At 46.2% G+C, this 57,671-nt stretch carries 53 protein-coding genes and 1 tRNA gene (2 of these 54 only partly in view); 13 read left to right on the forward strand and 41 right to left on the reverse strand.

The window, feature by feature from the left end:
* The 7 genes from ABIC22_RS29655 to ABIC22_RS29685 form a co-directional block, all read right to left on the reverse strand.
* A protein-coding gene (locus tag ABIC22_RS29655; protein WP_354485687.1) for a PTS fructose transporter subunit IIABC crosses the window boundary here: on the reverse strand, positions 1 to 929 show its 5' portion. It extends 1,039 nt beyond the left edge of the window; the window shows 929 of its 1,968 coding nt (coding positions 1-929); the start codon lies at positions 927 to 929; the stop codon falls past the left edge of the window.
* An 86-nt stretch (positions 930 to 1,015) separates the two neighbouring features.
* Positions 1,016 to 1,927: a 1-phosphofructokinase gene (pfkB, locus tag ABIC22_RS29660; RefSeq protein ID WP_127536499.1), complete on the reverse strand. Its 912-nt coding sequence runs from the start codon at positions 1,925 to 1,927 to the stop codon at positions 1,016 to 1,018.
* A 2-nt stretch (positions 1,928 to 1,929) separates the two neighbouring features.
* Positions 1,930 to 2,676, reverse strand: a complete 747-nt coding sequence (locus ABIC22_RS29665; protein ID WP_127536500.1) for a DeoR/GlpR family DNA-binding transcription regulator — start codon at positions 2,674 to 2,676, stop codon at positions 1,930 to 1,932.
* Between the two features lie 263 nt (positions 2,677 to 2,939).
* Positions 2,940 to 3,416 carry a hypothetical protein gene (locus ABIC22_RS29670; protein WP_354485690.1) on the reverse strand — a complete coding sequence of 159 codons (477 nt, stop codon included), beginning with the start codon at positions 3,414 to 3,416 and terminating at the stop codon, positions 2,940 to 2,942.
* Between the two features lie 140 nt (positions 3,417 to 3,556).
* The gene (locus tag ABIC22_RS29675; RefSeq protein WP_354485692.1) at positions 3,557 to 4,984 is read right to left on the reverse strand and encodes an NAD(P)-binding domain-containing protein; all 1,428 of its coding nucleotides are present in this window, start codon (positions 4,982 to 4,984) and stop codon (positions 3,557 to 3,559) included.
* Positions 4,985 to 5,381: 397 nt separating this feature from the next.
* Positions 5,382 to 6,335, reverse strand: coding sequence for an SDR family NAD(P)-dependent oxidoreductase (locus ABIC22_RS29680; RefSeq protein ID WP_354485694.1), 954 nt, complete (start codon positions 6,333 to 6,335; stop codon positions 5,382 to 5,384).
* Positions 6,336 to 6,454: 119 nt separating this feature from the next.
* Entirely contained in the window at positions 6,455 to 6,976 is a 522-nt protein-coding gene (locus ABIC22_RS29685; protein ID WP_127536504.1) for a TetR/AcrR family transcriptional regulator, read from the reverse strand.
* 405 nt (positions 6,977 to 7,381) lie between these two features.
* Here ABIC22_RS29685 and ABIC22_RS29690 point away from each other — a divergent pair, with 405 nt between their 5' ends.
* The 3 genes from ABIC22_RS29690 to ABIC22_RS29700 all read left to right on the forward strand — a co-directional run bounded on the left by ABIC22_RS29690 (position 7,382) and on the right by ABIC22_RS29700 (position 8,870).
* Positions 7,382 to 7,801, forward strand: coding sequence for a MarR family winged helix-turn-helix transcriptional regulator (locus ABIC22_RS29690; protein ID WP_127536505.1), 420 nt, complete (start codon positions 7,382 to 7,384; stop codon positions 7,799 to 7,801).
* 32 nt (positions 7,802 to 7,833) lie between these two features.
* Positions 7,834 to 8,484, forward strand: a complete 651-nt coding sequence (locus ABIC22_RS29695) for a nitroreductase family protein (RefSeq protein ID WP_154895972.1) — start codon at positions 7,834 to 7,836, stop codon at positions 8,482 to 8,484.
* An 89-nt stretch (positions 8,485 to 8,573) separates the two neighbouring features.
* Positions 8,574 to 8,870, forward strand: coding sequence for a putative quinol monooxygenase (locus ABIC22_RS29700; RefSeq protein WP_127536506.1), 297 nt, complete (start codon positions 8,574 to 8,576; stop codon positions 8,868 to 8,870).
* Between the two features lie 187 nt (positions 8,871 to 9,057).
* Here the strand turns inward: ABIC22_RS29700 and ABIC22_RS29705 are convergent, their stop codons facing one another.
* The 3 genes from ABIC22_RS29705 to ABIC22_RS29715 all read right to left on the reverse strand — a co-directional run bounded on the left by ABIC22_RS29705 (position 9,058) and on the right by ABIC22_RS29715 (position 13,177).
* A complete protein-coding gene (locus tag ABIC22_RS29705) occupies positions 9,058 to 9,816 on the reverse strand; it encodes a hypothetical protein (protein WP_354485697.1) in 759 nt (252 codons plus the stop codon).
* Positions 9,817 to 9,877: 61 nt separating this feature from the next.
* Complete coding sequence (locus ABIC22_RS29710) at positions 9,878 to 11,467, reverse strand: class I adenylate-forming enzyme family protein (protein WP_354485699.1); 1,590 nt, start codon at positions 11,465 to 11,467, stop codon at positions 9,878 to 9,880.
* Between the two features lie 225 nt (positions 11,468 to 11,692).
* Positions 11,693 to 13,177 (reverse strand): amidase family protein, encoded by a 1,485-nt coding sequence (locus ABIC22_RS29715; RefSeq protein ID WP_354485701.1) that lies wholly within the window; start codon positions 13,175 to 13,177, stop codon positions 11,693 to 11,695.
* A gap of 221 nt (positions 13,178 to 13,398) precedes the next feature.
* On the opposite strand from ABIC22_RS29715, the gene ABIC22_RS29720 reads away from it, so the two are divergent.
* Positions 13,399 to 14,901 (forward strand): hypothetical protein, encoded by a 1,503-nt coding sequence (locus ABIC22_RS29720; RefSeq protein ID WP_095288093.1) that lies wholly within the window; start codon positions 13,399 to 13,401, stop codon positions 14,899 to 14,901.
* Between the two features lie 918 nt (positions 14,902 to 15,819).
* Complete coding sequence (locus tag ABIC22_RS29725) at positions 15,820 to 17,034, forward strand: helix-turn-helix domain-containing protein (protein WP_354485703.1); 1,215 nt, start codon at positions 15,820 to 15,822, stop codon at positions 17,032 to 17,034.
* 636 nt (positions 17,035 to 17,670) lie between these two features.
* Here the strand turns inward: ABIC22_RS29725 and ABIC22_RS29730 are convergent.
* Both ABIC22_RS29730 and ABIC22_RS29735 read right to left on the reverse strand, forming a co-directional pair.
* The gene (locus tag ABIC22_RS29730; RefSeq protein WP_354485705.1) at positions 17,671 to 18,144 is read right to left on the reverse strand and encodes an NUDIX domain-containing protein; all 474 of its coding nucleotides are present in this window, start codon (positions 18,142 to 18,144) and stop codon (positions 17,671 to 17,673) included.
* A 10-nt stretch (positions 18,145 to 18,154) separates the two neighbouring features.
* Positions 18,155 to 19,000: an AraC family transcriptional regulator gene (locus ABIC22_RS29735; protein ID WP_354485706.1), complete on the reverse strand. Its 846-nt coding sequence runs from the start codon at positions 18,998 to 19,000 to the stop codon at positions 18,155 to 18,157.
* Positions 19,001 to 19,241: 241 nt separating this feature from the next.
* On the opposite strand from ABIC22_RS29735, the gene ABIC22_RS29740 reads away from it, so the two are divergent.
* Both ABIC22_RS29740 and ABIC22_RS29745 read left to right on the forward strand, forming a co-directional pair.
* Positions 19,242 to 19,787: an RNA polymerase sigma factor gene (locus ABIC22_RS29740; protein ID WP_354485708.1), complete on the forward strand. Its 546-nt coding sequence runs from the start codon at positions 19,242 to 19,244 to the stop codon at positions 19,785 to 19,787.
* A complete protein-coding gene (locus ABIC22_RS29745) occupies positions 19,762 to 21,411 on the forward strand; it encodes a DUF4179 domain-containing protein (protein WP_354485709.1) in 1,650 nt (549 codons plus the stop codon). The genes ABIC22_RS29740 and ABIC22_RS29745 overlap by 26 nt, the downstream gene beginning before the upstream one ends.
* A gap of 211 nt (positions 21,412 to 21,622) precedes the next feature.
* Here ABIC22_RS29745 and ABIC22_RS29750 read toward each other — a convergent pair whose 3' ends face one another.
* From ABIC22_RS29750 to nrdR, 4 genes are all read right to left on the reverse strand, one after another.
* A complete protein-coding gene (locus tag ABIC22_RS29750) occupies positions 21,623 to 22,144 on the reverse strand; it encodes a MarR family winged helix-turn-helix transcriptional regulator (protein WP_354485711.1) in 522 nt (173 codons plus the stop codon).
* A gap of 48 nt (positions 22,145 to 22,192) precedes the next feature.
* Positions 22,193 to 23,002 carry an alpha/beta hydrolase gene (locus ABIC22_RS29755; RefSeq protein ID WP_354485713.1) on the reverse strand — a complete coding sequence of 270 codons (810 nt, stop codon included), beginning with the start codon at positions 23,000 to 23,002 and terminating at the stop codon, positions 22,193 to 22,195.
* 395 nt (positions 23,003 to 23,397) lie between these two features.
* A tRNA-Ala gene (locus ABIC22_RS29760) sits at positions 23,398 to 23,470 on the reverse strand.
* A 185-nt stretch (positions 23,471 to 23,655) separates the two neighbouring features.
* The gene (gene nrdR / locus ABIC22_RS29765; RefSeq protein ID WP_095288107.1) at positions 23,656 to 24,123 is read right to left on the reverse strand and encodes a transcriptional regulator NrdR; all 468 of its coding nucleotides are present in this window, start codon (positions 24,121 to 24,123) and stop codon (positions 23,656 to 23,658) included.
* A gap of 113 nt (positions 24,124 to 24,236) precedes the next feature.
* Between nrdR and ABIC22_RS29770 the strand changes: the two genes are divergently transcribed.
* Positions 24,237 to 24,461: an alpha/beta-type small acid-soluble spore protein gene (locus ABIC22_RS29770; RefSeq protein ID WP_095288108.1), complete on the forward strand. Its 225-nt coding sequence runs from the start codon at positions 24,237 to 24,239 to the stop codon at positions 24,459 to 24,461.
* 155 nt (positions 24,462 to 24,616) lie between these two features.
* Here ABIC22_RS29770 and ABIC22_RS29775 read toward each other — a convergent pair whose 3' ends face one another.
* The 12 genes from ABIC22_RS29775 to ABIC22_RS29830 form a co-directional block, all read right to left on the reverse strand.
* Complete coding sequence (locus tag ABIC22_RS29775; protein WP_095358995.1) at positions 24,617 to 25,180, reverse strand: lytic transglycosylase domain-containing protein; 564 nt, start codon at positions 25,178 to 25,180, stop codon at positions 24,617 to 24,619.
* Positions 25,177 to 25,773, reverse strand: coding sequence for a dephospho-CoA kinase (gene coaE / locus ABIC22_RS29780; RefSeq protein ID WP_354485716.1), 597 nt, complete (start codon positions 25,771 to 25,773; stop codon positions 25,177 to 25,179). Before coaE ends, ABIC22_RS29775 begins: the two co-directional genes overlap by 4 nt.
* Positions 25,774 to 25,782: 9 nt before the next feature.
* The gene (locus ABIC22_RS29785) at positions 25,783 to 26,538 is read right to left on the reverse strand and encodes a manganese efflux pump (RefSeq protein ID WP_127536518.1); all 756 of its coding nucleotides are present in this window, start codon (positions 26,536 to 26,538) and stop codon (positions 25,783 to 25,785) included.
* A gap of 193 nt (positions 26,539 to 26,731) precedes the next feature.
* A complete protein-coding gene (gene mutM, locus ABIC22_RS29790; RefSeq protein ID WP_354485718.1) occupies positions 26,732 to 27,562 on the reverse strand; it encodes a DNA-formamidopyrimidine glycosylase in 831 nt (276 codons plus the stop codon).
* A 114-nt stretch (positions 27,563 to 27,676) separates the two neighbouring features.
* Positions 27,677 to 30,331: a DNA polymerase I gene (polA, locus tag ABIC22_RS29795; protein ID WP_354485720.1), complete on the reverse strand. Its 2,655-nt coding sequence runs from the start codon at positions 30,329 to 30,331 to the stop codon at positions 27,677 to 27,679.
* A 222-nt stretch (positions 30,332 to 30,553) separates the two neighbouring features.
* On the reverse strand, positions 30,554 to 31,213 hold the full coding sequence (phoU, locus tag ABIC22_RS29800; RefSeq protein WP_095288114.1) for a phosphate signaling complex protein PhoU: 660 nt from the start codon (positions 31,211 to 31,213) through the stop codon (positions 30,554 to 30,556).
* 64 nt (positions 31,214 to 31,277) lie between these two features.
* Positions 31,278 to 32,033, reverse strand: coding sequence for a phosphate ABC transporter ATP-binding protein PstB (pstB, locus tag ABIC22_RS29805; RefSeq protein WP_095288115.1), 756 nt, complete (start codon positions 32,031 to 32,033; stop codon positions 31,278 to 31,280).
* A 221-nt stretch (positions 32,034 to 32,254) separates the two neighbouring features.
* Complete coding sequence (locus ABIC22_RS29810; RefSeq protein WP_354485723.1) at positions 32,255 to 33,439, reverse strand: methyl-accepting chemotaxis protein; 1,185 nt, start codon at positions 33,437 to 33,439, stop codon at positions 32,255 to 32,257.
* Positions 33,440 to 33,588: 149 nt separating this feature from the next.
* Entirely contained in the window at positions 33,589 to 34,320 is a 732-nt protein-coding gene (locus ABIC22_RS29815) for a response regulator transcription factor (RefSeq protein WP_095288117.1), read from the reverse strand.
* Between the two features lie 117 nt (positions 34,321 to 34,437).
* Positions 34,438 to 36,267: a two-component system histidine kinase PnpS gene (pnpS, locus tag ABIC22_RS29820; RefSeq protein ID WP_354485725.1), complete on the reverse strand. Its 1,830-nt coding sequence runs from the start codon at positions 36,265 to 36,267 to the stop codon at positions 34,438 to 34,440.
* A gap of 41 nt (positions 36,268 to 36,308) precedes the next feature.
* The gene (locus ABIC22_RS29825) at positions 36,309 to 36,644 is read right to left on the reverse strand and encodes a cupin domain-containing protein (protein ID WP_354485727.1); all 336 of its coding nucleotides are present in this window, start codon (positions 36,642 to 36,644) and stop codon (positions 36,309 to 36,311) included.
* A 291-nt stretch (positions 36,645 to 36,935) separates the two neighbouring features.
* Positions 36,936 to 37,805: an SDR family oxidoreductase gene (locus ABIC22_RS29830; RefSeq protein ID WP_186812088.1), complete on the reverse strand. Its 870-nt coding sequence runs from the start codon at positions 37,803 to 37,805 to the stop codon at positions 36,936 to 36,938.
* Positions 37,806 to 38,168: 363 nt separating this feature from the next.
* Between ABIC22_RS29830 and ABIC22_RS29835 the strand changes: the two genes are divergently transcribed.
* On the forward strand, positions 38,169 to 39,728 hold the full coding sequence (locus ABIC22_RS29835; protein WP_354485729.1) for a histidine kinase N-terminal 7TM domain-containing diguanylate cyclase: 1,560 nt from the start codon (positions 38,169 to 38,171) through the stop codon (positions 39,726 to 39,728).
* Between the two features lie 156 nt (positions 39,729 to 39,884).
* Here ABIC22_RS29835 and ABIC22_RS29840 read toward each other — a convergent pair whose 3' ends face one another.
* The 4 genes from ABIC22_RS29840 to citZ form a co-directional block, all read right to left on the reverse strand.
* The gene (locus ABIC22_RS29840) at positions 39,885 to 40,310 is read right to left on the reverse strand and encodes a hypothetical protein (protein ID WP_095288121.1); all 426 of its coding nucleotides are present in this window, start codon (positions 40,308 to 40,310) and stop codon (positions 39,885 to 39,887) included.
* 134 nt (positions 40,311 to 40,444) lie between these two features.
* Positions 40,445 to 41,386: a malate dehydrogenase gene (gene mdh / locus ABIC22_RS29845; RefSeq protein WP_095288122.1), complete on the reverse strand. Its 942-nt coding sequence runs from the start codon at positions 41,384 to 41,386 to the stop codon at positions 40,445 to 40,447.
* A 15-nt stretch (positions 41,387 to 41,401) separates the two neighbouring features.
* Positions 41,402 to 42,694, reverse strand: a complete 1,293-nt coding sequence (gene icd, locus ABIC22_RS29850) for an NADP-dependent isocitrate dehydrogenase (protein WP_095288123.1) — start codon at positions 42,692 to 42,694, stop codon at positions 41,402 to 41,404.
* A gap of 150 nt (positions 42,695 to 42,844) precedes the next feature.
* Positions 42,845 to 43,957 (reverse strand): citrate synthase, encoded by a 1,113-nt coding sequence (gene citZ, locus ABIC22_RS29855; RefSeq protein ID WP_127536526.1) that lies wholly within the window; start codon positions 43,955 to 43,957, stop codon positions 42,845 to 42,847.
* 469 nt (positions 43,958 to 44,426) lie between these two features.
* On the opposite strand from citZ, the gene ytvI reads away from it, so the two are divergent.
* Positions 44,427 to 45,545, forward strand: a complete 1,119-nt coding sequence (gene ytvI, locus ABIC22_RS29860; protein ID WP_127536527.1) for a sporulation integral membrane protein YtvI — start codon at positions 44,427 to 44,429, stop codon at positions 45,543 to 45,545.
* Positions 45,546 to 45,633: 88 nt separating this feature from the next.
* On the opposite strand, the gene ABIC22_RS29865 is transcribed toward ytvI, so the two are convergent.
* From ABIC22_RS29865 to ABIC22_RS29900, 8 genes are all read right to left on the reverse strand, one after another.
* A complete protein-coding gene (locus ABIC22_RS29865; protein ID WP_127536528.1) occupies positions 45,634 to 46,035 on the reverse strand; it encodes an FxsA family protein in 402 nt (133 codons plus the stop codon).
* Positions 46,036 to 46,542 (reverse strand): acyl-CoA thioesterase, encoded by a 507-nt coding sequence (locus tag ABIC22_RS29870; protein WP_127536529.1) that lies wholly within the window; start codon positions 46,540 to 46,542, stop codon positions 46,036 to 46,038. It abuts the gene before it with no gap.
* Between the two features lie 134 nt (positions 46,543 to 46,676).
* Positions 46,677 to 48,104, reverse strand: a complete 1,428-nt coding sequence (gene pyk, locus ABIC22_RS29875; RefSeq protein ID WP_095288128.1) for a pyruvate kinase — start codon at positions 48,102 to 48,104, stop codon at positions 46,677 to 46,679.
* A gap of 107 nt (positions 48,105 to 48,211) precedes the next feature.
* Entirely contained in the window at positions 48,212 to 49,252 is a 1,041-nt protein-coding gene (locus ABIC22_RS29880) for an acetyl-CoA carboxylase carboxyltransferase subunit alpha (protein ID WP_095288129.1), read from the reverse strand.
* Positions 49,253 to 50,146 carry an acetyl-CoA carboxylase, carboxyltransferase subunit beta gene (accD, locus tag ABIC22_RS29885; RefSeq protein WP_354485734.1) on the reverse strand — a complete coding sequence of 298 codons (894 nt, stop codon included), beginning with the start codon at positions 50,144 to 50,146 and terminating at the stop codon, positions 49,253 to 49,255.
* 409 nt (positions 50,147 to 50,555) lie between these two features.
* Positions 50,556 to 50,744: a hypothetical protein gene (locus ABIC22_RS29890; protein WP_017689496.1), complete on the reverse strand. Its 189-nt coding sequence runs from the start codon at positions 50,742 to 50,744 to the stop codon at positions 50,556 to 50,558.
* A gap of 251 nt (positions 50,745 to 50,995) precedes the next feature.
* Positions 50,996 to 51,484, reverse strand: coding sequence for a phosphatidylglycerophosphatase A family protein (locus tag ABIC22_RS29895; RefSeq protein WP_095288131.1), 489 nt, complete (start codon positions 51,482 to 51,484; stop codon positions 50,996 to 50,998).
* Positions 51,485 to 51,709: 225 nt separating this feature from the next.
* Positions 51,710 to 55,696, reverse strand: coding sequence for a DNA polymerase III subunit alpha (locus ABIC22_RS29900; protein ID WP_354485736.1), 3,987 nt, complete (start codon positions 55,694 to 55,696; stop codon positions 51,710 to 51,712).
* 244 nt (positions 55,697 to 55,940) lie between these two features.
* On the opposite strand from ABIC22_RS29900, the gene ABIC22_RS29905 reads away from it, so the two are divergent.
* The 3 genes from ABIC22_RS29905 to ABIC22_RS29915 all read left to right on the forward strand — a co-directional run bounded on the left by ABIC22_RS29905 (position 55,941) and on the right by ABIC22_RS29915 (position 57,217).
* Positions 55,941 to 56,270 carry a YtrH family sporulation protein gene (locus ABIC22_RS29905; RefSeq protein WP_095288133.1) on the forward strand — a complete coding sequence of 110 codons (330 nt, stop codon included), beginning with the start codon at positions 55,941 to 55,943 and terminating at the stop codon, positions 56,268 to 56,270.
* A gap of 21 nt (positions 56,271 to 56,291) precedes the next feature.
* Positions 56,292 to 56,780 carry a sporulation membrane protein YtrI gene (locus tag ABIC22_RS29910; RefSeq protein ID WP_354485738.1) on the forward strand — a complete coding sequence of 163 codons (489 nt, stop codon included), beginning with the start codon at positions 56,292 to 56,294 and terminating at the stop codon, positions 56,778 to 56,780.
* A gap of 95 nt (positions 56,781 to 56,875) precedes the next feature.
* Entirely contained in the window at positions 56,876 to 57,217 is a 342-nt protein-coding gene (locus ABIC22_RS29915; protein ID WP_095359016.1) for a YtpI family protein, read from the forward strand.
* Between the two features lie 155 nt (positions 57,218 to 57,372).
* On the opposite strand, the gene ABIC22_RS29920 is transcribed toward ABIC22_RS29915, so the two are convergent.
* Positions 57,373 to 57,671, reverse strand: partial view of a DRTGG domain-containing protein gene (locus tag ABIC22_RS29920; protein ID WP_127536532.1) — the 3' portion only. It continues 1,036 nt past the right edge of the window; only the last 299 of its 1,335 coding nucleotides appear in the window; its start codon lies beyond the right edge, outside the window; the stop codon is at positions 57,373 to 57,375.

Genomic DNA, 57,671 nt, shown 5'->3' on the forward strand with positions numbered 1-57,671 from the left:
GCTCCGTCTTCCTTCACATTGCTGCCGCCTTGGCTGCGATAGATCGGAGCATCTCCATTCACCGCTTTGCGAATCAGCTCTTCAGACTTACGAATTCCGTCGCTTACCGGTCTTTGCAGTACCGGCTTGCCGTCAAATCGGGCCATCTCCACATTTTTATCTGCCGCGACGATAACCCCTTTGGCACGAGCAATCTCATCTGCGGTCAAAACGTTCTGTGCTCCCTCGGAACCATTGGTCTCTACGCGGATATTAATGCCCATTTCCTGAGCTTTCTTCTTGAGTGCATCCTCAGCCATGAAGGTATGTGCAATTCCCGTTGGACATGCTGTAACAGCTACGACGAAATCTTCTGAATTCTCATTACCTACAATGACGCCAGGAGTTTGCTGCGGTGCAGAATCTGCTTCACTTGCGGCTTTTGCAGCCTTTTCGGCTTTCGCTTTCTCCTTGGCAGCTTCTTTCTCCGCTGCTTCCTCCTGCTTCGCATCAAATAATGCACTTACTTCTGCAGGCGTATCTGTACTCATCAGTTGAGCAATGAAATCGCTATCAATCAGCAGCCTGGAAAGAGCAGCGAGTGTGCGAAGATGGGTATTACCTGCACCTTCAGGAGCAGCAATCATGAAAAAGATATGAGCCGGCTCATCATCAAGCGCTGCAAAATCCAATCCATTTTTGCTTTTTGCAAATACTACAGTTGGTTCATTCACTGCAGATGTCTTCGCATGGGGCATGGCAATACCGCCGCCAATTCCTGTGCTGGACTCTGCTTCCCTTTTATAGATCATTTCCTTAAACAGAACTGGATCGTTAATGCGTCCACTTTTGTTCAGACTTGCAATGAGTTCATCAATTGCTTCATCTTTGGTTGTGGCTTGCAGGTCCATGATCATCGTTTCCTGGATCATCAGGTCTGTTATTCTCATCTGTTACACTCCCCTTGAGTTCAGTCGGCCTGCGCTTGTCAGGCCGAATTTATAAATTACAATTGGCTTGCCTCGGACATGTCGATCTACAATTTGGTGATGGTAACCTCGTCTCGAAGCTCTTCAATGAATTCGCGTGTAGCAAGATCATCCGAGAAAGCCGTTGCACTTCCGGAAGCGACTCCCGTACGGAAGGCTTCAAGGATATCACCATTTAATACATAAGTGCCTACGAATCCTCCGATCATGGAATCTCCAGCCCCAACCGAATTTTTCACCATTCCTTTTGGCACACTGGCGTGGTACACATCCGATCCGGTAATGAACAGGGCTCCATCTCCGGCCATGGAGATTAATACTTGCTTGGCCCCTGCCTCCAGAAGCTTGCGACCGTACAAGACCAGCTCTTCCCGAGTTTCGATATTAACCCCGAAAAGTTCAGCGAGCTCGTGATGATTCGGCTTCACCAGCAATGGCTTATGCACCAGTGCTTCCATTAATGCCGGTCCAGTGGTATCAATGACGAACTCTGCACCCGTCTGCTTGCAGACTTGAATGAGACGATCATAAAAATCAGTTCCCAGAGATGGCGGAATGCTACCCGATAGAACGACGATATCTCCCGTTTGCAGCGAGGAGAGTTTCTGCAGCAGTTGTGCTGCTTCTTCTTCACGAATGGCCGGGCCAAGACCGTTGATTTCCGTCTCGTCTCCATGCTTCAACTTGATATTGATCCGCGTATCATCCGCAATGGTAACAAAATCAGTCTGTATCTGATCTTCCTGCAACTTGTCATTAATGAAACGACCTGTGAATCCACCAAGGAATCCAATCGCCGTGTTACCTGCTCCCAGCTGATTCAGCACACGTGATACATTGATGCCTTTACCACCTGGAAGCTTCAAATCCCGATTCATGCGATTCAATCCGCCGAGCTTCAGGTCATCCACTTCCACGATGTAATCAATGGAAGGATTAAGTGTTATCGTATATATCATTGTTATCCCTCAATTATTTTAGTTTTCTGCTCTATTACGGCTCGCCAGTGCTCTGGCATCTGCTCGGTAATCAGATCTGCCTCCTCCAGCTCAAACAACTTGGCAAACGTAATTTCACCGATCTTGCTGGAATCTGCCAGCACGTAAGATTTCCCGGACAATTGATGCGCCCTTCTCTTAATCAAGGCTTCCTCCGGATCAGGAGTCGTATACCCCATCTCGGGATCCACACCGTTGGTTCCAAGAAAACATTTATCAAAACGGAAGTTGTCCATATTTTGTAATGCTATACTTCCGATGACGGCTTTGGTATGGATTTTCATCATGCCACCAAGCAAATAACTTCGAATCCGCTTGCTAACCAATGCTTCCACATGGGATAGACCGTTGGTCACCACGGTTACGTCCTTGGCTTCAATATAGGGAATCATGGCCAGCGTCGTCGTACCTGCATCCAGATAGATACAATCGCCATTTTCGATCTCCTGTGCAGCCAAACGAGCAATCGTCACTTTTTGTTGAATGTTTTTGGATGTTTTCTCTTCCATGCCTGGCTCGAGCGTCTTTTCGTTCATCAGTGCTGCCCCGCCATGGATGCGTTTCAGCATCTGACGGCTCTCCAAGTCAATTAAATCACGTCTTATCGTTGATTCGGACGCACCAAGCACGTCGACAAGTTCCTGTAATTTAACTATCCCTTGTTGATGTAAGCGCTCTATAATTGCAGCATATCGTTCTTCAGTCAGCATCTTCATTCCTCCAACTGCTTCTATAGTAACATAAATTCCGCAAAAAACAATCATTTTCGTTCAAAATAATTTATAAACCTTCAGAAACTTGCATCTTTCGACTTTTGTACTCCATTATCTCCCATAATATTAACTAAAACGTTCACAATCATCCAATACTAAAATCCTATATCTGTGTCCCAATATCTTACCAAGGCTATCCCTTGCCTTTTTACATCAAAAAATCCTGCAGCCGTTCATCGCATACAGGATCATCACAGGCATTACTGGTTTATTCCCGGTTTGGGTTTAAGCCATTTTCCATCTTCATTTATAAACGCACCCTTGAAACGCCCCATTTCGAGCTGTTCAATCAGCTTCTGCTCATCGGTAGCCAGAATCTCAGCGAGTTGTTCAGAGGTGTAATAATCATTGGGGTCATAATCCAACCAGAGTGGAACCGCCGTATCATACAATTCCTTAATCATATTCTCAAACGATTGTCTTCCCAGATCCTCCATATCCTTATAAAACTGCAGAGGATGAGATACCATATTTCGAAAAGACTTGTTCTCCAGGTTCATCCAAAGTGTATTACAAGCCTGCACACTCATATAATTTTGCTCGACATCGAAGAACTGAATATCTTCGATCTTCATGTATTTCTCCTGAAATGCAACAATCTTGATTATGGGTACACCTCGCTTGCGTGAAGCTTTCTTCAGATGAGCTCTAAACTGTTCGTAGGTCATTTCTTTCATCCACTTACACCTGCCCTTTACATGTTCCATTCGACATTTTACAACAAAACCATGCAGAGTGTAAGTTCTCCAATAAAATAAACAAACCGCACAGCAGAAACTCACTGTACGGTTTGTAATGTGGCTAGCATAAGGCTGGTTCAGCTGGGAACGCTGCTTTTTACCCAGGATGCTGTGAACTCCCGCTCATCGTAATCAAAAAATTGCTGTAAGATCGTCTCCCGATCATCCAAAAACAGCTGGTCCGCTATGGCTGACACCAGTTTAGGAACTGCGCTTTTGGTGCCCGAGATGGCAGAAGCGGACAGACCACAGCTTGCAAGGGCAGAGTAATTGAAAACAAACAGCCCGTGCAGCTGTGACGCGCCTGCTTCACTTCGGCTCGTCATCGCAAATCCGGAAGTAAGGAAGGGATGTGCATCCAGCAGCTCACTGCGCTGCTCAGACGGCGCTTCATAACAATCCGCCCAACGAGCAATATGACTTTCCACCAGTTTGAGTTCCGGCCGCAATGCGGGATCACTTAGCAGCCCGGTACTAATCACCAGAAAATCAAAAGCAAATTTTCCCTTGGCTGTTGTCACTACGGCTCCATCCTCGTTTGCTTCCACACCGAGCCAGGGTGAATTCAAATGCAGTTCAAAGCCCGGCCAGGCTGCTGCCCGGTTGAAGGTATCATTGGTTGGAGGTTGATTGTATTGAAAAAAGTGTGAAATTACCGCATATTTATCAGCTGCCCCTAATGCATGAAAACGTTCAATCATCCCGGATTGCTCCATCTGGCGTATGGGATTGACACTTGGAAGTTGTGCTCGCCGCACAAACACATGTGCTTCAGCAACTCCTGCAGCAAGCGCAAAACTTGCATTATCAAAAGCGGAAGCTCCTCCCCCTAATATGGCAATTCTTTTGCCGCGCAACCGTTCAAAATCAATAGCCTCGGAAGTATGAGCATACAGTTCTCTCGGCAGTCGTTCTGCAATCATGGAAGGTACATGCCATTCTCCTCCTCCCTGTATGCCGGTAGCCAGCACGACTTTTCGCGCCAGCAGCGTGCCGGAATCGACACCGGAACCCTCCACATGAAGTCGGTGAAGCCCCTCAGATGCGGGTTCGATCAATTTTAGCTTTACTTCATTGATTACAGGCAGATTCAGCACGTCTCGATACCACCGCAAATAATTCATCCAATCCCCGCGTGGAATCTTGTCCACCGCTTCCCAGCCTTCCAGTCCAAACTGAGCCTCCCACCAGGAACGAAAGGTTAGGGATGGAATACCCAGATCAATGGACGTCAGATGTTTAGGAGTACGTAGGGTCGTCATACGGGCGTATGTTTCCCAAGGCCCTTCCAGTCCGGCTTTATTTTCGTCAATAACCAAAATGTTAGAAATCCGCTCACGCAGCAGGCCAAAAGCTGCTCCCAGGCCGCTCTGTCCTCCTCCTACAATAATCACGTCATATACATGACCCTCAGCATGTTCCATGGAACGCACCCAGTTTGCACCGCCATAGGCCAAATATGCGAGATCTTCTTTTACTCGTTGATTCAAAGCTTCCAGGCTCATGATCCCCAACCCTTTCAAGATACATTAATCGATTTCGATTCAATCTCAGCCATACGTTAAGTTGATGTCATATTTAATCCATTTTTCAGTGCAATCGCTGCATCTACGACATTTATATTAGCGTTAGTATATGGGTTGCCTTTACTTTTTTGAATATGACGGAAGCTTTATTGTCATCCAATCTAAAAATAGCTAACATGCTTGTTGACCGTTACGAAATACACCCTCAAATAAATGTTGTCCGTTACTGAAAGTTGGATGTCATCGTTATGACCAAGGCGTACATATATAAAAAAGACCCGGGTATTGCTTCCGGATCTGTCTGTCATTCATAATCAGTATTCATTTATTTGCTTGGTTAGTGATTAATCAATTACTAAATATTAAAAAATGTAATTTACTTTTTCTGAAGCTGTGCAATGGTTTCAGCAATTCCTTGTGCGAAAGGCGTCGCCTTCACAGGACCAATGTTGCGTTCATACTTCTGTCTGCTTAAGACGAGTGGCTCCTTGGTTAGGTATAACATCTCTACGACTTCCTTCATGACCGGCACCCCCAGCCCAATCAGGGACAGTCCTATTTTCCCAAGTGCCACGACTGGTTTCGTTACACCCGCCGCCCTCTGTGCGATCCTAACGATCTCTTTGCCTGCAATAATGCCAGCACCGGGTATATTCCAGTTCTGATTGTAGGTGTTCTCCCTGCTTGCCAGTTCCACTACCATAACCGCTGCATCTGGCAGATAGATATATTCTCGTGGTGTTTCCATATTGCCGATGAAAAAAGCCATTTTTCCCTTAGCGATCGATTCAAGTGTTGATCCCAGGTAAGAGGCTTCATTCGCGGTCGGGCCATAATAATCAGGCAAACGTACAATCATGACTTGCGCTCTGGACCACCTGCTGCTGAATAACATCTGCTCGTAGGCGAGTCTTGTTTTTCCTTTGCGGGTATGCGGCTGCTTCGGATGTTCTTCCGTTACTTCGTTCATTTGCCTTCTCCCGTAGGGGTAGATCCCATCAATGACAACCACTTTCAGACTCAGCTGTTCAGCTGCCTTCATAACGGATTCACCCAGTGGCAGGAGTCTGCTCTCCATCTCATGGTAAGGCACGTTGGCACAGTGGAACATCACATCCGCATTCTGGGAAGCAGCGACTATTTCATCTGGGTTAAATGCATCACCCACAGCGAGCTGGAGATGATCCGGGAAACCCAGCTTTGCTGCAAGCTGTTCCAATTTGTGCCGTGAACGTCCATAGGCAACCGTTGCGATCCCCCGCTTAATCAATTCCTGTGTAATGGCAGCACCCGTTCCGCCTGTTGCACCAATAACAATTGCCTTTTTCATCTCCATACATCCTCTCACTCATTTAGTTATTGATCAATTACTTACAACTCCTGAACACAATATAACGCATATTTAGTGATTGATCAATAACTAATTTTGAAAAAGGGCATTTACCCTTCCTATCTCTCTTTGAGCTCAGGCATATCCAGTGCTATTGAGACATTGCATAACATGCCGATCGCCAGGAAAACCAACGTTCTTTGCTTCGCTTCGGCAATGCCAGCATGGCTAAAAGCATTCAGAACCATGGTTCTCACTTCACTGAACCCTTTCTGCATCGCTTGACGAATCACTTCTTCCTGAATGGTCTGAGCTTGCATCTGAAGCAGGATTTCACTTTGGTGTGATTCCAGAATCTTCTCATATGCGTCTATCAATTCGCGCTCCAGTTGATCCGATGCTGCTGTTTCTACAACCTGTCGAAATGAATCAATGACTCGCGTCCATGATACTTCCAGTGCGGACAGCAGCAGGGCTTCCTTCGTTTTGAAAAAACGAAAAATATAAGGCTGCGAAATCTGAGCCCTCTCAGCCACTTGTGCTGTCGTTGCACGGTAGTATCCGATTTCTGCAAATACGTCAATTGCCGCTGAGATAATGTCGTTCCGCCGATTAACTGAAGCCGTTGTATCTTTGGCCATGTCGTTTCACCTCTAACTGTAGTAATTAATTGATCAATAGCTTGAAGTATATAGGATAACAGCTGTCTTTGTAAAATATAGCCCTCTTCTACTTAAAAGTTCTTCATTTTATAGTTGATAGCCCCTCTGACTTAAATATAATCTCAATATTTATGACTATAACAGGACATCCTACTGCATAGCGTGATTACGAAGGAATCCGATTGATGTGCATATTTTTTCATATTATTTTGGGTTGCAAAACAAAAAGAGGCATGATATATTAATTGAGCAGTCAATGATTGACATGTCAATTGTTGAGGCATCCATTATTTTTATCAACACTGGCATCGTAAAAAAGGCCACAATCGGATTGTGTGAACATAAGCCGTTGTTCATGTCCAGATTCACCCGGGAGGTCTAGTCATGACACGTATCGTTTCTAAGGAAGAGCAGATTATCAATCTTCTTAATGCTCTTGGCAACAAAGTCAGCCCGAAGTTCGAGCGGTGCACAGGAATCAGTTCATCCCGCTTTGAGATTCTGTATGAATTGGATCAGGTCGACGAGATCAACCAATCGATGCTGCAAAAAATCATCAATATCGACAGTGCTGCCATCACCCGCCATTTGAAGCAGCTCGAAGCGGACGGCATGGTAACCAGACGCAAAAATCCGGAAGACAACCGTGTTACCTTTGTTCGTCTTACCGATGATGGCCGGAAACATATTGAGGGTTACAAAGTAGAGAAAAAGAATTTCATTCATCAGATATTACATGATTTCAATGAAGATGAGATTCAGGCCCTTGCAAACTATCTGGAACGCATGCAGAACAATTTCTGATCAACTTTATCTATAGAGGAGAGATCCACTGAATGAGTAGCTTTCAAAGTACATTTCAAAAAACGAACGATTTTAACGAGATCACATACGGCCGTCGTTCCGTTAAACTTTATGATCCAGAGGTAAAAATCAGTCGTGAAGAGATGACCGAGATTCTGGCCGAAGCTTCCCGTGCCCCGTCCTCCATCAACCTGCAGCCTTGGCGCTTCCTGGTTGTGGACACAGCTGAGGGTAAAGAGAAGCTTGCTCCTCTTGCCAGATTCAATCAAAATCAGGTGTTGACTTCTTCTGCAGTTATCGGCGTATTTGTTGACATGAACAACATCGATTATATGGAAGAAATCTTCGGCAAAGCGGTAGAGCTTGGTTATATGCCACAAGAAGTAAAAGATATGCAGTTGGCTAAAGTTATGCCTTATTACAAGGTTATGCCAGAATCTGCTCTTCGCGATGTCAACCTGATTGATGCAGGTCTGGTATCCATGCAATTGATGCTGGTTGCCCGTGCTCACGGTTATGATACCAACCCTATTGGCGGTTACGAAAAAGATCAAATCGCTGAAGCGTTCGGTATGGACAAAGAACGCTATCAACCGGTTATGCTGATCTCCATGGGTAAATCAGCCAAAGAGGGTCATCCATCCTACCGTCTGCCAGTTGATACGATTACAACTTGGGCATAATTGATGTATCACACTTTTCATTGAACTGCGTCACCCTTAACTATTGGCAACAATCAAACAATTTATATACATTACGGAGGTAAACACACATGATTATCATTCACGCACACCTGTCCATTAAACCGGATCAAGAGCAAGCATTCCTCGCAGCAGCCAAAGAACTCGTTGCAGCAACTCGCAATGAAGAAGGCAACATCAGCTATGTTCTGAACAAAAGCACTGAACAAGAACATCAATATACCATGATCGAATTGTGGAAAGACGAAGCAGCTACAGCAGCTCACAACGCAAGCGCTCATTTCCAAGGATTCGTTCAACAAGCAGCAGCATTCATGGCTGCACCGATGAACGTGGAAGTATTCGCTGGCGAAGCAGTTAAACACTAAAATTAAGACCACATTAGGTCATTTGCAAGCATCTAGATCCAATGTGTCCTAATAAACAACAAAAAGCCGTCTCCGAAGTCATTTGACTTTGGGGCCGGCTTTTTGCCTTGGACGCCACTATCGGAGCTGATGTTCTGAACACAAGAAGAGCGAGGATCCACGTAAGTGAATCCCTTATTCGTTCCTGCTACAAACCCGCAGCTGCTTTAAGTTGTTTTCTCTGAGATGTAATTAATGTTCCCAGTTTTTCTGTTCCAAAAGCTCCTGCGGAGAAAGCATTGGCCTTCGAGTAGTACACCATTCTAAATGATGTACCATCTTGAAGGTGTACACGCAAAAAAATGCCGGTTTCATGCTTTGCCTTTTGGTAGACCTCATCAAAACCAACATATGTTAAAGGTAGCAGCTCGTTAACGAATTCTGTGGCTATTTCTTGGGGAAAGTCCCCGATCACACTGCCATCATTGCCACTTTCAAGGCTAACTTTCTTTACTTTACCTTCGATATCCAAGAGACCGCCCATTGTTTTGGCATTGGGATTTTCACTTACTTGATACATTTTATGATCCGCTACAACGCGAAAGTGAGACTTATAACCTTTCAGTTCATAGATGTCCGTTCCAATTGGAAGAAATGCAGCATCTCCATTGGCAGTCACGTGATCCGCACATGCATGTTCATTCAGCATATACGAGACTTCCCCTATCCTTTCCCCTATATTCTCTGCCGGTACGGCTTGGTCATTGTTATGGAAGTATAAAATACCATCAATCATTACAAAATCAATCCATTCGATAACCCCGGGGCATGGCTTTTTCTCTTCATTTATCACGAATTCAGGGTTAGCTTCCTGAGACTTCTCCTTACTCACTGTACCGCAGCTAACCAAAACAACCAAACTGCATAATAAAAACCAACGCATGTTCCGATATTGAAACAGCCCCATTGATATCACCTCATCTTATTAAACAAGGAAACCGGTGCCTGAGTTACAACCTTTTTTCGTATCACTTTCCCGTCTCTTCTTGCAGATTAATTTTTAGCAGATGGGAAAATCGCATGCGCAAACTTTTTTTGTCTACCTTATCTACAGCAGTTCGAGGCAGAGAATCGAGAATGTAGATCTTTGTTGGCCATTTATATCGTGCTAGCCTAGGTTCGCAAAACGCCCACAATTGTTCCAGCTTTAAACTCCCCCCGTCACGTAGAACGATGCAAGCTACAAGTTCCTCCCCTTCCGTGGGGAGAGGGATTCCAATAACCGCCACTTCTTTAACCTGTGCATGACCCACTAATACTTGTTCCACTTCAGGACAGAACACATTGGAACCGTTGATGATGACCATATCCTTAAGACGATCTAATACAAATAGATATCCCTCACCATCAAGACAACCAACATCCCCGGTGTGAATCCATCCATTCTCTTTTATTTCATTTGTGGTCTCTGGTTGACGCCAGTACCCCAACATCGTTTGGGCTCCACGAACTACAATTTCGCCAGACTCATTTTCTGCTGCATCTTGTCCATCTTGAGTAACGATCCGTACCTGAAAAGCTTTTTCTCCTTGTGCAGCTAGGTCGTTAGGACGGCCTACTGATCGTAGAACCATTAGATTATCCATATGATGTACAGGTAGTAGTCGACTAATTGCCATACCACATTCTGCTTGAGAGTAGTTGTTCACGATCAACGCCTCTGTGAAATGTTCGACCGCTTTAATTAGCGTATCTGGTGATATGACTGATCCTCCACATCCAATGACCTTAAGACTTGGTAAATCCCTACCCGTAGCGATTACCTCATTGGTCAAGTCACGCAGCAGTTGCCCGACCGTACTTAGGTGCGAGATTTGTTCGCGATCTACTACCTCAACGATATGCTGGATATTAGCTGGATACTCATCAAGAAAGACCAGACAGCCTCCAGCTGACATTGTCGCCCATAGTTGGAATTGGCCAACAAGGTGTGAAAGATTAAGTACCAATACTCGACGATTCTTGTCATATCCAAACCCATTACTAGGCGTAAATTGGTTCCAAGCAGACATACTGCGATGAGAATGCATTACTCCTTTGGGTCTGCCTGTTGTTCCTCCTGTATAAATCAATACAGCGATATCATCCAATTGACGGTCAAAGACCTCAGCGGGAATAGGCGCTATATCCTGATGTAATATAGCTGTCATCGAATTAGAAACTGAACTTTCTTCAGCAGAATAAAGGATTGGAGGTCGCGAGAGAAGTTTTACAGCGGAATATGCTGCATTAGCGTAATCATTATCATGAACTAGGAATTTGGGTTCAGCGTCTTCAAGAATCGCTGCAATCTCTGGGACACTTAGTAACGGTGAAATCGCTGTCGGTATCGCACCCACTTCAACGGCTGCATAAAGGGAAACAACCAGCTGCGGATCCGGATGCCCGAGAAGAGCAAGACGATCTCCTGGCCGAAGTCCATTCGCATAGAAGGCACGCCCAAGTTTTTCAACGAGATGATGCAGCTCACCGTATGTGATAGTATGTCCATGCCGCCTAAGTGCAGGTGCATCAGAAAACAATCGTACTGCCTCAGGTAGTCGTTCAAATAGAAACATGATACCTCCCCTTAATCTGGTATGAGTACTAGGATTAAGGAGATCATATCATATTGCTGGAAATACTAAGCATAATACTTTTCAATGAATCTCATCAGCTTACCTGATAATGTTTAACTCTCACTAGTCTTGTTAATCAATAAAACGGCAACCTGTTGTGGTTACCGTCTATTGGTGGTTAGCTGTACTGTATGTTTCAGATATTTTGTTTGATTCTCAAACGGATTAGCGCTCATCATTAGGCGCAAAACGAAATTTGGTCGCTTGTTCGTACGCGTACGCCAATCGGAAAAGGATCGGCTCGCTGTAGGCGGTTCCGACAAACGTAATCCCCTGTGGCCCTTTGGTCGAATAGCCATCTTCACCAATAATCCCTGTGTCGACGTACTCGCCGGGAACAGTAATTACAGGATACCCAGCACGTGCAGACACATCGAGTCCTTCCTCATTGCCCAGAAATATCAACGCATCTAACTGATGTTCACGGATCACGTGGTCGATGCCCTGGTCACGGGAGAACAGACGATTCAACCGCAGGCTCTCGGCGTACTCCGGTTCAGATAAGATACCACTTGTTTCATTCGACCAGATCAGCGTATCCTGTCCATATTTAAGCGCAGCATCAGCATTTGCCTCATTATAAGCGATAAGCTCATCTAACGTGCTGACGTAAGCACCTGGACCAGATTGGGCAAGATAGTCATTTAACCCTTTTTTAAATTCATAACGCATCACGTCCCAGTCCCACTTCGCACTCTCACAGGGCAATGACACCGGATCAACAATGATTGCTCCCTGTTCTCTGCATAGACTGATTGCACGTTCGATAACTGCTGCTCGTGCTTCATCCAGTTCCTCATAGTAGAATCGCGGAACGCCGATTCTTGCGCCTTGCAGTCCGTTCGCATCCAGAAAGGGCGTATAATCGGTATAGGCTTTCCGTCCTTTCTCGTGCATCGCCGCATCATCCGGATCCACTGCAGTCATTGCACCAAGCAAAATGGCTGCATCTCTTACCGTACGTGTCATCGGCCCAGCCGAATCCTGGCTATAGGTAATGGGGATAATTCCTGTACGACTGACCAGACCAATCGTCGGCTTAAGGCCAACAAGGCTGTTTTGCGAGGCTGGACTAATAATTGAACCTGATGTTTCTGTCCCTATGGCGGCGGTACACAAATTGGCAGCGACGGCTGCTGCAGAGCCCGAACTCGATCCCCCAACGAACAACTCTCCAGGACCATAAGGATTCAATGTCTGTCCGCCCCTTGAGCTATACCCGGACCACATGTTGCTCGACATAAAATTTGCCCATTCCGTCATGTTTGCCTTTCCCAGAAATACGGCTCCGGCCGCTCTTAACTGTGCAGCCACCATTGAATCTGACTTTGCAATATGTTCTGCTAGCGCGACTGAACCTGCACTGGTATGCATGTGATCTCCTGTATCAATATTATCCTTGAGCAGGATGGGGATACCATGAAGCGGTCCACGCACCCCCTGCTCCCTCCGCTCTGCATCAAGCGCAATGGCTTCCTCTATCGCATCCGGATTGACTTCAAGTACCGCTTTTAGTTTAGGGTTGAGCCTGTTGATTCGCTCCAAATACCAACGAACGCAGACCTCCGACGATATCAATCCGGATTCCATCGCGGACTGTAGCGAAGTGATGTCTGCCTCTATTAGAAGTTCATTTAACGTTCTATCCATATATAGTCTCTCCTTTTGGCCATCTACTACTTAGGGTTCGACGAATCTGACTGTTGTCCTCTTGCCTCCTAGCAGAGATACGAAGCAATATACAGGAAGAGATCGACATTGATCTCGTGTCATTTCCCTATACCAAATCCTTTTCCATGATAATCCCTGCCCTAATGGACATGAAGTTATGATATATTTTTAAGGAGAAGTTTTTTTAAGGGAGAATGGTTATGGTTAAACTTTCGCTTTTTGCAATTACCAAGACAATTGAGTGCTTACCACCAAGAATTGTCGATCATCTATACATGTATGTATACAAGGAAACGACCAGCACCTCAAAAGAGACGTGGCTGTTTGAGCTAATCAAGGAACTCTTAATCCAGAATTTTGGATTTGATACGCCTCATCTGGAAGACCACGTTGAGATTCGGGATAAAAATTATCGCAAAAGACAACAGAGCAAAAAGTACTGGCTCAAGAAATTTAAAGAGGAACTGGATTCCGTGCCAAACAATCCTGTTCTGATTGAGATTAGCTCTTGGAAACTTGCGCTGGAGCAAATGAAGGCATCGAATGCGGGGCTGGATATCGTTGCTGAATCCGAAAGATTGATTGGCGTAAAGGACCTGAACGATTTACCCGCTTTACGCTTGCAACAAATTAGTGAGTGGGCAACCACCAGCTCCACGTACCTCACGGACTATCGTTACTTGTCGAGTAAAAAAACCAATCAGATCAAAAAGGCCATCGATACCGATCTGCACTTTATTGTGGCTGATATTATTGATAAACACGATCTAACCAATGCAGTGGATGTGCAGCCTCATGGCCTGATCGAAGATGTCGTTTTTGCTGAAAAATCAACAAACCTGAAGATCCGAATGGAATTGGACGAAATTACCAATAAACAAACCTATTTTGATGATTATGAGATCAGTGACAATGAGTTCCTGCGCACCATTATCAAGGTTGAGGATGGAGATTTCCTGCTCGCGGATAAAAGCCTTACGAAATCACTGGATGGTACTGATCGGGATATCATTTTCTATGTCCTTTCCCAGAAGGATGAATCCTTTTACACAGATCGGACGATCACGGTTGATATTTCCAAGCTGGTCAGCAAAGCTTATAATTCTTCTGGGGTTAAAAACTACGTTGAGATTGAGAAAAGATTGCGTAAAATCAGGTCGTTTGGCTTTCAGGCCGTGATTAAGAAGAAGTCTGAAAAGGCAAGATCCGGTTCTGCCGACTGGTCCATATTTGACTCGGTTGTCATCAACTCCAATCCCAATGGCAGACGTTATGCCGAAATTGTTATCGGTACGTACTTCCACCAGCAATACATTAATCAACAGACCGTCAAAATCTATAGAGACAGCCTCAACTCCATTGAAGGAAACATCTCGAAAATTTTGGTCCATGCATTACAGAAAGAACGTCTGGAGCGGTATGTACAAGGGAACCAATTCATCGATATCTTCCCGCTCAGCTATTTCTTGCGTAAAGTCCGAATGGACAAAAGAAAAACGGAACAAAACATGAAAAAGATTCAGGACGCGCTTGAGGAGTTCAAAAGCCTGAATTTCCTGATTGCCGATTATAAACGACTTCATTCCTCTTTTGAGATCTCGTTTATTCCATTAACACATACGGAAATGCACGACTTTTTCGATCAAGCCGAGCCGCCTATTCAGCTTACCTTTCCTATACAGACTGAACTTATTGGAGAATGAACCTCATTCTCCATTTTTTTTTTGCTTATGTAGGTTTTCCTGCAGCCCCATCTACCCTGATGATTAGAAATATTAACATTTTGTAGTGCTGCTTGATTGAATTTTTATTACTCATTTCTCGTACTGGCATTATATTATTACTTTTTTTTCGTACTTCATTTCGTAATAAAAATAAATATCCCACTACAACGCCATTAGTACAATTCCCCCACATTATTTTATTACGAAAACAACGTACCTGATTTCATTTTCTTACCTTTTATTCGTACTTTAATTGATTATTCACAATATACAATGCTCTGAAAAGACAGTCTCATTTTTATTACGAAAAACTCGTACTTCGATTCGCTGTTTCAAGCTTTACGCTATAGGGTAACGCCCTAAATATTAACGTAATTCTCACTTATTTTTCGTACTTTCTAATAATTATTACTCAAAACTCGTACCTTAATAAATTTATTACGAATTCCACGTACTAAAATGAACAAAAAAAAGTTCTAGTTGTGTCGAGTACAACCTAAATGCAAGCTTGTAGCCTTATTTTTAAATTTCTAACTTTTTTCTCGTACTATATGTATGGTCGTCAAATTACGTTTCGTTCTTCATTTCTATTTTTATTACGCATTTCTCGTACTTTTCATGGTGTTCCCAATTAAATAGACGGATGCTATAATCTATTTATAGTAAATGGAAAGCTAATAAAAATCTCTGTTAAAATAAAAAAAAAAGAACCCAACGATATCGTTCTAATAAGTGGATAGTTTGGCGACTGGCACTTATTAAAACCACGAAAAGTCGGGGTCTTGGTCTTGCTTCTTTTTTGATGTGTTCATTATAGCATGTCTTCTAAAAAAACAAAAGCCAAAACCCTTATTTTCCATACCCATTTTTACAGTTGGGAGTTAAGGAGAGGCGCAGATGAAACACCATCCTGATCTATTCGATGCACAGACCCTACATCATGACACTCGTTTGCTTTTCAAACTCAAACTCCTGCTGGGTACCGTTTGCGCATATGGCGGAGAAGTTCCTCTTTCTCAGACCGAGCTCGCTAAACGAATGGGTACCTCCACTTATCGAATCCGAATTCTTCTCCACAAGTTAGAACACGAAGGTATTATTCACTACAATAACGCTGGTACATTGTTCTTTGACCGTTATATCTTTGTACGTGATCAAGCGGAAGTTTCACAGGAAACGCTCTATGCCAAAAATTTCGCCTTCTTTACATGCGATGAGTTTTTGTCTGAGGACCGAAATGTTCAACGCTTTGTGCTTCATTATGTTGGCAAAGAGCTTATCTATATTCCAGGCAATTTCCGCTGGGGTTACATCAATGATCTTTATGGGCCAACTGGACTGCTTAATATACGTACGCCAAAAGAAGCGATCACAATTCTTAAGAAGGCTTCCAAATATCTGAAGATCAAAATACATACTGAAAACTTCCAAGTACTGAACGTTCACTCCAAATGGATTGACATGGGTGAAATCTATTCTGAAGGTGCTGAGCTGTGGGTGACCAAACAGCTTATGAAGCATCGTTTTTGCTGTGACTTTATATCCCGGAAAGCGGTTTGGCAAATAGCAAAAGTCATGGAAGACTACTATGCGAAATTTGGATATGAGTATGCAACTGAAATTTTCGACCATGCTCTTTTTAGCATTCAAAATTATAAAAGACGGTCACAGACCTTCTTTAACATGATCTACAGAGAAGATTCCTCCTATATTGTGAATGAAGAAAAGAATGAACTGAATGAGATCAGTGCTTATTTTCGGTCCATTATGGAATCAGCCGAGTTAAACTATGCGGTACAACTATCTGTGGAGCTTGTGCAGATCAAGCAGAAGAAACACATGGCGGAGACCAACCTCTCTGCCAATGATGAGATCTCCATGATGAATCAAGAACTAATCGAAGCAGCGCATAGCCAACAAGTTAAAGTGTGGGACAAACTTCGTCTCATTCATTCTTGCTGGCTTAATCGTTTCAGACAACATCCGGAATGGTTTATCCAGCATTATTACCGGATCAGAACTCTTCCAGCTCCAATTCTGGAGATCAAGATGGAAATTGAGAAGTATATGAATAGACAAAAAAATACTCAATCTCAAGCGCACATCGTCTAATTTCTATAGGGTTAGATTTATTTGTGCATCCTTATCATTCATTTCAGTCTAACTTGTGTTGCAGTGGTTCTACGAATAGTAGAATGACTGCTATTTGTTTTTTTCTACTCTACTGTTATTGCGAGCTTTTAGTTGGATTTAGTTAGATTGGCACTTTAAATAGCGGAATAGAAGCGATCTCACAACTTCCTGTGAATCCCAATTTCGCCACTAAAACTGTGGATAACGTTTTATTTCATGTGGTTTTGTAATTTAGGTAATGTTTATATTGATTTTACTCATTTGGATGTATTGATCGTTAATGGGTATTTCAATACATGTATTGTTGGTTTGGCGTTTCTTGATGTGTACCTTACCGTTATCATTTTGCATAAAAATAAGGGCTTTCCATATCTAAATTTATCCAGATACAGAAGCCCTTATGGATCAAGCCTTTTGAGACACTTTTGTTGCTTGTAAAAAGGTATTAATGAAAGGTGTTAATCTATGGTTTTAAAAAATGGTGTTGAACTAAGATATTGAACTAAGGTGTTGATGAAGGGTATTGAAAGGCATTGAAACACCTTCATCTTCAAAATATAGAAAACAACATTGAACGTAGTGAACTTCTCACGCTCCCCTAACTAGAGCAGAACCTTATTCGATATTATCCGCTGTAATACCATCCTTCAACGTACTTTCCCACCATATTGATGTATCTCCTCTGACAAGCTGTGGGATTAACTTACGGAGTGGATAAGGCTGCAAATGATGCGCAGCAAGCTCATACACAGACGCCCAATAGAATTCAATATGAGACTCGAGAGATACAGGAGATTGTAACAGATCCAGTTCAGGGACTTTCACTCTGAAAATCTGGTTCATTTCGCAATGGAGCTCCTTATTTTTCTCCCACTGATGCTCTACCGAGCCTAAATATCCATCGATGTAACATGACAGCCCCAGTTCCTCTTCGATTTCTCTTTTTAGGGTATCCGGTGCGCTTTCACCAAATTCAATGTGACCTCCTGGCAAGAACGTATTTTGATGACCAATGGCATGGGCGAGCAGAACCTGATCCTGACTGATTATAATTCCTCTTGCCAGATGATGAAATTTCGAAGTTATCACCCTCACCCCCTTATTTAATCGGTATCCAGATTTGTGGCGCATGATGAGGACCTGCATAAACCTCTAATTCGGGTGTCCCGGCATGCTCATAAGAATTAGATGGGAACCATTCGGAAACAATCTGTTTCCATAGATTCTGCAAGCTCTCAGGCAGAGGCCCCTTTACTTCAAATACACTCCATTTGGAAGCAGGGATGGTGAGGGAAGACAAACCTTCTGGTATTTCACCATGATAAGCTGTACCAATCCAGTACTCCATTTGCTTCTCCTCGATCTCGGTCTGATCCACACAGACTCCAAGTAATCCTTGAATAGCTCCATTATTCAAAGCCATTAAACGATCTTCTGTTCCGTTCGCATAGGCTTCTTCCCACATTCTAGGGATTTCCCTTAAATTCTCTCCATCTGCATAAGAGTAAGCTTGCTTGATTCCAACTAACGTAAATTCAGCCTGTTCAACAATTTTATAATCCATCGGTTCCGCTCCTTTTAAACTTACTTGAATAGCCAAGCGATTATACGACTTAACTGAGGTGCTGCTTTTTCGCACCTCACTTGGTGCAACCCCATGCTGTCTGCGAAAAGCTTTGGAGAAAGATTCAGGAGTGTCATATCCGTATTTGTACGCCAAATCAATAATTTTCTGTTCACTCTGTACAAGTTCATGTGCTGCCAGTGTTAATCGTCTCCGCCGTATATATTCGAATACGGTAACATCTGTTAATAGCGTAAACGTACGTTGAAAATAAAAAGGCGAGATATGAGCCTGTGCTGCGATCTGCTCTATCGTTACATTTTCGAGTAGATGCTCTTCAATATACTGTATAGCCTTCTGCAACGATTCAATCCAGTTCATACGGTTGACCACTCCTTGATTTCTATAATAGAGGAATACTTGTTTTGCGGCCTGTCATTATTTGCTCTGATCTGTCCGGCCCTAGTCTTTTATGGTAACTGTTAATCTGTTCAACTCATGAGGAATCAACCATAATGGATTATCTTAGCACGTTCTTCATCGGAGGACAGGATAAAAAAAGTGAATCATTTTTGACCCTCACTTGTCTATTATATATCCCAACAAGAAAGGAGCAGCGGAAGTGACCGAGCACGAACTCTTCTATTCTTACAACAAAGATGTATATCGTTCCTGCTTGTATATGCTCAAAAACATTCAGGATGCCGAGGATGTATGCCATGATGTGTTTGTAACTGTGTTTCGGCAGGACTGGAGAAATGTTACACACCTCAAGGCCTGGATTATGCGGATCGCCATGAATCATTGCCTCAACATTATTCGAAAAAACAAAGTCAAAAATGACAAACAAGACCAACTACAGAACTTACATGAACACGAGGTTCTTGCTAGAGGTTCGGTCGATGGAATAGTTATGGCTAAGTTATCCTTCGCTGAATTGGAGCAACAATTGCGCCAATTGCCTGACAAGCTGCGCAGTGTTGTGACCCTGCGGTACATTGGTGATCTATCTGTTGCGGAAATCTCGGAAATCCTCAATATACGTCAGGGGACCGTTCGATCCAGATTGCACAAGGCTCTTAAATTGATGCGAAAGAAACTGGAGTACTACGAGAAGGTTAACTTGAGAGGAGAGAACCGTTTTGAATACAGTAGAATCCAAGGTTAAGAATCACATGAAACATTCAGACCACATTGAATATCCGGATTTTGATAAGATGTTTAACAGCATACAGATGGACGAGCTTCGGGTAGCAGATCAGCTCAAGGAAAGATCACAGCGCGGTAAGACGAAAGTTGCTATTGTCCTGGGTGTATCTGTAGCGGTAATGGCCACTCCGGTATATGCAGCTTTTCAATATGATTGGAGTGATGTCCTCTCCCATAAGTCCGGAATTGAGTCAGCTCTCCAAGCGGGATATGGTCAGTCTATTGAACAAAGCGTCACAGCTCACGGAGTCACCTTAACGGTGCATAACGCTTTTGTGGATGATAACCGAACAGTCCTTCTCTATACGATTAAACCCGCCATGGAAACAGACGGAGCAGAAATCAGATATGATCAGATCGTTTTGAAAGACAGTGAAGGTACACCTATTGAAGGACACTATTATCAACAATGGAACGAAGAGCAAGGTGTGTATCAGGGATACTTTGAAACGGACTGGGTGATGTCAGAGAACCAATCCGATCTTCAATTCTCCATTACAGGTGTACGATATTTACAAGACATACAGGAGGACATTACACTCGATCCCCAAGATTCTAATACTCAGAAATTCAATATACACAAGGACGGAATCGAATCGGTAGAAGTACAATCCTTCCAGCACACCGAAGAGCAAATCATGATTCGTTCCAACGTGACTTTCACTGATACGGCGTTGAAGGAACAGACTTGGGCCAGAATCACAGCTTATGATCCAAACGGGAACATGATTAAAGAAACAGAAAGCCCTATATACGGTACTAATGGTGCAACCGGAACATACTCCAGCACACAAATATTTAACGAGCAGCAGTTCAAAGAGAGCGCAGATCATTTCACCTTCACGTATACACATGAGAAAGAGCGAACAGATGGAACCTGGAACGTCAATCTCTCCTTGTCTCAACAGCAGATGGAAACGGGGACAGTCAAGAAAGAAATGGATATTCCACTGCAGTCATTGGATGGAGAGGCTAGAATCAGTGGGTTAGTGGTGACGCCAACCCAGATTCGAGTAACTATTGATCACCAAGAAGACTACTACAGATTGCCATACCGGACTTATCAGTTGGAAGTGGGTGGCAGCATGTTGGAAGGCTACGTTTCCGTCGAAGGCACGTTAAATCCTAACCAGACCGAACTGCGATTTGAGCAGAACGATTCGTCTCTCATGGATGTAAGTTCTGTGGCCAACAAACCCATAACCTTAATCGCGAAGGACAGAGTTGATGAGCATGCTGGTGACCAGACGTCTATTCGTCTAACGAATATTTCGACTCAGCCACAAACGATAACAAGTGATTACGAAGGACTCCATATCAACTGGACTTATTATCTTAAGGATGGGAACCTGTACGTTGGGTCGTCCAGCCCTGAGCCTACATTTGGCGGGATCAACCAAACGTATTTCCTTGATGCGGGAGAAAAGCAATATTTAACGCCGTTGTATTTCAACGACTCTGATAATAAACATACGGAAGTATTCCAAGATTTTAAGGGTAAAGTAATTGATCTTTATGTATCGAACTATACGACGAAAGAGCCGGATGGAGATTTACGAATTCCACTTAATAGCACTAAATAGTAACCCAGTCTAAACCAAGATGAAATAACTATTGCGCAAAAAAAATGCCCTTGTACAAGGGCATTTTTTTTATTCCTGTACTAAGCTGGTTAATATACCAGAAAGGGAATTTCCCTTCAAGTTAAATACCTTGAAAGAAAATCCCCTTTTGTTAGAGTACAATCCATACAAGCTGACTTGAATGATACATCTACATCCATAACCCTAGAATTTAATCGCTGCCCGGATCAATTTTAATGAGTTTGCGCGGTTCCTGTTCCTTCTCACCATACCAAACCAGCACATCTGCGAACAGATCCATAATGCGAATAAAACTCTCCTTGTCGGCTGCTGAAATTTGGTCAGCATGCATAAAGATATCGTCAAAGCAAAGCTTACGGACAAATTCAGTGTACTTTGCATATACCTCGCGCCCTTTCGCCGAAGGTTTGACATAAATGTCTTTGCGGTTACCGCTTAAATGATATTTTTCGAGCAAGCCTTTTTCCGTCAGATTCTTCACATTCTTAGAAAATGTACTGCGGCTAACGCCCAAACGTGCTGCCATCTCTGACATTTTCTCCTCCTTATCCTCTGCTTCCAGAATATATTCCAGGGTCTGGATCTGAGAGGCGGAGAACATCACGTCCGTACCATAGCTTCGCTGCAGCTTATAGGTGTTCGAATATGCATTGCCGTACTTGATAATTTTCTCAATCATGGTCCGATGGTCGCCCATCCAATCTAATTTCATGAGTAATCCCTTTCATATTTAGATTCTCTTTCCTTTACTCTACTGAAATTAGATATGTTTTTCAATCCATGTAATCGCTTCTTCTATGACTTCATGTCTAGTCGGTTCATTAAATATTTCATGCATGAGATGTGCATAGATCTTCAACGTTTTGTCAGTCGAGGCAATGTCTCCGTAGAATTCACGTGAATCCTGCTCGCTCACCAGCCCATCGTTTGCTCCATGCAGAACGAGCACCGGGTCCACAAACTGCTTGGCATGTTCTTTTAACCACGCCACGCCATTCCCCAGGCTATTAAAAAGATCCACAGAAATTTGTTTTTCTACCAGTGGGTCACTTGCGTAAGCGGATACAACCTCAGGGTCACTGCATACGCCACTGCCAAGCTCATTCGGGAAATACGTCCCTGTAGGAAGATCAAGCGGCAGCTCACCAGCAACCTTCGTATTGTAACGGGTAAGTGCTCCTGATAAAACAATGCCTTTGACCTTGCCTGGATATTTCGTGCCAAATGACGCAGTTGCAAATCCGCCCATACTATGACCAATGACAAATACTGGGAGATCATTGCTCTCTTGCAAGGCGCTATCAACTACGACATTTACATCCTCGATGATTTGGTGAAAATCACTGTAGAATGTACGCTTTCCTTCAGATCTCGCATGACCACGATGGTCGAATCGATATACGTTACAACCTCGTTTGTTTAATTGCTTCGTCAACTCATCATAACGCCCGGCATGCTCGCACAGCCCATGAACAATGACCACGGCTGCCTTCGCATCTTCGGCTGTATCCTTGCTGAAATATAGCTGTGTTCCGTCAAATGATTTAATCGTTGTCTCACTGTGGTTCATATTCATCCCATCCTTTTCATGGTGCTAAAGCATCCAGAAGATCACATCATTGAGCTTTGAGCACATTTAGTTAGCATTACCATGTCCACTAATCCAATAATATTTAGTTTTCTATGAAGACTATATTGTTTCTTACAGAAACAATATAACATCAGTTTTGCGCTATTGTCCATCAAATTTTTAAGCGTTTACATAAAATCGGAAAGGGAATTAATGCACTGAGCGGTGCTAATATCAATGTAGCTTCGCCCTCGTTTCAATCAACGCCCTTCAAGTCGAGTTCATAATGCGATTATTTTTTGGAGTAAGACAATATGAGCGTTTTGGCAACAGACACGGGAAAAGAGATCCATAAAAAGCAAAAAACCTCTTGGATACCAAGAGGTTTTCGAGTATGGAGCCTAGGGGGATCGAACCCCTGACCTCATCGCTGCCAGCGATGCGCTCTCCCAGCTGAGCTAAGGCCCCACATTAAATATGTACTTGTCCGCTTCAGCGATGTTCCACAGGCGACTCCTATATCATATAAAATGCAGCTTTAGCTGTCAATAACTTTTTCAGAAGGCAAAGTGTTTGGAGAAGAACAACCTCTGTACAGACAAGAACACTCATAATTACAAGCCCAGACTGCTCTTCTCCCTTAATCCACTTCTTTAATCGTCGAGATCCTCTTTGGACAACAACGATTTCAGTTCTTTCATGAACATATTGATGTCTTTGAATTGGCGATACACGGAAGCGAACCGCACATAGGCAACTTCATCAACCGGGAACAACTGCTCCATCAACAGCTCGCCAATTTGGCGGCTTTCCACTTCAGCTTCAGCAGTGTTACGCAGTGACTTCTCCACCTCGGAAACCATCATCTCCAGCGTCTCTACAGAGACAGGACGTTTCTCACAAGCCCGAATAAGGCCACGGAGAATTTTGTCGCGACTAAACTCTTCACGGCTGCCATCTTTCTTGATCACGATCAGCGGTGTCTCTTCGACCATTTCAAACGTCGTAAAACGGCGACTGCACTGCTCGCACTCACGACGACGGCGGATGGATTTTGATTCATTAGCAGGCCTAGAATCCAGCACTTTTGTACCCAGATAGGCGCAATAAGGACATTTCAACTCAGATCACTTCCCATGTTTTTCTTTTACCATAAATTCCCTGTCACTTCTAGTTATGAAAATCGCATTGAAGACACATAATACTTTTACCAACCGCGAGGAGGTGAACAGCAATGGCACAAAACAGCAACGGTAACTCCAACAACTTGGTAGTAACTCGCGCTTCCGCAGCACTGGAGCAATTGAAATATGAAGTTGCTCAAGAACTCGGAATCAGCATCCCACAAGACGGATACCAAGGTAACATGACTTCTTACGAGAACGGTTCGATCGGTGGATACATCACGAAACGTCTGGTAACAATTGCAGAACAGCAATTGGCAGGTCAATACCAATAATATCTGCATTGTAATACGTTAGACAGAGGAGCATGGAGCGGCCGGTGAATAACCGGCCTGCTCTGTGCTTCTACTATTAAATAAGACATACGATATCAAAATTCAATTCAAACCGATTGTACTCCAGACAACTGCATAATCCAAGCAATTAGCGATTAGAACGTATTATAGATCTTTACATACTGATTATAATAATAAATGACTCGTTGTACATAGTGCCGGGTTTCTCCAAAAGGAATATCTTTGACTGTCTCGAATGAGCCGTCCCAAACACCATCTCTGATCCATCCACTTACTTTGCCTGGTCCGGCATTGTAAGCGGCAATCATGGCCGTTTCATTGCCGTCAAACTGTTCTGAGAGGTTACGCAGGTACCATGTCCCAAGCTGAATGTTCCTGCCCGGTTCATGTTTCAGCTCCTCTAACGAGGTCCCGGGAATTTTGGCCTGCTCCATGATCCAGTTGGCCGTATCCGGCATCAGCTGCATCAGCCCGATGGCACCTCTTCTGGATTCCTTGCTTGTCTTGAAATTGGTTTCCACCTTGATGATGGAAGCGATAAGGAAAGGGTCTACCTCATAGCTCTGAGACTGCGCACGAATCTCTTCCTTGTAATGAATCGGATAAAACCACGCCATCCAGTTTGTATTCAGGAACAGCACCAATACAAATGAAACAAACATCAACAGCAGTACCCGTTTCTTACGCAGTAACTTCATATCAGACCCTTATGCTGCAAAAATGAAATAACCTGCTGCTCCGTCTCCGACCATAAGCCGCTGTTGTCAATGACCACGTCAGCACGCTGCTTCTTATGTTCAATATCCATCTGCGCATTAATACGGGCGTCAGCCTGTTCCTCTGTCATGCCATCCCGACTCATCAGCCGCTCCCGCTGCACGGATCTTGGGACGTAAACAACGACAACCTCATCAAATCCATTTTCCAGACCGGATTCAAACAATAAAGGAATATCCGATACCACAAGCTTGTCCGGATAGGCTTCTTCATATGCAGCAGCACGCTCCCGCATCTCCTGGCGAATAGCCGGATGTGTGATTGCCTCGAGCGCTTTACGCTCCTCGGGATTTTGAAACACAATGCTGCCCAGCTTTTTACGGTCCAGTGTTCCGTCTTCATTTAATATGGCTTGTCCAAACCGCTGAACAGCGGCAGCCAAAACAGGATGCCCGGGCATCATGACCTCCCGGGCAATCACGTCTGCATCAATCAGCAGCGCTCCCTTACTGGCAAGAAGGGCGGAAACACTGCTCTTTCCCGTTGCGATCCCGCCGGTTAAGCCAATATTCATCGTTTCACCTCATAACAGCTTCATTATTCCCATAATCATCAGTAACAACGCAGGAAGTACGGACAGTCTTCTCATCCAGCGCAGAGCTGAAAAGCGCAATCCAACTTTCATGCCTATTAACAGAAATGCGCCACTGAACAGCGCGATGACAAGTGCAGTCCACAATGTGGGGAAACCGAGCAAAGCAGCTCCGAGCCCTGCACCGAAGGCATCCAGTGACAGCGCGATTCCAAGCCACATCGCTTCCTGAGCAGATATGCTTCCCGAATTGTCCATATCTGCTTTGGAAGGACTGCGTAATATTTGAATGACAACTCCTAATTTCCGCAGTTCCAGTGTAAATACCATGCGTTCCAGCGATCCGCCGGATACAGATGGTTCAAGATCAAGTGCCAGCACTTGATTTCTGCCTTTGACCGGCGCTGCATGGATTGCTTGCTCTTCATCTCCGACTGCTTCCGTTCCCTCTTCCGATTCGAGGCGATCCTTCCCCTGCTTACGGATCAACTGAATTAATGACCACGCACCGATGGCAATCAGAATAACCGCACCAACGAACGAAGCCACATCAGGAGATACCACATGGGATAGCAGAACTCCCACCTGCATGGACAACGCAATGACCAACCCCGAACAAATGGAGATGACAGCAATGGATAACAGCGGGATCTTCGTCCTGCGCAGCCCGTATGTAATCCCGACACCAAAACCATCTAAACTAAGCGCCAAAGCAAGCGCCAGCAATGAAATAAAATGATGCAGCACCCTGGATTCCTCCCCTGTGCGGGAACTCGTTTCCACCTACCGTTACAGGTAGGTATTCGCCCGCTTATTTCTGCCATATCAGTATATGGAGGGAGTAATCCATGGGTGCTACGTTTTAATCATTTCGTTCATTCCGGTACAAATTCAAACCGTTAGCGTGTAAACGACAATTTCAATTTGTATCTTCTTTGGGTCACTTTAATGGTTGGCACTTCGGACAGTAATGCGTCCCGCGACCGCCAACAACGCTTTTCTCAATCAATGTACCACAAGTTGTACAAGGCTCGGATTTGCGACCATAGATTTTCAGTTGATGCTGAAACATGCCCATCTCACCTTGTCCATTAACATACGATTTGATGGAGGATCCGCCTGCATTCACGGCATCCTGCAGCGTAGCTACAATAGCCTCGTGCAGCACCGTCAATTGTGCTTCAGTCAGCGTCTTGGCAATGGTTTCGGGGTGAATACCAGCGCGAAAAAGGGCTTCGTCCACATAAATATTCCCGATGCCAACGACATATGCCTGATTTAACAACACAGCCTTGATTTTGGTTGTCCGTTTACCAACAGCTTCACGAAATGCAGTCACGGTAAATGCCGGATCCAGCGGCTCAAGGCCGAGCTTCAACAAAGGTTTGGATACGAGCTCTTCGCCTGCTGCAAACAAATGCATGGTTCCAAACTGTCGTACGTCCTTGTATCTCAATTCCGTGCCATCTGTGAAGTGAAAGATAACATGGGTATGCTTCTCTACTTCTTCGTGCTGCTCGTATACGCCGTATCGACCTTCCATCCGCAGATGGGAGACCAGTACCAGCCCGTCCAACAAAATCCGTAAAAACTTCCCTCTGCGCTCCACTCCGATGATGGTGTGGCCTGCGAGTTCCAGTGCAAATGCTTCTATATCGTCCGGCCGCTGAATGATGCGCGGCAAGTTAACGGTTACGCGTTCAATGGTCTTACCTACAACAAGCTGATTCAATGTTCTTCTGACTGTTTCGACTTCCGGTAATTCCGGCATGATGTTCTCACCTCCCCTATATTATAACGGAAGTTGAGCTTCAGCGGGACCCCTTCTTCTGTCGAATCCTTGTGAGGAAATGTTTGTAAATAAACGGAAATACATGCCGGTTGGTTATTTGGCTTCGTACCAGTTTTCCCCGAAACTTACTTCTGCTTTAAGCGGTACCGAGAGCTCCAATGCTTTTTCCATAACGGATGGCACCAGCTCCTTCATCAGCTCCAGCTCATCCGCAGGTACTTCAAATACAAGTTCGTCATGTACCTGAAGCAGCATACGACTCTTCAATTGGCGTTCCCGTAGCGCTTCATCCATCTGTACCATGGCCAGCTTGATGATATCTGCCGCTGTTCCCTGAATAGGTGTATTCATCGCCGTACGTTCTGCGAAGGAACGCAGATTGAAGTTGCTGGCATTAATCTCTGGCAGGTAGCGACGTCGTTCCAACAGCGTTTTAACGTAGCCATCCTGGCGAGCTTCCTTCACAATGTCATCCATATATCGGCGCACACCCTGGAAGACTTCAAAATACTGATCGATGAACTGTGCTGCCTCTTTACGCGTAATATGCAGATTCTGAGACAATCCATAATCACTTATTCCATACACGATACCAAAGTTAACTGCTTTGGCGGAACGACGCATATCCCCATCCACATCTTCAGGCTTCACACCAAATACATCCGAAGCAGTCTTGGTATGAATATCCATATCATTGACAAACGCTTCCTTCAAGCGCTCATCATCCGAAATATGGGCCAGTACACGCAGTTCAATCTGGGAATAGTCTGCTGCCAGAATGGACCATCCTGGCTCGGAAGGAACAAATACCTTCCGGATTTTGCGACCTTCTTCCATCCGAATCGGAATGTTCTGCAAGTTAGGGAATTGACTGCTAAGTCGTCCCGTTGCAGCAATGGTCTGACGATAATACGTATGCACCTTGCCATCCCGATCAGAAATCTCTTTAAGCAAGCCCTCCACATAAGTGGATTGCAGTTTGGCAAGCTGACGATATTGCAGAATATGCTTGACCACATCATTATAAGGAGCCAATTTCTCCAAGACTTCCGCATCTGTGGAATAGCCTGTTTTTGTTTTTTTCACCACTGGCAAACCCAGTCTATCAAACAAAATCTCACCCAGCTGCTTCGGTGAATTCAGATTGAATTCTGTACCGGATAGTCGGTAAATCTCCGCCATCAGCCTGCTGATCTGTTCCTCGAACTCACGTCCCAAGGCCTGCAGATCTGCTGTATTCGCTTTAATCCCCTGTTTCTCCATGTCTGCCAGAATGCGTGATAACGGCATCTCCAATTCGTGAAAGAGCGCGTTCATCTCATCATTCTCAAGTGCCTGCTCCTGAAGAGGAATAATGGCAGCCACGGCAGCAGCCTTCCGGCACAGGAAATCGCCCAGGATTTCTACATCAGGCACCTTGTATCTTGCACCCTTCCCCATAACCGTGTCGTCTTCAGCCAGGGAAGGCAAGCCATACTTCGAAGTTAAGCCGCTAATGGTCTGATTGGATTCCGTCGGGTCAAGCAAGTAGGCAGCAAGCTGCACATCGAAGGATGCTCCGGCGAATTCAAGACCATGCGCGTGCAGAGCTAGATCGACGCGGTGCAGATCATAACCACGTTTGGGCTTGTCCGGATTACCAAGCCATTCACGAACCGGGACCGCTGCTTCAGAATGTAACACCTCGGGTGAAAGGAAGACATACGTCTCACCTGATCCAATCGCTACCCCAATCAATTTCGCTTGATGTGGATTATCACCATGGGTCTCCACGTGGAGAACATCAATGGATTCCAGGGAGCCAAACAGCTCACCAATCGTTTCTTCTGTAGCAATCGTGGATTCCACTTCGGCAGCTGGTACCGCTTCAGCTGCAGAGCCTGCACTCCCACTGAATGACAAGCGTTCGAGCAAGGATTTGAATTCAAGCTTGGCCAGTGCTGGCCCTGCCTGTTCTTCTTTTAACCCGGCGAACTGCATGTCATCCCAGGTTTGTTCCAGCGGCACTTCGCGGTGAATGGTCGCCAGCTCTTTGCTCATCCGGGCATCTTCGGCATGTGTCTCAATCTTTTCTTTCATTTTACCTTTCAATTCACCTGTGCCGTTCAACACTTCCTCGACAGAACCGAATTGATGCAGAAGTTTCAAGGCAGTCTTCTCTCCGACTCCGGGAATACCCGGAATATTATCAGAGGCATCGCCCATCAGGCCTTTGAGATCGATAATTTGGAGTGGCGTCAGACCATACCGTTCCTTAATTTGAGCAGGGTCATACAGTTCGATATCCGTTACCCCTTTGCGCGTGAGACCGATATGTACATGTTCGGAGGCAAGCTGCAGCATATCCTTGTCACCCGATACAACCAATACCTGTCTTCCAGCCTCGTCTGCGCGTTTGGTTAACGTTCCGATGATATCGTCCGCTTCAAACCCGGCCAGCTCAAACTGGGCAATACCCAATCCTTGCAGCAATTCTTTGAGTAATGGAAACTGTTCCGACAGCTCGGGTGGTGTTTTTTCACGGCCACCTTTATACTCCTGGTAACCTTCGTGACGGAAAGTGACTTTGCCAGCATCAAATGCCACCATGACATGGGTTGGCTTATGCTCTTCCAGCAATCGGAGCAGCATGGTGGTGAAGCCATACACCGCATTGGTATGCAATCCTTTCGAATTCGTCAGAGGAGGCATTGCAAAAAACGCCCGGTAAATAATGCTATTTCCATCTATGAGAATAAACTTTTCCATTCCAGCACCTCACGTATCGTATGGTCAAACCCTCAAGTACATCTACTCTCATGATAACATACACACCTGTTACAACAAAAAAGATTGGGCATCTTTTTACACATTCCATCCAGCAAAAAAAGAACTCTCTCCACAGACAGCCTGTCGTTTGCAGGCTGCCGGGAAAAAGTCCCTTGTTTTTGCAGCAAATCGTCCCCAATTCCACTGATTTGCCGTTACTGATTATTGGTTCAAATCCGGACGCTTACCTGTTACCAGATAAACCGTGCTCTCCCCAATGTTGGTTGCATGATCGCCTATGCGTTCAATATAGCGTCCTACCAACATGAGCAGCATGGCCTGAGAGGCCTGAGTTGGATGAGAGGTCATGAAACTGTATAGATCTCCAATCATATGACTGTACAGCTGGTCCACCTGATCATCCGTTTGTGCCATTTTGTAAGCCAGATCCGTATTTTCCTTCAGGAACGACTCGATGGATTCATCAATCATCTCTTTGACGATTTCCGCCATACGCGGGATATCCACAAGTGGCTTAATCAGCTCCTGGCCTTCCATACGAAGCGTCACTTTGGCAACGTCCAAGGCGAGATCGCCCATACGCTCGAGATCACTTGAGATTTTGAACGCCACAATAATACGGCGCAAATCCTTCGCGACTGGCTGCTGGGTAATAATGAGCTTGGAGCCCAGTTCCATGATTTTGTCTTCAAGCGCATTCAGATTCGCATCATTCTTGATGATGACCTGAGCTTTCTCAGCATCCAATGTCCGTAAACTCTCAATGGCACCATCCAATGCCGTTCCTACATGCTCACCCATTTGCCGAAGCAAAATGCGAAGCTCTTCAAGCTCCTGATCAAATTCTTTCCTGCGAATCATAGGTTTCCATGTCCCCCTTGTCCATCATCTCCGGATACGCCGGGTTCGTTCGAATTCAGCTTGCTTAACCGAACCGTCCGGATATATAATCCTCGGTTCGGGAATCCTGGGGCGTGGAGAACAGCGTTTCTGTATCAGCGGCCTCCACAACTTCACCATTCAGGAAAAATACTGTCTTACCCGATACGCGGGCAGCCTGATGCATGTTGTGGGTTACCATGACGATGGTGTACTTGTTGTGCAGTTCCTTGACCAGTTCCTCGATCTTTAATGTCGAGATGGGGTCCAGGGCCGAAGTGGCTTCATCCATTAGCAGTACATCAGGCTGTACCGCGAGGGCTCGTGCAATACAGAGTCGCTGCTGTTGACCGCCGGACAGACTAAGCGCCGATTTTTTGAGTACATCCTTGACCTCATCCCACAATGCAGCGTGCACAAGACTTTGCTCAACCAACTGGTCCAGCTCCGCCTTCTGGGTAACACCGTGCAAACGGGGGCCGTATGCGACATTATCATAGATTGATTTTGGAAAAGGATTGGGCTGCTGAAACACCATGCCTACTCGTTTGCGCAGCGTTTCAACTTCGATTTCATTACTGTAGATATCCGATCCATCGAGCAGAACTTGTCCCTCGACACGTACTCCCGGAATCATGTCATTCATCCGGTTTAATGTACGGAGCAACGTGGATTTACCACAACCTGACGGTCCAATGAATGCAGTTACGGTTCGTTCCGGCAGGTCCATTGATATATTTTTAAGCGCATGATGCGTATCATAGTACAAATTAAGTCCTTCAATGTGAATGAGTTCCTTCATGGATGTTCACTTCTCCTTCGCTGGAGGGACAAACCAAGCTCCCTTTACGTTGAGGCCGAGGCCAGATCAATAATCTTCAACATCTCGGTCATCCTTAATATCCTACCTTCTTATTGTAAAAAGAGTATCACTTTCATGTTAACGGAATGTAAAAAGACATCCTTCAACAAGCCATGACCTTCCCATTCCGATCACAGATGGTAAATGATGTCTATCTTTGTTTACAATTCTCCCCCAGAAATCATAGAATCCAGTTTTTTTCGTATATAATCTGCCACTTCTCCAGTCTGCTTGCCTTCCTCTGCGATGTTGGCAGCAATATGCAGCATACCTTCCACGGCGGAGTTTAAACGGTTGAAAGCTGCACTTCCTTCAGTAACATGTACGGAGCTGTCGTCAATTTCAGCAGCACTGGCGCGAACCAGTTCAACGGTTTGTCTGGTTAATTCACCGATCCCTTCGAGTAATGAGGACATATCTCCCGCAACCTCACGAGTTTGTTTGGCTAAGGCCCGAATCTCGCTGGCAACAACCTGGAAGCCTCGCCCATACTCGCCAGCGTGAGCTGCCTCGATGGAAGCATTCATCGCAAGCAACGCACTCTGATCGGCCAGAGAACGAATGGAACGTGCCATGCCCGCTCCGGTTTCTATTGAGGTCAGCATATCATTCGCATGCTTGCGCTGTCCTCCCATGTGCTGATGTACGCGGTTATACGAAGCCTCAACCTGCATAAGACTGCTTGCGCCCTGTTCAGACAATTGAATAATTTGTTTCGCATCTTCTCCCGCCTTTCCAGCGGATTGAACCAGTTTCGTAATCGACTCATGAATCCGGGATATTTCTTTCTGGCTCTCGGTAATGGTGTGAACGCGCTCTTCTCCAGCCTCGTGCTGCATCCTTCTGGAAAGGGACATGAGATCCCGCATGGTTAATACGCCAAGCAGCCTGTTCTCCTCCGTTACAATGATGCAATCATAGAAATGCTCCTCACTTCGTGACAAGGCTACATCAATCACTTCTGGCGCATCAGCTAGTACATCCACGACTACCGGAGATGAATTAGCAACATGCGATATGGACTTGCGATAAAACAAATCCGCGGCGAAACGTCCATTCAGTATTCGATACAAGGTTTCCCGCATCAATAACCCCAGCGGGCGATTCTGATCGTCACCCAATACAACACATGGATATTTCTGTTCCTGACTCAGTATGCTAGCAGCCTCTCCACAAGTGGTATGCACCCCCACCATGGGAACCTGACGGCAGTATTCTCGGATGGGCACCTGGTTGTTAAGGGTTAATTCTGTAAGATCATCCTGAGTTAAACGAATCGAGTCATCCTCATGCTTATATGCATCTTCTACGGATAGATCAGGCTTCTCTTCGAGCAACGTGGGCATAAATGCGCAATCTCCTTTACGTATGAGCTCCGTCCTGAGATGGGTTATGTAGGTCCTAAGAATCACTCGGACAAGTTCATGCTACTCCCTCGATGTAAAGGAAAATAAAGGTTTATGTAAATCAGACGTAAAATAAAACTCCCCGATCATTACGAACTCGAATGATGGGGAGTTTTTCTTTTTACAACCAGTTTATAACCTACACCTCGAATGGAATCAATGTGTACGGATTCCGGGTCCAGCTCTAGCTTTTTACGCAATGAACTTACATGAACGTCTACGGTGCGCTGGCCTCCAATATAATCGAAGCCCCAGACCGCATTCATCAGGTCATCACGTGTAAGAACAACGCCTGGCTTCTTGGCTAAGTAGAGCAGAACTTCAAATTCTTTGGGACGCAGACTTATGGATTGTCCACCCAGCGTCACTTCATACTTCAGTGGATAGATCTCAAGTTCGCCCAGTACAATTCGTGAACCATCCTTGTCCTCTGGCTGCGGCAGGTCATCACCATTGGAATATCTTCTTAATACGGCGTCCACCCTGGCCAGCAGTTCCGACACGCCAAAGGGCTTTGTAATATAGTCGTCAGCTCCGGATTTCAGACCCTGTACCACCTCGGCTTCACCGTTCTTCGCCGTAAGGATGATGACGGGTGTAGTTACACCCTGAACTCTTAATTTGTTCAGAATATCCAGACCGTTCATTCCGGGCAGCATCAGATCCAGCAGAATCAAATCAAAGTCCTGCGAAACTGCACGGTCATATCCTGAAGATCCATGATCCTCAGCCGTAACGTCATAACCTTCCTGTGTAAGGTTGTACGTAAGCAATCTCGATAATGTAGGTTCATCTTCAATAACTAGCAAACGCTGTGCCATGATACCCCTTCTCTCCTTATAGGTTGTCTGTTGCCACAACACTTTTTATATCATAGCACTTATTTGTTAACGCTGTGTAAAGCAATTCATTCGATTTTACAAATCACTTCTTCAGGCCTAGATTTCTTCATCCTGTATCAGGGGAAGGATGACCTTGAACGTTGTACCCATGCCAAGTTCACTCTCAACCGATAACTTGCCGTGGTGCAGCTCAACCAGATGTTTCACAATGGATAACCCAAGCCCCGTACCACCAGAGTTGCGTGATCTTCCTTTGTCTACCCGGTAGAAACGTTCAAAAATTCTCGGCAGGTCCTTCTTCGGAATACCAATCCCGGTGTCCGATACTGCAAATACCACCTGTTCCTCGGTTTCACCATGTTCGACCGTCACCTGTAATTTAACACGTCCCCCTTCAGGAGTGTAGTTAATCCCGTTCGAGAGCAGGTTAATGAAAATCTGTTTCATTTTATCCTCGTCGGCCTCGATATACAGTTCCTCTGGCACAAACATCTGCAGACGAATCTGCTTCTTCTCTGCCACTTTGGATAGTGTACCCAGAACCATCTCGAAGAACGAATGCACATGTACAGGAGAACATTGCAGCGGTGCCCGCTTGGATTCGATCTTGGATAACTCCAGAATATCCCCGATTAACCGGTTTAATCGATCGCCTTCGTCATAGATGATCTGCAAGAATGACCGTTCCGTCTCTTTGTCCTGCACTCCCCCGCTGAGCAGCGTCTCCGCAAACCCTTTGACCGCGGCCACAGGAGTCTTCAATTCATGGGAAACATTCGCTACGAACTCACTGCGCATCGACTCCAGTCTGCGTATCGCCGTAACATCCTGCAATAGGAACAGCATCCCGCGGTATCCGCCATCATCTTCAGTCATCGGAACACCGTCAATACGAATCAGACGTTCCTCGGGGTTAAAAATACTTACCTCCTCATGCATCCGTTCCTGAACAGCTACACTTTCTTCAATCGTCCGCGTCAATTCATAATGTTTCTTTAATTCGATATAGGGTTTACCTGTCACGCGTTCCGATTGAATACCCAGCATACGCTCTGCTTCCCGGTTTACCAGTGCTATGGATTGGGACGCATCAATCATGACAATGCCGCCTGCCATGTTGGCCAGGACACTCTGAAGTAGTGCCTCATTATCACGAATCGTTTTGAGCTGTGTCTGTAGACTGTCAGCCATTCCGTTAATTGCCAGTCCAAGCTGTCCAATTTCGTCTCTGCGTGTGACCTTTACCCTTGCATCGTACTCCAGTTTGGTAATCTGGTGAGCTACCTTCGTGATGTGTTCGATCGGTGAGGTTAATCCCCGAGCAACCCGGTAACTAACCAGAGCCACAATCAGGAACAACAGCCCCAAGGCTACAAACATGATTAACCAGCCACGTTGTAACCCCTGGTCCACAGCAGCCAAACTCATGGATAATCGGATGTAACCATCGAATTCTCCGCCTGGCACTTCTACCATGTCACTTTGATCCGAGTTCACGGGCAGAGCGACATATAACATATCTTCTCCCAGTGTCTCACTGAAACGGATGGACTGGCCATAACCATCACCAACTGCACCCTTGATTTCTTCCCGGTCCAGGTGATTATCCATTGTAGCAGGATCACTCTCTGAATCTCCAATGACCGTTCCATCCCGATTAATAAACGTTACCCTGGAATCGGTGAGCTTCTCCAGCTCGCCTGCCCGATCCGAATAGTACTTTCTTGTTTCTGCCGAGGTTGGATCGGTCGCATCATGGAAAGGAAATGTTGCCTTGAGCAAATTGATTTCACGCACCATCGTTTGTTCCAGAGCCGTGGTGTGTGTTGTTTTAAATACTCTGCCCATCGTATATCCAGCCACAATGACGGATACACCAATCAATATCATCATGATGATGGAAAGGCGAACTCGAAACGGTCTCATTAATCTCTTCCTTTTTTAGTTAATCTCAATTATAGGTCAGTTCACTCTATCCGATCGCCACGTGTACCTGGCAGTGAAACCACCAGGAACTCTACTTCATTTGCACTTGTATTTTGCATCTGATGAGGCACACCTGGTGGAATCTCCAGTCCTTCATGTGGCTCAAGTGTATACTCCACGCCATCAAGCTCCATACACGCCACTCCGCTCAGGATAAAAAAGAATTGGCGGCTTACGTTATGGTAATGTCGTATTTCAGCTGTTCCTGCAGGCATGCGTTCATGAATAATACTTAAACCCTCGTTCTGCACGAGATGCCATCCATCACATTGTGCACCCCATATGTAATGTGCTGCGTTTTGTTTGCTAATCTTCATGTTGTATCCTCCCGATAGGTATGTTCCGTCTATCATATCACAGTTGCCTAAGGGACAAATTGGTTTCTAATTGAAACAGATACGACATGAAGTACTTTTGCTGTACGAGGTCCAGGAGAACATGTATCAAGAATATCATGTAACTATCATTTCTGATCCTGACTTTTGTAAACATAGCACAGAAATTTGGGAACATTGTCAAAAAAACATAAAGACGTACCGCCAGCATTGGCTGAACGATACGTCTTTAGATATGTGTGTTGAAAGTATTAACTCGAACCGAGCATCATTTTATCCGTTAACGACTTCGCCACCGTTGATGTGAATGACTTGTCCACTCACATAGGATGAATCATCCGAAGCGAGATATACATATGCAGGAGCCAGCTCATCCGGTTGTCCAGGACGTTTCATCGGCTGCGTAGCGCCGAACTCGCTCACCTTTTTCTCATCAAATGTCGATGGAATCAGTGGTGTCCAGATTGGGCCTGGAGCTACGGCATTTACACGAATGCCTTTTTCAACAACATTCATGGACAGGGAACGCGTGAACGACGTGATCGCTCCTTTGGTGGACGAATAGTCGAGCAGAGTTGGACTACCTCGATAGGCTGTGATGGACGTCGTGTTGATGATTGTGCTGCCTTGCTTCAGATGTGGCATGGCTGCCTGCGTGATATAAAACATCCCGAAGATGTTGGTGCGGAACGTCCGCTCCAGCTGCTCAGGCGTAATATCCTCCAGCTGCTGCTGTGGGTGCTGCTCGGCTGCATTGTTAACCACAATATCCAGCTTGCCTAACTGCTCCACCGTCTGTTGAACAGCTTTCTTGGCAAATGAATCATCACCAATGTCTCCGGCAATCAGGATACACTTGCGTCCTTCCTGTTCCACTTGACGTTTGGTTTCTTCTGCATCCTGGTGCTCGCTCAGGTATACAATGGCTACATCCGCGCCCTCTTTGGCATACGTAACGGCAACTGCACGCCCGATTCCACTGTCACCTCCGGTAATAAGGGCAACTTTGTCCAATAATTTGTCAGCCGCCTTATACTGCGGTTTTTCGAACTCCGGCTTAGGGTGCATCTCCGATTCAATTCCGGGACGCTGGTCCTGATGTTGTGCTGGCATCGTTTTTTGCGATTGTGTATTGGTTGACATTTCACATTCTCCTCTCAAAATGAATGGCTGTAAACTTCTCATTCTGTAGGATGGCATGAACAGTACAGATTATTCCTTCTGCAGCTGACATCATCCAAAACTCACTACGGCTGTCTCGATACTTACTTACCACTCTCTTTTGGAGGTCAAACAGAAAATAGGATGAATTATACATTGCACCAAATTTCGATTATTCTTCAAAAATGACCTGTTTCATGACATAAATTGTATTCCTATGCTGCTTGGGCTGATGTACAATGTACAGTATACAAATGTGATTTTAGTACCTTATACCCGGTATATATCCTGCGTTCGATCAAGCATCTCAAATAACAGATTCTCAATCTGACATGGAGCCAATCAATGGAATCGCACATTAACGCTTATATATCCCTTGTAACCACTTCAGCCGTCCTGAATGTTTTTTTGTGTGTATACACCTATTTTAGAAGAGCAGAAATTTCAAGAGCCAACGTATTTATGCTCTATACGGCTGCCTTATCCGTTTATACCTTTGGTTATGCCATTGAGCTCGCCAGCAATACACTGGAACAAATGAAATTCTGGACGGTAGTGGAGTACATCGGCATGCCTTTCTCCGCCTCCCTCGGCTTGATCCTGATGATCCAGTACACGGGCAAGTCACTATCGAAAAAGGCAACTGCAGCGCTGTTCGTCATTCCGACGATTACGCTCTTCATGGTTGCAACCAATGACTACCACCATTTATTCTACAAAAAAGTATGGCTTCGAACAGATAGTTCTGTTCCTTTGATGGATATTGCCGCTGGCCAATGGTATGTTGTTCACGGAGCATTTACGTTTTCATGTCTATTATGTGCATGTCTAATCCTCATTGCGCAATGGAAACACACCAAGAAAATGTATCGCCGCCAGCTGCTTACATTGATTACATCCCAACTGATACCGATGACGGGTGCCTTTCTTTATTTAATGGGACTGACGCCAGGAGGAATGGATCCTGTGCCGGTACTCATGTGTGTCACTTCATCCATGTACATCTGGGCAATCCTGTCTTCTCGTCTGTTGACCATCGTTCCTATAGCCAAAGACAGTATCTTTGAGAGCATGCGCGAGGGCGTTATTGTTCTGGATGGTTCGAATCGTCTGGTCGATTACAACAAAGCGCTGCGCGATATGCTTCCTGAACTGGAGACAAGCATGGTTGGACAGCCGCTGAATGATATCTGGCTTTCACTGGCCGGTGAGACTTTTCCAGTGGAATACGGAAGAGAAGGCCTGCAGACGGATCTCTATTGGCAGTTACATGGGCAGACGGTCTGTTATCAGGTCAGAACATCTTATGTGTATAACAAAAACGGAGAGACCGTTGGAAGCCTGATCATGCTGATCGATATTACGGAGCAGCGGTTTCTGCAAGAACAATTGAAGCAGCTCGCTTATTTCGACGGTTTGACCAAAATATACAATCGAACGCAGTTCCTGCATAAAGGCCGTGAAATACTGAATGAGGCACAGCTTAGCCATCAGCCTGCAACTTTTATTCTATTTGATATCGATCATTTCAAACGGATCAACGACACTTATGGACACGAAGTTGGGGATCAGGCCCTTGTTCATGTCGTCTCGGTATGTAATCGTTATTTGAACTCTGAAATGGTGTTCGCCCGGTATGGCGGAGAGGAATTTGTCATTGCCCTGCCGAATGCAGCTCTTCAGGATGGAAAGCAGCTAGCCGAGCAGTTACGTGTCGCTTTGCTGAATGACCCTCTTCATGTGGAGGGAAGTCTTGTTCCCATTACTTCAAGCTTTGGGGTTGCACAGTATAGCAGTGAAACGGATTCACTTGAATCCTTGCTTCGGGATGCTGATAGTGCATTATATGAGTCCAAACGAAATGGGCGCAATGCTGTATTTGCTCATTCAGTCAGCCTTGCCTAATCCAATATGTTAAGCAAATAAAAATAGACAGCCCCATGGGTTGTCTATTTTTGATACTAACATGATTACCCTGCCTGCTTGTCTACCCGCATTTTATGCAAGCGTTTTAGATTCTGGTTAACAGGCTGTATCGAGCAATATCTTGCAGATAACTAGTTAGATTATCGTGCGATCAACCATAAGATAAACCATAATGAGCAAGAGGACAGCCAGTATTGTACTGAATGTACGAATCTTGCCCTGCTCCGGGCTCACATCACGGTTGCTTTTCACACCTTCTGCTGCGAGACGCAGCGGTTTACCCATAATACCGCCAATGGCAGCAATGGCGAGCAATAAAACAACAACGACACCCATCCACAGGTGGGAATACTCACCCTTGGTCATCAGATATCCGCCTGTGAGAAGCTGGATAACCAATCCATACTGGGCGATGCGGTTCAAGGAACGAACCGATGTGAATGCGCCTTCCTGTGCCGCAGCATTCAGCGTGCGGATCTTACCAACAACGAACGGCAAGATCAGATAGAACCCCATGGATAGCGCTCCAATGATATGGAGCAAATACATAATCATTGTCAAAATTTCCATCCTCCTCATTATTTTCAGTGTGCTATACATCACATCCCATTATACTGGGGAACTTATCCAAAGAAAAGAAAACCTCCGGGTTTCCGGAGGTTTTCTCACTTTTCATGTTCAAGAAGTTTTCAAACTTATATGGTCACGACTGAAATGACGTTTCGAACAGAATCCGCAGATTTGTCGAGTCCCGCCTTTTCTTCAGGTGTGAGCTCGAGTTCAAATACTTTCTCAATCCCGTTACCACCCAGAATGGTTGGCACACCGAGGAATAAGTCGTTATAACCATACTCGCCTTCCAAGTAAGCAATCACTGGGATGATCCGTTTTTTGTCCTTCAAAATGGCTTCGGTCATCTGAACCAGTGAAGCGGCTGGGGCATAATAGGCACTTCCGTTACCCAGCAGATTGACAATTTCGCCGCCGCCAACACGTGTGCGCTGTACGATGGATTCAATGCGATCTGCCGGAATCAATGTGTCAATTGGAATACCACCAACGCTTGAATAACGAACAAGTGGTACCATGTCGTCTCCGTGGCCACCAAGAACGAAACCACGAACATCCTCAACGGATACATTTAGCTCTTGCGCAATGAATGTGCAATAACGCGCTGTATCCAGGACACCGGATTGGCCGATAACTCGGTTTTTAGGAAATCCTAGTGTTTTATATGCAGCATAAGTCATCGCATCTACCGGGTTACTCAGAATAATGACGATGGAATCAGGGCAATATTTTTTCACATTTTCACACACGGACTTCACGATTCCAGCGTTGGTATTGACCAGATCATCACGGCTCATTCCCGGCTTGCGGGCAATACCTGCAGTGATAATCACAATGTCTGAACCTGCCGCATCTTCGTAGTTTGAAGTTCCGACGATATTACTGTCAAAGCCTTGAACAGGGCTCGCTTCCAGCATATCAAGTGCTTTACCTTTAGTCGGGTTTTCCAATTGAGGAATATCAACCAGCACAACGTCTCCAAGCTCCTTTTGGGCAAGCATTAGAGCGGTTGTTGCTCCGGTAAATCCGGCACCGACTACTGTGATTTTTTTGCGCTGAATAGTCATGCCTCTCAACTCCCCTTACAGGTTTTTAATGATTTGATCAGCGAATTCAGAGCATTTAACTTCAGTAGCACCATCCATCAGACGTGCGAAGTCATACGTTACGGTTTTGTTGTTGATGGAAGTTTCCATACCTTTGTAGATCAGGTTTGCTGCTTCTTGCCATCCCAGGTGCTCAAGCAACATAACGCCAGACAGGATAACGGAACCAGGGTTCACAACGTCTTTGTCCGCATACTTAGGTGCAGTACCGTGTGTAGCTTCGAAGATCGCATGGCCTGTTACATAGTTGATGTTCGCTCCTGGAGCGATACCGATACCACCAACTTGTGCAGCAAGGGCGTCGGACAGGTAGTCACCGTTCAGGTTCAATGTAGCAATAACATCGAATTCGCCTGGACGAGTCAATACTTGTTGCAGAGCAATGTCGGCAATCGCATCTTTAACGATGATTTTACCTGCATCTTCAGCTGCTTTTTGAGCTGCATTCGCTGCATCTGTACCTTCTTTTTCCTTGATGATGTCGTATTGTGCCCAAGTGAACACTTTATCGCCGAACTCTTCCTCAGCGACTTCATAACCCCAGTTTTTGAAGGCACCTTCAGTAAATTTCATGATGTTGCCTTTGTGTACCAATGTCACGCTCTTACGGTTGTGATCGATGGCGTATTGAACTGCTGCACGTACCAGACGTTTGGAACCTTCGGAAGATACTGGCTTGATACCGATACCTGAAGTTTCAGGGAAACGGATTTTGTTAACGCCCATTTCCTGTTGCAGGAACTGAATCACTTTTTTCACTTCATCGGAACCTTCAGCATACTCGATACCTGCGTAGATATCTTCTGTATTCTCACGGAAAATGACCATGTCTACCAGTTCAGGACGTTTAACCGGGGAAGGCACTCCGTCGAAATAGCGTACAGGACGCAGGCAAGTGTACAGGTCAAGCTCTTGACGCAATGCTACGTTCAGGGAACGAATTCCGCCACCGATTGGTGTCGTCAGAGGTCCTTTGATGGCTACGATATACTCACGAATTGCTTCAAGCGTATCATTCGGCAACCACTCACCGTATGTATTGAATGCTTTCTCACCAGCAAACACTTCATACCATGCGATTTTTTTGCTGCCATCATATGCTTTTTCAACAGCTGCATCCAATACACGCTTGGAAGCTTTCCAGATGTCGCGGCCTGTACCGTCACCTTCGATAAAAGGAATGATCGGGTTATTAGGCACTTGCAGTGTTCCGTTATCAATCTGAATTTTTTCCCCTTCAGTTGGATGAGCGAATTTTTCTAATTTCATAATCATAATTCCTCCTAGAGTGTTGGTATAATTCCGGTATCATGATACCGCTTGTCTTATCGAAGGAAGGGTCTTGATGTCTGACCAGGCTTGCTGCCAGTTTTCGGGACCCTTCACCCCATCCAGTTTATTATACTGGTTTTCCGTCTATTAGCGAAGCTCAACTGAAATGTAACGTTGATCCGTTGGACCTGTATATTCTGCACGCGGACGAATAATGCGGTTATCCGCAAGCTGCTCCAGAATATGAGCTGTCCATCCGGATACCCGGCTGATGGCAAAGATCGGCGTGAACAGTTCCTGTTCGATACCCAGTTGGGTATACACGGAAGCGGAATAGAAATCCACGTTCGGCTTCAACCCTTTTTGTCCGGTAACCAGTTCTTCAATCTTCACAGACATGTCATAAAGGCGGGTGTCATTGTTCATGCTGCCCAGCTCTTTGGACATCTTCTGCAGGTGTTTGGCACGTGGATCACCATTTTTGTATACACGGTGTCCGAAGCCCATGATTTTCTCACGATTGTTCAGCTTCTCCTGAATCGCTGCTTCCAGACGATCCGGCGTGCCGATCTCATTCAACATTTTCATGACGGCTTCGTTCGCACCACCATGCAGGGGTCCCTTCAGTGCGCCAATAGCGGAAGTTACGCCTGAATAAATGTCGGAGAGCGTAGCTACGGTTACCCGTGCTGCAAACGTCGAAGCATTCAGTTCATGATCGGCGTGCAGAACCAGAGCCTGATCCAGCGCTTTAACTGCCGTATCGGAAGGTTCTTCACCAGTCATCATGTACAGGAAATTCTCAGCGATGGAAGCGCCTTCTTTAGGAGCCACAGGCTCTTTTCCCTGACGGATGCGGGCGATGGCTGCCACAATGGTTGGCAATTGAGCCTGCAACTTGACCGCTTTATTTTCATTAGCTTCAGCTGTCATCTCGTCAGCCTGCTCATCATACAGTCCCAGAGCGGATACTGCAGAACGCAGTGCTGCCATGGTACTCATGTTTTTCGGATACAATCGGATTTGTGCAATCAACTCGCTCGGAATCGGCGCGTAATCGCTCAGGCTTTTACGAAGGGATTTCAATTCATCCGTATTGGGCAATTTGCCGAACCACAGCAAATAAGCAACTTCTTCAAAGCTTGCGTGTTCAGCCAAATCGTCAATATTGTAGCCACGGTATGTAAGTACACCGTCTACAATGGAACTGATCGAAGAGGTTGTTGCAACGATGCCTTCCAGACCTTTGGTAGCTGTCATATTACATCTCTCCTTTAATAAACGAAATCAAGAAACCACAAAGCATGATGAAGCTCTTAGAAAAGCATAATAATTGGTGTTGAAAACATTTACAATTCATTAAATAGTAAAACCGTCAAAATTCGGGTTTCTTATCTGTCAATCGGTATTTCCTTATAACATCATACTGGATTTTGTCGGTTATGTGAACATCACCAAAGGCCATTCGCACATCAAACTTCTTTATCACGCCTATAAATCATTTTTGAAAGCCTTTACAAAAACAAGGTTGACATTTTATCCTATTTATATAATTCTGTGCGCCTGCTCCATGAATATTGCTATATATCCGTGTGTTCTGGCATACTCTAGGCAAAAGAAAATAAATGCTCCTTGGCAGGCCAAACAAACGTTTCAAAACGCTGCAATTGCTCTATATTAACTAGATAGCTTCTATGCTGATCGAAATTGTTAGAAGGAGACGTGACGTTTGGACAGAATTATTATGAAACGCCTGCTGCGCGGCTTGTGGGTCATTATTGCGACCGTTCTGATCGCCTTTGCCATATACTTGCTGTTCCCGCTTCTATACCCCTTTGTCATCGCATGGATTATTGCTTATGCGATGAATCCGCTGGTGAAGCTGCTTCAGGACAAAGCCCGCTTTCCACGCTGGTTAGCCGTAACTCTTTCATTGATCGTCTATTTCGGGGCAATCGTTGTGATACTTTCCGCAGCAGTAACCCGGATGGTAAAAGAAGTGATATCACTCACCACGAGTTTTGACCTGCATGTGGACGAGATCAAGGAAACCTTTGTCCGCTGGACCCAAAACGATACGATTCAGAACCTGATCGGACAGATTAACGAATTTTATAAGGAGAATCCTAACTACCAGGAAACCATTAACAGCAATATCAGCAAAACAACCGAAACGGTAGGTACCGCTGTCAGCGATCTGGTTACTGGATTTTTCAATATGATTTTGGGTCTGCTGACCTCGCTTCCCAACATGGGAGCAGTTTTAATTGTCGTTCTGCTCTCGACGTTCTTTATTAGCAAAAGCTGGACCCGCCACGGCATTACAGTCTCGGGATGGGTGCCTTCTTCAATCCGCAAACCGATTACGGACATATGGAACGACTTAAAGAAAGCATTGTTCGGCTATGCCCGTGCTCAGCTGATCATGATTTCCATAACTGCGGTATTTGTCATGATTGGATTGCTCATCTTACAGGTGAAGTCTGCTTTCACCATAGCTCTGCTAATCGGGCTGGTTGATCTTTTGCCTTATCTTGGCGTTGGACTGGTCATGGTTCCATGGGCAGCATACCTGTTTATGAACGGAGACCTCTATCTTGGGATTGGTATTTCGGTCGTTTATCTCATCGTACTGATTGCGAGACAGATCATTGAGCCAAAGGTGCTGGCAAGCAGTGTAGGTCTGGATCCACTTGCGACACTGGTAGGCATGTTTGTTGGATTGAAGCTCTTTGGCGTACTCGGCCTGATCATCGGTCCTGTCAGCTTGGTCATCCTTGATGCCTTCAATCGTGCGAATGTGCTGCGTGATCTGAGAACGTACATCATCAATGGCCGGGTCCGATAGCTTTTGTACATTTTTTAATACATCAAAAAGGCTCCTTCTGCAGGAAAGATCTGCGCGAAGGAGCCTTTAATAATGAATCAACACCATATTACGGACGGCGGTAGAATGTGATGCTGCCGTTTTTCATTTTTTTCTCAAGCCAACCTAGGAAAAATAAGCGGTACACTGCACGTGTTAACGGAAATACCAGGGTAAATCCGATGATATCCGTAACAAACCCCGGAATCAACAGCAAGAAACCACCCACAAAAATAAAAAGTCCGTCTACCATTTTCCGTCCAGGCACTTTACCGCGTTCCATCTCGGTTTTGGCATCGACGAGTACTTTTCGCCCTTCAAATTGCAGCATCGCTATACCAATCAAGGACGTGAGAATCATGAGAAGCAAGGTCTTCCCGGCTCCGATCCAGTCACTCATCAGAATGAATCCAAACAATTCAATAACCGGAACGAATAATAATATAGCCCACATCCATTTTCGCATTACCAATTACTCCTTTCCTGAGAGCCACACTTTCTCCAGTGCGCTATAGAGCTCAGGGGCGGCTTTATCCAGTCTTACCGGCTTCCAATCTCCATTCACCCACACATGCTGGGTAGAGCCTGTAACCAGTCGTTCTCCCGGAAGCGATTCATCAGAAGCCCATAGCTGCTCTCCAATGCCGAATTGTACAGCAAGGTCTTCGGTCATGCGTCTTACGTCGTACTCATAATTTAATCGAAGACCACTAAATGCAACAATTCGGGTGAATATCATAATCTCATCATCATACTTTGCAGGCTTATGATACTTCACATCCAGTCCAGTTACGGGAAGCAGTAGCCCCTGTTCCTCCATTTTACGATATGTATACCCCATTTGGCGAATCATCTCGGTTCGACCGATTTCAAACCAATTCAAATAGTTGGCGTGATAGACCACACCCATCTGATCACTCTCTTGATAGCGTACACGCAGACGTGCCGCATACCAGTTTCCATGGTGCTGTTCTTTCATGTTAACGGCCTCCTTCGGTCTACCATTCATACGTATTCATCCAGTAAAAGTGTCATAAAGATGGAAAAAAGCAACGGGACAAATGCCCCATTGCTTCATTCCTGTTTTGATCCATCTAAAACTTAATTGTTCAATTAAGCGTTGTTTGGAATTTGGCTTACTTTGATCAGGTTGGTTGAACCGGAGCGACCCAGAGGTACACCCGCAGTGATGACAACCAGATCACCTTCTTTGACGATTCCGGATTTCAAACCGCCTTCGATTGCATTCTCAAACAAGGAATCCGTTGAGTCACAACGTCTGCCTTTCACCGGTGTAACACCCCAAGCCAGTGCAAGACGACGGGAAGTTCTATCTTCCGTAGTCACAGCAATGATTGGAGCTTCCGGACGGTATTTGGAAACCATACGAGCCGTATGGCCAGATTCAGTCGAAGTGATGATCGCTTTTGCGTTCAGATCTTGAGCGGACAGCGCAACGGATTGGCTGATTGCCTCTGTAACAGTTGTCTGTTGTGCAACACGTTGTTTCAGATACAGCTCTTGATAAGGCAGAGCGGACTCTGCTTTTTCAGCGATACGGGACATTGTCAGAACGGATTCAACCGGGTATTTACCCGCAGCTGTCTCACCGGACAACATGATTGCATCTGTTCCATCGAAGATTGCATTCGCAACGTCACTTGCTTCCGCACGAGTTGGACGCGGGTTGCGTTGCATGGAATCCAGCATTTGTGTAGCTGTAATAACCGGTTTGCCTGCAACATTACATTTTTCGATCATGCGTTTTTGTACCAATGGTACTTCTTCCGCAGGAATTTCCACACCAAGGTCACCACGAGCTACCATCAAGCCATCAGACACTTCAAGGATCTCATCCAGGTTGTCTACGCCTTGTTGGTTCTCAATTTTGGAGATGATTTGGATATGTCCAGCATTGTGTTTCTCAAGCAGTTCACGAATCTCAAGCACGTCACTTGCTTTACGAACAAAAGAAGCCGCGATGAAATCGATACCTTGCTCGATACCAAATACGATATCGTTCGCATCTTTTTCAGTGATACCCGGCAGAGAAATGGCAACGCCTGGAACGTTAACACCTTTTTTGCTTTTGATCGTTCCGCCGTTCACGATACGGCATTTGATCTCGGTGCCTTGCACTTCCACCACAGTCAGTCCGATCAGACCGTCGTCGATCAGAATTGTAGATCCCGGCTCAACATCATTTGGAAGATCTGCATACGTAATGGAAAGACGTTCTTTGGTTCCCAGAATTTCTTCTGTTGTCAAAGTGATGTACTCGTCCTGAACCAGTTCAATCGGTTCAACTTCGAGTTTACCTGTCCGAATTTCCGGTCCTTTGGTGTCCAGCAGGATTGCTACGGTTTTGTTCAACTCTTCGCATGCTTGGCGAATCGCTTTGATCCGTCCGCCGTGCTCATCGAAATCACCGTGGGAGAAGTTCAGACGGGCCACGTTCATACCGGCCATAATCAGTTTTTTGGTGTTCTCCAGTGATTCACTGGATGGACCGATTGTACATACAATTTTCGTTTTGCGCATTTTGGGTTTCCTCCGATTTTAAAAGGTCTCTCTGTATATGTCTTTTTTCTTTTTCCAACTATTAAATTTACTATACTTTCGTTCTTTTGTATAGGAAATTCGTCACATCATTCTGCATTTCCCGACAAATTATTCACTGCATCCACTCGAACGGGCTCCTCCGGAGCTTCAACTGGGGCCGGTGGCGTTGGAGATTCAAACGTAACAGATCCGATTTTGCGGAATTTCTCGTACCGATCCTGCTTCAGCTGATCCCCGCTCCAGCCTTTCATCTCTTCCAGATGACGAACCAGAGCTTCGCTGATCGCTGCTGCAGCACCTTCATAATCCCGATGCGCACCACCACGTGGTTCAGGAACAATTTCTTCGATAACTTCCATCTCCAGCAGATCCTTGGCTGTTATCTTCATCGCTTCCGCTGCCTGATCTGCCTTGGACGCATCTTTCCACAGGATGGACGCTGCACCATTCGGAGAGATCGCTGAATAAATGGCATGCTCCAGCATGAGTACACGATTGCCTACAGCCAAGGCGAGTGCGCCGCCGCTTCCACCCTCGCCGATAACCACAACAATTACAGGCACCGTGAGCTTCGCCATTTCAATCAGGTTACGGGCGATGGCTTCCGATTGACCTCTCTCTTCTGCAGTATTACCCGGATAGGCTCCTTTAGTATCAACAAATGTAATAATTGGACGACCAAATTTGTTCGCCTGCTTCATCAGCCGCAGTCCTTTGCGGAAACCTTCCGGATGCGCGCTCCCGAAAAAGCGGGCGATATTATCCTTCGTATCTTTCCCCCGCTGTTGTCCGATGACGGTTACCGTTCTTCCATTCAGTTTCGCAAGGCCGCCAACGACGGCCAAATCGTCGCCAAACATCCGATCACCATGAAGTTCGATAAAATCGGTAAAAATCAGCTGGATCAGGTCAAGTGCAGTTGGACGCTGTTGATGACGCGCCAGATGCATTTTCTGAGCTGCCGTTATGCCGGAATAAATCTCTTCTTCAAGTCTATGATAACGTTCCTCCAGGCGGGCAATTTCATCAGTGAAATCAATACCCTTCTCCTGTCCAAACTGTACAAGCTCCTCAATCTTTTTGCGCATCTCAACCAGAGGCGCTTCATATGGCAACTCACCCGCCATTTAGACCCCTCCTTTTTCGCTGTGCATATCCAGAAGCTTGGCAAGGGTCGTACGAAGTTCCTTCCGGTGAATCACCAAGTCCAACTGACCATGCTGCATATTAAATTCTGCCGTCTGGAAATCATCAGGCAGCTTCTGACGAATGGTTTGCTCAATAACAATTCGGCCGGCAAAGCCAAATACAGCACCTGGTTCAGCGATGTTAATATCGCCCAGACTGGCGAAACTCGCTGATACCCCACCGGTGGTCGGGTCCGTGATGACCGAAATATAAAGGCCTCCCTGTTCATCCAAACGAGCCAGTGCCGCACTTGTTTTGGCCATCTGCATCAAGCTGAGGATACTCTCCTGCATCCGCGCTCCACCAGAGGTCGAGAAAATAATCAGGGGCAAGTTTTTCTCCGTTGCGTGCTCTACAGCACGAGTAATTTTCTCCCCTACAACAGAACCCATGCTGCCTGTGAAGAAATCAAAGCTCATGACCGCAACAACCACAGGTAAACCTTCAATTGTTCCTTCTCCTGTAATTACAGCTTCCTTCAAGCCTGACTTCAGACGCTGCTGCTCCAGCTTGCTGCTGTATCCCGGAAAACCAAGCGGATCAACCGAAACCATGTCGGCATCCAGCTCAACAAAGCCTTGCTCGTCCAAAACCATGGCAATACGCTCCATGGCATTCAAGCGCATGTGATAGCCGCAAGCAGGACATACTTTCAGATTTTTTTCCAATTCCTTGCTATATTGAATCGTGCCGCATTTGCTGCACTTGTTCATAAGTCCTTCAGGGATTTCACGCTTTGGACGTTCTACGACTTCCTGGCCTTCGCCACGAACCGCACGCTCGGAAGGTATGGTAGCGTACTTCCGTTTTTTCTGGAATATATCTTTGAACACAACTACACCTCTCCAGCCGTTGATTTGATAGCCGCACCCTGCAGTACATCGCGAAAAGCGACTTCTACAGAGGTACTGCGGTGAACCGTTTACGACCCACACGCTGCAATGGGCCTTGTCCAGGCATTCACAACAAAAAAATCCGCCGGCATAAGGCAAGAATCAGTGGCTTCTATCAGCACGATTGATGTTACCTGTATTACCGAAAGATTGTTGCGCGAAATACTTGAACTTGTCTCGGTAGGGTCTCCGGGAGCAGCCTGGTCAGTCCATAGCCTAACAAAAAAAGAAGGAAGGACAGCAGCATACAATACATGCAAGTCGATTCCTCTCTCCGCTTGCGCGGTCAGCCCCTTATGTACCGATGGTACTTTCTTCTTCGCCAAGGCACCTCTGATGTTGAATCAAATCAGGAATGCAGAATCGAATTCAGCACTTCCTGGACTTCTTCCAATTCCCCAGAAGGGACGCGAATCTCAAATTGCTGCTTGGATAAACTGATGGGACGGGTCTGTACCAGAAAACCTTCTTCCGAAAGCTTGGTCTTAATCTTGTCCGCAACCTTTGCTGTCGGTGCAATGTAAATCACCGTCCACATGCCATGTCCGCCCCCTAAGCTAATGTTCAGAGCCCGTATATTGGACTAATGATACCATACCTCCGTTTTTTTCTGCAAGGAAGGGTTCAGGACCTTAGGGGAGAAAACGGGATCTTGGGGGACATTTGTCCCACTAGGATAACCGATACGCTTAACACTTCGTCTGATATTTTGGCAAGGGAGATAAGACGTTCAGGTTCTCCAGGGCAGCACCTGCCGCCCTGAATGTCCTGCAGCTAGGGAGGAAATTATTAATCGGTAGGGTATTTTTTAGCATTGAGATTTTTGTGGGCAATACGTGCGGAAGCCGCAGCAGCCAGACCGGCGACCAGATCATCCAGGAAGACATGAATGCCTGATCCATCTTCATTCAGATCGTGAATGACGCCTATTTTTTCTTTATCCAGGTAACCAAAACTGGTTAAACCAATCATGCCATACACATGGGTAATGCCAAGGGCCAGAGTCTCGTCCACTCCATACAGGGATTCATCCGCTTCCATAATGGCCTGCAGCGGCTGGGGCAAAAGACGTTTTTCAGCCAGTTCATCCAGAGCAATGCCAGTATACAGCGTATACTGAACCTCTCTTTTTTGTAGTACAGACTTCACACTTGTTACACAATCATCCATTGTCAGTTCCGGGTGGTACCCTTTTTGCAGACGATATACAATTTCAGCGATTGCATCAATCTGTACACCCCGCCGGGCCAGCATAGCTTCTACGATTTCATATGACATATCTCGACCTCCCGCATCGCTCCCCCGAGGACCGCGAGGTCCTTCGGTGTTCTCAAGTGTATGCGGCTACCCAGCAAAACGTTCATAAAAAAACACAAATGGACTTCTGTCCGGGGTTAAACGGGGCTCCGCAGACAGCAGTCTCACTTGGTTTGGCCAAACAAAAGAACCCGTCCGGCATAACCGGACAGGTTCCTCCTTTGGCGATGGGCGCTGCCAAGGCCATTACTTGATTTTAACTGTACCCTCGCCCAGCATCTGTTCCATCTCGGAGAACAGTGTAGGAGACGGTTTAATCCGGTAAGCATCGCTTAACGCGAGCAGCTTCTGCTGCTGCTCATAGAAAAGTACCGTTGCAACCGGACCCGGATGCTGTTGGAGCAGCTGCTTCAAACGTGTCAGCAGTTCCGGTTTCTCGGACTGTGGAGTGATCTTCACGAACACCCGCTGCTGTGCGGGCTGAGACCGGCGAATCTGCTCAGATCCACTGGCAGAAACGGTGCTGCCTGGCGGCGATGCAGGCGTCGCCTCAGCCTTGCCTGCGCCTTCCTCTCGGTGCGCTGCTGCCAGCCCTCCACCTGCTCTGCTGCGTACAGCTCCAGCTGCTGCTCCAGCCCCCGCACCGGCTGGCTGCCGTGCCGGTGCCGCCGGCCGGGAAGGGCTGCCGCTGCCGGGCTTCCCGCGCCGTTCGCGGCTGCGCAGCTGCTGTTCCAGTGCCGCCTGTGTGAGCGGCGCCACCTCCTCAGCCAGCAGCTTAAACCCTTCGTCCTGCTGCTGCACTTTGGCACGCACGACGAGCAGTTCACCTTTCCCGACATGCTGCTGGCTCCGCCGCCATACTTCGGGAAAGAGAACCACTTCGCATCGTTCAATCTGGTCTTCCAGCTCCATGAACGCCATGGCCTTGCCCTGTTTCGTCGTGATCGACTTCACGGACACCACCATCCCGGCAGCGACGGTCATCGTATCGTCGGCTGCTTCGGTCAGCTCCATAATCCGGTCCGCCCCGCTCGATTCGAGCACATCTTCATAATCGTCAAGCGGATGACCGGAGAGATAGAGACCCAACAATTCCCGCTCAAGCTCCAGCTGCTGAGTGGCCGAATACGCAGGGATCTGTGGATATTCAATCTCCCAGTTGGGTGTCTCCACAAAATCAAACAGCTGAATCTGCAGATCCTCGCGCTCCTTGCGCCACTTCAAAGCCGCTTCCACCGTCTCGTCCAGCATCGCGAGCAGCTGAGCCCGGTGTCCCGGTAAAGTGTCAAAAGCTCCCGCCTGAATCAATGATTCAATGACACGTTTGTTGCAGACACGCAGATCAACTCGGCGACAAAAATCGAGCAAACTGTCGAATGGGCGCTCCTTGCGGACGAGCATGATACTCTCCATAGCTTGGGTGCCGACATTCTTCACAGCAGCCAGTCCAAAACGGATAGAACCGGATGCAAATACCTCAGCTTGATTCTGGTCCACTCCGCCGGATAAACCTGTTTCATCCCGATCTACATGTTTTATCGCCGACGCTTCACTACCGTTTCCAGATAACCCTTGTTTCAGGTCTTCAGGAATCACGGTCGAAGCTTGCCAGCCATATGAATCATCCCCTTCTTCGGGCATTGGGCCTGGGTCATCCGGCAATGGTGCATCACCATATTCTTCCTGACCGGGATGATCATACATATGATTTTCGGTGTTGTTCCCATTGTCCATGTCGGACCTATCAGTCAGATTGTTCTCCCGTTTACCGGTTACTGTAAAGACTGGAGTAAACAGGATGCCGCTCTCGTTGACGTCAGGCGGCAGGACTTCAATTCCCATACGTCGACATTCCACGACGTATTCCGCAACCTTGCGGTGACTGCCCATAACAGCGGTCAGCATGGAAGCCATAAAATGAACCGGGTAATGAGCCTTCAGATATGCGGTCTGGAACGCCAGTACACCATATGCCGCGGCGTGGGCACGCGGGAAACCGTAGTTGGCAAACTTCACGATCATGTCATAGACCAGGTCCGCTTCTTCCTCGCTATAGCCTTGTTTGAGACTGCCCTGAACGAAATGTCCACGTTCCAGATCGAGCACTTCCCGTTTTTTCTTGGACACGGCTCGGCGCAGCAAGTCTGCTTCCCCCAGCGAGAACCCCGCCATGCGTGAAGCAATCTGCATGATCTGTTCCTGATAGACAATGATGCCATACGTATCCTTAAGAATGGATTCGAGATCGGCATGGGGATAATCGACCTCAATCTGTCCATGCTTGCCCTGAATATACTTGGAGATGAACTCCATTGGACCCGGACGATACAAAGCGAGAACGGAGATGATGTCTTCAAATACCGTCGGCTTCAGATCCTTCAGCACACGACGCATGCCCGCTGATTCCAGCTGGAATATGCCCATCGTGTCGCCACGGCCAAGCATCTCATACGTCTTTGCATCATCATCCGCGATATAGCGGAAATCCGGAACTTGGCCTTCTTCCCCGATCCAACGCAGGCAGCGTTCAATAATGGAAAGGGTCCGCAGTCCGAGAAAGTCCATCTTGAGCAGCCCGATTGACTCCAGATTTTCCATTGAGTATTGGGTTAGCGCAGTGCCCTCGCTTCCTTCCTGAAGCGGAACGGCATCGGTCAGGGGATCGCGTGATATAACGACCCCGGCAGCATGCGTGGAGGCATGGCGCGGCATGCCTTCTACCTTCATGGCCATGTCCAGCAGTTCACGGGTTTTCGGCTTCGTTTCATATAAAGCCTTCAGTTCAGGCGTTGCTTCCATGGCACGCCGGATGTTGATCCCGAGCTGGGCAGGAATGAGCTTCGCTGCCTTATCCACCTCGCCATAAGGTACATTTAACGCCCGTCCAACATCCCTTACTGCTGCACGTGCAGCCATTGTACCAAAGGTAATAATCTGTGCCACATGTGCTTTTCCGTATTTGTCTGCGACATAATCAATAACTTCATCCCGCCGCTCATCGCTGAAATCGATATCGATATCGGGCATGGAAATGCGTTCAGGATTCAGGAAACGTTCAAAGAGCAGGTTATATTTCATCGGATCAACATCAGTAATATGCAGTGTATAGGCAACAAGGCTTCCCGCCGAGGAACCCCGCCCTGGGCCAGTAACGATTCCTTGTCTATGGGCATAAGCGATAAAATCCCATACGATCAGGAAGTAATCCGAGAATCCCATACTGTCGATGACCTGAAGTTCGTAGTTCAATCGCTGCTCCAGCTCGGAACGAAGGGACGAATCCGTCCAGCGTTCTGAGCCGGCATATCGTTCCTCCATGCCTTTTTCACAGAGCTCTCTCAGGTATTGAGAAGGACTCTGTTCCTCAGGCAGCGGTCTGTATTCAGGCAAGATGGACTTGCCAAATTCCAGCTGCAGTTCACAGGATTCGGCAATACGAACCGTATTCTTCAGCGCTTCTTCCACATGAGGGAACAAGCGGGCCATCTCCTGCTCACTTTTCAAATACAGCTGATTGGTACCAATCCGAAGACGACTCTCATCATCAACGGTTTTCCCGGTTCCGATACAAATGAGCACATCCTGAAGTTCAGCGTCCGCTTCGGACAGGTAATGCACATCATTGGTCGCTACAAGCGGAATATCCAGTTCCTCGGCTAGACGAATCAATTGTGGATTGACTCTTTTCTGCTCAGCGAGGCCGTGATCCTGAAGCTCCAGATAGAAATCAGGACCAAAAATATGTTTATAACGAAGCGCAGCCCGCCGGGCCTCTTCTTCCCGTCCATGCAGCAAATGCTGAGGCACTTCTCCTCCCAGACAAGCACTCAGGCAGATAATGCCCTCGTGATGAGCAGCCAAACTCTCCATATCAATACGTGGCTTGTAATGGAAACCTTCCAAATGCCCAATAGAGCATAATTTCATCAGGTTGCGGTAACCTGTCATGTTCTTCGCCAGCAAGATCAAGTGGTGAATGGGCTGATCCTTGCGGCTGCCCCGCTCCTTGCGGGACCCAGCGGTCATGTATGCCTCACAACCGATAATCGGCTTGATGCCTCGTTCGATACAGGCTTTATAAAAGGGAACAGCGCCGTACATGACGCCGTGATCGGTCAATGCGAGTGTGGTCATCCCAAGATCTGCGGCCTGGTTCACGAGATCCGGAATACGCGCAGCGCCGTCCAGCAAACTATATTCACTATGAACGTGCAAATGCACAAAAGAACTCATGTTCGTTACTTCCTTTCGCCGCGGATAGCTGCAGCATCTGTCTTGCAGAGCCCAGCTGCTGCCTATCTTTCTTCTATATGAATACAATAACTAAATACAATTTCAGCACGTACAACCGTACTTTATTATTCTATTTTATCATATCGTCCGGGGGCACGCCCATACAATAAGAGTACAAGCCGCTCCCCCTGTTTCGGGCCACTGACAGGAGGTGCGCTGCTGGGTCTGAAAGGGGTGTTAGCGGGTGAGCACATTTTTATCCAAAGCCATTCTTGATTTCTTTATTGCGTTTGGCATTGTGCTGGGCGGCGCGATGATCGGAGGAATTGGTGCTGTTATCTCTCTCCAGCCTCCGACTCAGACGATGCTTGATATTTCCGGAAAAATCAAGATATGGGCGCTTGCAGCCGCAGTTGGGGGCACCATCGATCCGATGCGTGTCATTGAGAGCAACGTTCTCGACGGCAATCTGTCGCCAGCGGTGAAGCAAATTTTGTATCTGATCTCGGCCTTTATGGGCGCTCATATGGGAACCGAACTCGTAAAATGGGTATGCGGCGGAGGGCGGGGTTAATATGGCACCGGGACTGAGCCCATGAGGGTTCCGCCTTTTTCACGCTACCGCCCGCTTATGCGCATGACAGCCGTGTTTGTCCTGGGAATGATCGTGGGAAGCGCTGTATACAACGGTGTATTTCACCTGAGTTATAACAAACTCTGGCTAACCAATCAGGAGTTGCAGCTCCAGCTGCATCAGAATGAGGAGGATATCAAAACGCTGAAAAAATACAGTAAACGGCAAACCGTCATTAAGGAAATTAAGGTGCGCGCTGAAGAGTCTGACAAAGGTCCGGACGAGGCTTCTCTGAAAATCATGCTGCAGAAGCTGGGGGACGAGCTTGAGGTTCTTCGTGGTCGTGATGTATTTAATATCGATGAGTACAGCAAAATGACCCGCATCATGTTGAACCAGAAAGTATACACGGTAAGAGAAAAAGAATACACCGTTCAGGTCAAAACCATGCTTGTTATGGAAGGCGTACTTCAGGTTTGGGTACAAATTCGGATGCATGTTCCGGCTTAACCACTGGGAAGCAGCTAGAAAAAACTGCCCTTGTCCCTGGCTCGCGTGGTACAATAAGGGCAGTAAATGCTTTCCAGAAAAGGAGCTGCTCATTCGTGTTGATTGATGTTCTCAAGTATGTCCTGATCGCCATATTCGCTCTAGCCATGGTCTGCTCGGCGCTGAACAGCATTCGTTCGTACCGGGCCGCGAATGCCGCTGACGCTGGCCTTTACCGTTCATGGACCAATATTTGGATGGGTGGCATGCTGATTGTATTGTCCATAATCCTCATGTTTGTCTTCACCGGATCGAGCCTCTCTATTGTTGTGGAAGCGCTCTTTCTGATTATTGGGGCCTACAATCTGTTCGCTGGCTTGCGCAACCGCAGCTACTTTGCCCGTCTACGGGAGCACAGCGGAAATCAGTCAGGCAGCGCGTCCAGGCAGTCTGTTTAATGCACGCAGTTATAATTTATCTGCAGCGAAAAGAGGATATTCCACTCATCAATACATGTCTGAATGCGGCGTGAACAGCAGTTCGACATGTACCGATGAGTGCGGATATCCTCTTTGTTATATATTTGGGAGCAGTGATTCACTGATCACCTGAACTAGGCGTGGTCAATGGATTGCAGCGTCATGACCGCTTTGCATACGACATTTCCTTCACGGGTAATGACAATGTCCATTTTGCATGTTCGGCGGCTCGTCTCCAGAATGACGGGTCGAACCAAAATCTGATCCTCAATCTGCACCGGATGGACAAAATACGTCGTCACATTATCCACAACATAATCGTTGCCCGTAACATCCCAGGCAGCCCGCCGTCCCGCCTGCGTCATGACGTTCAGCAGTACCCCTTCAGAGATCGTGCCCAGGTCTGTCGCCATCTGCGGAATAATGAATCCAT

The sequence above is a fragment of the Paenibacillus sp. PvP094 genome, from assembly GCF_040546835.1.
In the GTDB taxonomy this organism is placed as follows: Bacteria; Bacillota; Bacilli; order Paenibacillales; family Paenibacillaceae; genus Paenibacillus; species Paenibacillus illinoisensis.

Excerpts from the sequence above, each read along its gene's own strand:
- pfkB (WP_127536499.1), bottom strand. The coding sequence starts at position 1,927 with ATGATATATACGATAACACTTAATCCTTCCATTGATTACATCGTGGAA.
- ABIC22_RS29665 (WP_127536500.1), bottom strand. The coding sequence starts at position 2,676 with ATGCTGACTGAAGAACGATATGCTGCAATTATAGAGCGCTTACATCAA.
- ABIC22_RS29670 (WP_354485690.1), bottom strand. The coding sequence starts at position 3,416 with ATGAAAGAAATGACCTACGAACAGTTTAGAGCTCATCTGAAGAAAGCT.
- ABIC22_RS29675 (WP_354485692.1), bottom strand. The coding sequence starts at position 4,984 with ATGAGCCTGGAAGCTTTGAATCAACGAGTAAAAGAAGATCTCGCATAT.
- ABIC22_RS29680 (WP_354485694.1), bottom strand. The coding sequence starts at position 6,335 with ATGAAAAAGGCAATTGTTATTGGTGCAACAGGCGGAACGGGTGCTGCC.
- ABIC22_RS29685 (WP_127536504.1), bottom strand. The coding sequence starts at position 6,976 with ATGGCCAAAGATACAACGGCTTCAGTTAATCGGCGGAACGACATTATC.
- ABIC22_RS29690 (WP_127536505.1), top strand. The coding sequence starts at position 7,382 with ATGACACGTATCGTTTCTAAGGAAGAGCAGATTATCAATCTTCTTAAT.
- ABIC22_RS29695 (WP_154895972.1), top strand. The coding sequence starts at position 7,834 with ATGAGTAGCTTTCAAAGTACATTTCAAAAAACGAACGATTTTAACGAG.
- ABIC22_RS29700 (WP_127536506.1), top strand. The coding sequence starts at position 8,574 with ATGATTATCATTCACGCACACCTGTCCATTAAACCGGATCAAGAGCAA.
- ABIC22_RS29705 (WP_354485697.1), bottom strand. The coding sequence starts at position 9,816 with ATGGGGCTGTTTCAATATCGGAACATGCGTTGGTTTTTATTATGCAGT.
- ABIC22_RS29710 (WP_354485699.1), bottom strand. The coding sequence starts at position 11,467 with ATGTTTCTATTTGAACGACTACCTGAGGCAGTACGATTGTTTTCTGAT.
- ABIC22_RS29715 (WP_354485701.1), bottom strand. The coding sequence starts at position 13,177 with ATGGATAGAACGTTAAATGAACTTCTAATAGAGGCAGACATCACTTCG.
- ABIC22_RS29720 (WP_095288093.1), top strand. The coding sequence starts at position 13,399 with ATGGTTAAACTTTCGCTTTTTGCAATTACCAAGACAATTGAGTGCTTA.
- ABIC22_RS29725 (WP_354485703.1), top strand. The coding sequence starts at position 15,820 with ATGAAACACCATCCTGATCTATTCGATGCACAGACCCTACATCATGAC.
- ABIC22_RS29735 (WP_354485706.1), bottom strand. The coding sequence starts at position 19,000 with ATGAACTGGATTGAATCGTTGCAGAAGGCTATACAGTATATTGAAGAG.
- ABIC22_RS29750 (WP_354485711.1), bottom strand. The coding sequence starts at position 22,144 with ATGAAATTAGATTGGATGGGCGACCATCGGACCATGATTGAGAAAATT.
- ABIC22_RS29755 (WP_354485713.1), bottom strand. The coding sequence starts at position 23,002 with ATGAACCACAGTGAGACAACGATTAAATCATTTGACGGAACACAGCTA.
- ABIC22_RS29770 (WP_095288108.1), top strand. The coding sequence starts at position 24,237 with ATGGCACAAAACAGCAACGGTAACTCCAACAACTTGGTAGTAACTCGC.
- ABIC22_RS29775 (WP_095358995.1), bottom strand. The coding sequence starts at position 25,180 with ATGAAGTTACTGCGTAAGAAACGGGTACTGCTGTTGATGTTTGTTTCA.
- coaE (WP_354485716.1), bottom strand. The coding sequence starts at position 25,773 with ATGAATATTGGCTTAACCGGCGGGATCGCAACGGGAAAGAGCAGTGTT.
- mutM (WP_354485718.1), bottom strand. The coding sequence starts at position 27,562 with ATGCCGGAATTACCGGAAGTCGAAACAGTCAGAAGAACATTGAATCAG.
- polA (WP_354485720.1), bottom strand. The coding sequence starts at position 30,331 with ATGGAAAAGTTTATTCTCATAGATGGAAATAGCATTATTTACCGGGCG.
- phoU (WP_095288114.1), bottom strand. The coding sequence starts at position 31,213 with ATGATTCGCAGGAAAGAATTTGATCAGGAGCTTGAAGAGCTTCGCATT.
- pstB (WP_095288115.1), bottom strand. The coding sequence starts at position 32,033 with ATGAAGGAACTCATTCACATTGAAGGACTTAATTTGTACTATGATACG.
- ABIC22_RS29810 (WP_354485723.1), bottom strand. The coding sequence starts at position 33,439 with ATGCCCACGTTGCTCGAAGAGAAGCCTGATCTATCCGTAGAAGATGCA.
- ABIC22_RS29815 (WP_095288117.1), bottom strand. The coding sequence starts at position 34,320 with ATGGCACAGCGTTTGCTAGTTATTGAAGATGAACCTACATTATCGAGA.
- pnpS (WP_354485725.1), bottom strand. The coding sequence starts at position 36,267 with ATGAGACCGTTTCGAGTTCGCCTTTCCATCATCATGATGATATTGATT.
- ABIC22_RS29825 (WP_354485727.1), bottom strand. The coding sequence starts at position 36,644 with ATGAAGATTAGCAAACAAAACGCAGCACATTACATATGGGGTGCACAA.
- ABIC22_RS29830 (WP_186812088.1), bottom strand. The coding sequence starts at position 37,805 with ATGTCAACCAATACACAATCGCAAAAAACGATGCCAGCACAACATCAG.
- ABIC22_RS29835 (WP_354485729.1), top strand. The coding sequence starts at position 38,169 with ATGGAATCGCACATTAACGCTTATATATCCCTTGTAACCACTTCAGCC.
- mdh (WP_095288122.1), bottom strand. The coding sequence starts at position 41,386 with ATGACTATTCAGCGCAAAAAAATCACAGTAGTCGGTGCCGGATTTACC.
- icd (WP_095288123.1), bottom strand. The coding sequence starts at position 42,694 with ATGAAATTAGAAAAATTCGCTCATCCAACTGAAGGGGAAAAAATTCAG.
- citZ (WP_127536526.1), bottom strand. The coding sequence starts at position 43,957 with ATGACAGCTACCAAAGGTCTGGAAGGCATCGTTGCAACAACCTCTTCG.
- ABIC22_RS29870 (WP_127536529.1), bottom strand. The coding sequence starts at position 46,542 with ATGAAAGAACAGCACCATGGAAACTGGTATGCGGCACGTCTGCGTGTA.
- pyk (WP_095288128.1), bottom strand. The coding sequence starts at position 48,104 with ATGCGCAAAACGAAAATTGTATGTACAATCGGTCCATCCAGTGAATCA.
- ABIC22_RS29880 (WP_095288129.1), bottom strand. The coding sequence starts at position 49,252 with ATGGCGGGTGAGTTGCCATATGAAGCGCCTCTGGTTGAGATGCGCAAA.
- ABIC22_RS29890 (WP_017689496.1), bottom strand. The coding sequence starts at position 50,744 with ATGTGGACGGTGATTTACATTGCACCGACAGCAAAGGTTGCGGACAAG.
- ABIC22_RS29895 (WP_095288131.1), bottom strand. The coding sequence starts at position 51,484 with ATGTCATATGAAATCGTAGAAGCTATGCTGGCCCGGCGGGGTGTACAG.
- ABIC22_RS29900 (WP_354485736.1), bottom strand. The coding sequence starts at position 55,696 with ATGAGTTCTTTTGTGCATTTGCACGTTCATAGTGAATATAGTTTGCTG.
- ABIC22_RS29910 (WP_354485738.1), top strand. The coding sequence starts at position 56,292 with ATGAGGGTTCCGCCTTTTTCACGCTACCGCCCGCTTATGCGCATGACA.